Source organism: Ruminococcus sp. J1101004sp1_RTP21198st1_B9_RTP21198_201120 (assembly GCF_040924245.1).
GTDB classification, from domain to species: Bacteria; Bacillota; Clostridia; order Lachnospirales; family Lachnospiraceae; genus Blautia_A; species Blautia_A faecis.
In genome coordinates, this window is record NZ_JBCOMI010000022.1 from 1 (window position 1) to 57,671 (window position 57,671).

55 protein-coding genes and 3 pseudogenes (1 of these 58 running past the window's edge) are annotated in these 57,671 nt (G+C 43.4%); 11 read left to right on the forward strand and 47 right to left on the reverse strand.

What is annotated here, in order from left to right; translation table 11 throughout:
- Window positions 1–174 precede the first annotated feature (174 nt).
- Window positions 175–630 (forward strand): IS200/IS605 family transposase, encoded by a 456-nt coding sequence (gene tnpA, locus AB5618_RS14685; protein ID WP_117853754.1) that lies wholly within the window; start codon window positions 175–177, stop codon window positions 628–630.
- A 415-nt stretch (window positions 631–1,045) separates the two neighbouring features.
- Here tnpA and AB5618_RS14690 read toward each other — a convergent pair whose 3' ends face one another.
- The 24 genes and pseudogenes from AB5618_RS14690 to AB5618_RS14805 all read right to left on the reverse strand — a co-directional run bounded on the left by AB5618_RS14690 (window position 1,046) and on the right by AB5618_RS14805 (window position 29,433).
- Window positions 1,046–3,178, reverse strand: a complete 2,133-nt coding sequence (locus AB5618_RS14690; protein WP_148463171.1) for a glycoside hydrolase family 13 protein — start codon at window positions 3,176–3,178, stop codon at window positions 1,046–1,048.
- A 342-nt stretch (window positions 3,179–3,520) separates the two neighbouring features.
- On the reverse strand, window positions 3,521–5,371 hold the full coding sequence (gene ftsH, locus AB5618_RS14695) for an ATP-dependent zinc metalloprotease FtsH (protein ID WP_148463170.1): 1,851 nt from the start codon (window positions 5,369–5,371) through the stop codon (window positions 3,521–3,523).
- A gap of 16 nt (window positions 5,372–5,387) precedes the next feature.
- Window positions 5,388–5,915 (reverse strand): hypoxanthine phosphoribosyltransferase, encoded by a 528-nt coding sequence (gene hpt / locus AB5618_RS14700; protein ID WP_148463169.1) that lies wholly within the window; start codon window positions 5,913–5,915, stop codon window positions 5,388–5,390.
- A complete protein-coding gene (gene tilS / locus AB5618_RS14705) occupies window positions 5,908–7,443 on the reverse strand; it encodes a tRNA lysidine(34) synthetase TilS (RefSeq protein WP_148463168.1) in 1,536 nt (511 codons plus the stop codon). The genes hpt and tilS overlap by 8 nt, the downstream gene beginning before the upstream one ends.
- A gap of 120 nt (window positions 7,444–7,563) precedes the next feature.
- A complete protein-coding gene (locus tag AB5618_RS14710) occupies window positions 7,564–9,051 on the reverse strand; it encodes a SpoIIE family protein phosphatase (protein WP_118581564.1) in 1,488 nt (495 codons plus the stop codon).
- A gap of 15 nt (window positions 9,052–9,066) precedes the next feature.
- Window positions 9,067–9,129: pseudogene (locus AB5618_RS14715) on the reverse strand (DUF6783 domain-containing protein); the annotation flags it as partial.
- 177 nt (window positions 9,130–9,306) lie between these two features.
- Window positions 9,307–9,621 carry a septum formation initiator family protein gene (locus tag AB5618_RS14720; RefSeq protein WP_226815895.1) on the reverse strand — a complete coding sequence of 105 codons (315 nt, stop codon included), beginning with the start codon at window positions 9,619–9,621 and terminating at the stop codon, window positions 9,307–9,309.
- Window positions 9,575–10,078 carry a spore cortex biosynthesis protein YabQ gene (gene yabQ / locus AB5618_RS14725; protein ID WP_148463167.1) on the reverse strand — a complete coding sequence of 168 codons (504 nt, stop codon included), beginning with the start codon at window positions 10,076–10,078 and terminating at the stop codon, window positions 9,575–9,577. Before yabQ ends, AB5618_RS14720 begins: the two co-directional genes overlap by 47 nt.
- A gap of 3 nt (window positions 10,079–10,081) precedes the next feature.
- The gene (gene yabP, locus AB5618_RS14730) at window positions 10,082–10,363 is read right to left on the reverse strand and encodes a sporulation protein YabP (RefSeq protein WP_118581555.1); all 282 of its coding nucleotides are present in this window, start codon (window positions 10,361–10,363) and stop codon (window positions 10,082–10,084) included.
- A 101-nt stretch (window positions 10,364–10,464) separates the two neighbouring features.
- Entirely contained in the window at window positions 10,465–10,704 is a 240-nt protein-coding gene (locus AB5618_RS14735) for an RNA-binding S4 domain-containing protein (protein WP_368366862.1), read from the reverse strand.
- 72 nt (window positions 10,705–10,776) lie between these two features.
- Window positions 10,777–11,052 carry an HU family DNA-binding protein gene (locus tag AB5618_RS14740; protein ID WP_117851504.1) on the reverse strand — a complete coding sequence of 92 codons (276 nt, stop codon included), beginning with the start codon at window positions 11,050–11,052 and terminating at the stop codon, window positions 10,777–10,779.
- A gap of 71 nt (window positions 11,053–11,123) precedes the next feature.
- Window positions 11,124–12,107 carry a CotS family spore coat protein gene (locus AB5618_RS14745; protein ID WP_148463166.1) on the reverse strand — a complete coding sequence of 328 codons (984 nt, stop codon included), beginning with the start codon at window positions 12,105–12,107 and terminating at the stop codon, window positions 11,124–11,126.
- Between the two features lie 78 nt (window positions 12,108–12,185).
- Complete coding sequence (locus AB5618_RS14750; protein WP_148463165.1) at window positions 12,186–13,526, reverse strand: CCA tRNA nucleotidyltransferase; 1,341 nt, start codon at window positions 13,524–13,526, stop codon at window positions 12,186–12,188.
- Window positions 13,527–13,660: 134 nt separating this feature from the next.
- Window positions 13,661–15,100: a proline--tRNA ligase gene (gene proS / locus AB5618_RS14755; protein ID WP_148463164.1), complete on the reverse strand. Its 1,440-nt coding sequence runs from the start codon at window positions 15,098–15,100 to the stop codon at window positions 13,661–13,663.
- 506 nt (window positions 15,101–15,606) lie between these two features.
- Complete coding sequence (locus tag AB5618_RS14760) at window positions 15,607–17,649, reverse strand: LTA synthase family protein (RefSeq protein WP_148463163.1); 2,043 nt, start codon at window positions 17,647–17,649, stop codon at window positions 15,607–15,609.
- Window positions 17,650–17,660: 11 nt separating this feature from the next.
- Complete coding sequence (locus tag AB5618_RS14765) at window positions 17,661–19,817, reverse strand: LTA synthase family protein (RefSeq protein ID WP_148463162.1); 2,157 nt, start codon at window positions 19,815–19,817, stop codon at window positions 17,661–17,663.
- Between the two features lie 16 nt (window positions 19,818–19,833).
- Window positions 19,834–20,319, reverse strand: coding sequence for a dCMP deaminase family protein (locus AB5618_RS14770; protein ID WP_118581740.1), 486 nt, complete (start codon window positions 20,317–20,319; stop codon window positions 19,834–19,836).
- A gap of 82 nt (window positions 20,320–20,401) precedes the next feature.
- Window positions 20,402–20,836, reverse strand: coding sequence for a ribose 5-phosphate isomerase B (gene rpiB / locus AB5618_RS14775; RefSeq protein ID WP_118581537.1), 435 nt, complete (start codon window positions 20,834–20,836; stop codon window positions 20,402–20,404).
- Window positions 20,833–21,876 (reverse strand): L-threonylcarbamoyladenylate synthase, encoded by a 1,044-nt coding sequence (locus AB5618_RS14780; protein WP_347088245.1) that lies wholly within the window; start codon window positions 21,874–21,876, stop codon window positions 20,833–20,835. Before AB5618_RS14780 ends, rpiB begins: the two co-directional genes overlap by 4 nt.
- A gap of 84 nt (window positions 21,877–21,960) precedes the next feature.
- Window positions 21,961–24,234, reverse strand: a complete 2,274-nt coding sequence (locus tag AB5618_RS14785; RefSeq protein ID WP_148463159.1) for a DUF2298 domain-containing protein — start codon at window positions 24,232–24,234, stop codon at window positions 21,961–21,963.
- Entirely contained in the window at window positions 24,218–26,200 is a 1,983-nt protein-coding gene (locus AB5618_RS14790; protein ID WP_148463158.1) for a hypothetical protein, read from the reverse strand. The genes AB5618_RS14785 and AB5618_RS14790 overlap by 17 nt, the downstream gene beginning before the upstream one ends.
- Window positions 26,201–26,309: 109 nt before the next feature.
- Complete coding sequence (locus AB5618_RS14795) at window positions 26,310–26,996, reverse strand: N-acetylmuramoyl-L-alanine amidase (protein ID WP_368366863.1); 687 nt, start codon at window positions 26,994–26,996, stop codon at window positions 26,310–26,312.
- A 192-nt stretch (window positions 26,997–27,188) separates the two neighbouring features.
- A complete protein-coding gene (locus AB5618_RS14800; protein WP_368366864.1) occupies window positions 27,189–28,847 on the reverse strand; it encodes a glycosyl hydrolase family 18 protein in 1,659 nt (552 codons plus the stop codon).
- 418 nt (window positions 28,848–29,265) lie between these two features.
- Window positions 29,266–29,433: a hypothetical protein gene (locus AB5618_RS14805; RefSeq protein ID WP_227200025.1), complete on the reverse strand. Its 168-nt coding sequence runs from the start codon at window positions 29,431–29,433 to the stop codon at window positions 29,266–29,268.
- Between the two features lie 705 nt (window positions 29,434–30,138).
- On the opposite strand from AB5618_RS14805, the gene AB5618_RS14810 reads away from it, so the two are divergent.
- Window positions 30,139–30,918 carry an adaptor protein MecA gene (locus AB5618_RS14810; protein WP_118581522.1) on the forward strand — a complete coding sequence of 260 codons (780 nt, stop codon included), beginning with the start codon at window positions 30,139–30,141 and terminating at the stop codon, window positions 30,916–30,918.
- On the opposite strand, the pseudogene AB5618_RS14815 reads toward AB5618_RS14810, so the two are convergent.
- Window positions 30,878–31,042, reverse strand: a pseudogene (locus tag AB5618_RS14815) (hypothetical protein); the annotation flags it as partial. The gene AB5618_RS14810 and the pseudogene AB5618_RS14815 sit on opposite strands and share 41 nt — an antisense overlap.
- Between AB5618_RS14815 and AB5618_RS14820 the strand changes: the two are divergent.
- Window positions 31,020–31,223, forward strand: a complete 204-nt coding sequence (locus tag AB5618_RS14820; RefSeq protein WP_368366866.1) for a DUF6783 domain-containing protein — start codon at window positions 31,020–31,022, stop codon at window positions 31,221–31,223. The pseudogene AB5618_RS14815 and the gene AB5618_RS14820 overlap by 23 nt on opposite strands.
- Here the strand turns inward: AB5618_RS14820 and AB5618_RS14825 are convergent.
- Entirely contained in the window at window positions 31,185–31,388 is a 204-nt protein-coding gene (locus AB5618_RS14825) for a DUF1858 domain-containing protein (RefSeq protein ID WP_117851487.1), read from the reverse strand. The two genes, AB5618_RS14820 and AB5618_RS14825, sit on opposite strands and share 39 nt — an antisense overlap.
- A gap of 297 nt (window positions 31,389–31,685) precedes the next feature.
- Between AB5618_RS14825 and AB5618_RS14830 the strand changes: the two genes are divergently transcribed.
- On the forward strand, window positions 31,686–31,856 hold the full coding sequence (locus tag AB5618_RS14830; protein WP_118583690.1) for a DUF362 domain-containing protein: 171 nt from the start codon (window positions 31,686–31,688) through the stop codon (window positions 31,854–31,856).
- Window positions 31,857–31,924: 68 nt separating this feature from the next.
- Here the strand turns inward: AB5618_RS14830 and AB5618_RS14835 are convergent, their stop codons facing one another.
- From AB5618_RS14835 to AB5618_RS14895, 13 genes are all read right to left on the reverse strand, one after another.
- Window positions 31,925–32,479: a helix-turn-helix domain-containing protein gene (locus tag AB5618_RS14835; RefSeq protein ID WP_173715668.1), complete on the reverse strand. Its 555-nt coding sequence runs from the start codon at window positions 32,477–32,479 to the stop codon at window positions 31,925–31,927.
- Window positions 32,480–32,667: 188 nt separating this feature from the next.
- Window positions 32,668–33,996: a replicative DNA helicase gene (gene dnaB / locus AB5618_RS14840; protein ID WP_118583698.1), complete on the reverse strand. Its 1,329-nt coding sequence runs from the start codon at window positions 33,994–33,996 to the stop codon at window positions 32,668–32,670.
- A gap of 64 nt (window positions 33,997–34,060) precedes the next feature.
- Window positions 34,061–34,510, reverse strand: a complete 450-nt coding sequence (gene rplI / locus AB5618_RS14845; RefSeq protein WP_118583688.1) for a 50S ribosomal protein L9 — start codon at window positions 34,508–34,510, stop codon at window positions 34,061–34,063.
- On the reverse strand, window positions 34,507–36,561 hold the full coding sequence (locus AB5618_RS14850) for a DHH family phosphoesterase (protein ID WP_118583686.1): 2,055 nt from the start codon (window positions 36,559–36,561) through the stop codon (window positions 34,507–34,509). The genes rplI and AB5618_RS14850 overlap by 4 nt, the downstream gene beginning before the upstream one ends.
- Before the next feature lie 156 nt (window positions 36,562–36,717).
- On the reverse strand, window positions 36,718–36,984 hold the full coding sequence (gene rpsR / locus AB5618_RS14855; protein ID WP_118583682.1) for a 30S ribosomal protein S18: 267 nt from the start codon (window positions 36,982–36,984) through the stop codon (window positions 36,718–36,720).
- 42 nt (window positions 36,985–37,026) lie between these two features.
- Complete coding sequence (locus AB5618_RS14860; protein WP_118583680.1) at window positions 37,027–37,479, reverse strand: single-stranded DNA-binding protein; 453 nt, start codon at window positions 37,477–37,479, stop codon at window positions 37,027–37,029.
- A gap of 74 nt (window positions 37,480–37,553) precedes the next feature.
- A complete protein-coding gene (gene rpsF / locus AB5618_RS14865) occupies window positions 37,554–37,841 on the reverse strand; it encodes a 30S ribosomal protein S6 (protein ID WP_117851485.1) in 288 nt (95 codons plus the stop codon).
- 109 nt (window positions 37,842–37,950) lie between these two features.
- Complete coding sequence (locus AB5618_RS14870) at window positions 37,951–38,145, reverse strand: DUF951 domain-containing protein (protein ID WP_173715669.1); 195 nt, start codon at window positions 38,143–38,145, stop codon at window positions 37,951–37,953.
- 55 nt (window positions 38,146–38,200) lie between these two features.
- On the reverse strand, window positions 38,201–38,929 hold the full coding sequence (locus AB5618_RS14875) for an NAD-dependent protein deacylase (protein WP_118583678.1): 729 nt from the start codon (window positions 38,927–38,929) through the stop codon (window positions 38,201–38,203).
- A gap of 139 nt (window positions 38,930–39,068) precedes the next feature.
- Window positions 39,069–39,935, reverse strand: a complete 867-nt coding sequence (gene srtB / locus AB5618_RS14880) for a class B sortase (protein ID WP_118583676.1) — start codon at window positions 39,933–39,935, stop codon at window positions 39,069–39,071.
- A 297-nt stretch (window positions 39,936–40,232) separates the two neighbouring features.
- Window positions 40,233–41,753 carry an ATP-binding protein gene (locus AB5618_RS14885; protein WP_294433107.1) on the reverse strand — a complete coding sequence of 507 codons (1,521 nt, stop codon included), beginning with the start codon at window positions 41,751–41,753 and terminating at the stop codon, window positions 40,233–40,235.
- A complete protein-coding gene (locus tag AB5618_RS14890) occupies window positions 41,750–43,045 on the reverse strand; it encodes a VWA-like domain-containing protein (protein ID WP_368366865.1) in 1,296 nt (431 codons plus the stop codon). Before AB5618_RS14890 ends, AB5618_RS14885 begins: the two co-directional genes overlap by 4 nt.
- A gap of 100 nt (window positions 43,046–43,145) precedes the next feature.
- Window positions 43,146–43,589 carry a hypothetical protein gene (locus AB5618_RS14895; protein WP_227198945.1) on the reverse strand — a complete coding sequence of 148 codons (444 nt, stop codon included), beginning with the start codon at window positions 43,587–43,589 and terminating at the stop codon, window positions 43,146–43,148.
- A gap of 34 nt (window positions 43,590–43,623) precedes the next feature.
- Between AB5618_RS14895 and AB5618_RS14900 the strand changes: the two genes are divergently transcribed.
- Both AB5618_RS14900 and AB5618_RS14905 read left to right on the forward strand, forming a co-directional pair.
- Window positions 43,624–43,707, forward strand: coding sequence for a DUF6783 domain-containing protein (locus AB5618_RS14900; RefSeq protein WP_368366867.1), 84 nt, complete (start codon window positions 43,624–43,626; stop codon window positions 43,705–43,707).
- Between the two features lie 23 nt (window positions 43,708–43,730).
- Entirely contained in the window at window positions 43,731–44,960 is a 1,230-nt protein-coding gene (locus AB5618_RS14905; protein ID WP_148463150.1) for a 6-phosphofructokinase, read from the forward strand.
- 280 nt (window positions 44,961–45,240) lie between these two features.
- On the opposite strand, the gene AB5618_RS14910 is transcribed toward AB5618_RS14905, so the two are convergent.
- The 7 genes from AB5618_RS14910 to AB5618_RS14940 form a co-directional block, all read right to left on the reverse strand.
- Window positions 45,241–46,629, reverse strand: a complete 1,389-nt coding sequence (locus tag AB5618_RS14910; protein ID WP_148463149.1) for a uracil-xanthine permease family protein — start codon at window positions 46,627–46,629, stop codon at window positions 45,241–45,243.
- A 145-nt stretch (window positions 46,630–46,774) separates the two neighbouring features.
- A complete protein-coding gene (locus AB5618_RS14915; protein WP_148463148.1) occupies window positions 46,775–47,185 on the reverse strand; it encodes an ATP-binding protein in 411 nt (136 codons plus the stop codon).
- Between the two features lie 198 nt (window positions 47,186–47,383).
- Window positions 47,384–47,686 (reverse strand): STAS domain-containing protein, encoded by a 303-nt coding sequence (locus AB5618_RS14920; RefSeq protein WP_178090706.1) that lies wholly within the window; start codon window positions 47,684–47,686, stop codon window positions 47,384–47,386.
- Between the two features lie 155 nt (window positions 47,687–47,841).
- Window positions 47,842–49,554, reverse strand: a complete 1,713-nt coding sequence (locus tag AB5618_RS14925) for a S8 family peptidase (protein WP_148463147.1) — start codon at window positions 49,552–49,554, stop codon at window positions 47,842–47,844.
- 49 nt (window positions 49,555–49,603) lie between these two features.
- Entirely contained in the window at window positions 49,604–50,362 is a 759-nt protein-coding gene (locus AB5618_RS14930) for a prolipoprotein diacylglyceryl transferase (protein WP_148463146.1), read from the reverse strand.
- Between the two features lie 16 nt (window positions 50,363–50,378).
- Window positions 50,379–51,173: an arginase family protein gene (locus AB5618_RS14935; RefSeq protein WP_148463145.1), complete on the reverse strand. Its 795-nt coding sequence runs from the start codon at window positions 51,171–51,173 to the stop codon at window positions 50,379–50,381.
- Window positions 51,161–51,976, reverse strand: a complete 816-nt coding sequence (locus AB5618_RS14940) for an HdeD family acid-resistance protein (RefSeq protein WP_148463144.1) — start codon at window positions 51,974–51,976, stop codon at window positions 51,161–51,163. The genes AB5618_RS14935 and AB5618_RS14940 overlap by 13 nt, the downstream gene beginning before the upstream one ends.
- Window positions 51,977–52,207: 231 nt before the next feature.
- On the opposite strand from AB5618_RS14940, the gene AB5618_RS14945 reads away from it, so the two are divergent.
- Genes AB5618_RS14945 through AB5618_RS14960 form a run of 4 tightly spaced genes read left to right on the forward strand, consistent with a single transcriptional unit; the run spans window position 52,208 to window position 56,273 of the window.
- Window positions 52,208–52,990 (forward strand): GDSL-type esterase/lipase family protein, encoded by a 783-nt coding sequence (locus AB5618_RS14945; RefSeq protein WP_118583657.1) that lies wholly within the window; start codon window positions 52,208–52,210, stop codon window positions 52,988–52,990.
- Window positions 52,987–53,565, forward strand: a complete 579-nt coding sequence (locus AB5618_RS14950; RefSeq protein WP_226840943.1) for a DUF4358 domain-containing protein — start codon at window positions 52,987–52,989, stop codon at window positions 53,563–53,565. Before AB5618_RS14945 ends, AB5618_RS14950 begins: the two co-directional genes overlap by 4 nt.
- A gap of 13 nt (window positions 53,566–53,578) precedes the next feature.
- Window positions 53,579–54,967, forward strand: a complete 1,389-nt coding sequence (locus AB5618_RS14955; RefSeq protein ID WP_118583655.1) for an MBOAT family protein — start codon at window positions 53,579–53,581, stop codon at window positions 54,965–54,967.
- Window positions 54,968–55,016: 49 nt separating this feature from the next.
- Window positions 55,017–56,273: a DHHW family protein gene (locus AB5618_RS14960; protein ID WP_148463142.1), complete on the forward strand. Its 1,257-nt coding sequence runs from the start codon at window positions 55,017–55,019 to the stop codon at window positions 56,271–56,273.
- Between the two features lie 7 nt (window positions 56,274–56,280).
- Here the strand turns inward: AB5618_RS14960 and AB5618_RS14965 are convergent.
- Window positions 56,281–56,328: pseudogene (locus tag AB5618_RS14965) on the reverse strand (hypothetical protein); the annotation flags it as partial.
- Between the two features lie 316 nt (window positions 56,329–56,644).
- Here AB5618_RS14965 and AB5618_RS14970 point away from each other — a divergent pair.
- Window positions 56,645–57,671, forward strand: the 5' portion of a protein-coding gene (locus tag AB5618_RS14970) for an ABC transporter ATP-binding protein (protein ID WP_148463141.1). The gene runs 68 nt beyond the window's last position; only the first 1,027 of its 1,095 coding nucleotides appear in the window; the start codon lies at window positions 56,645–56,647; its stop codon lies off the right edge, out of view.

The window sequence follows — 57,671 nt, forward strand, 5'->3', positions numbered from 1 at the left end:
TTAATCTGCCCTTTTGAAATGAGTTTTTAGCAGGATAATATAAATGTGTAATATCTAATCTTAAGTTTATGATGTTGTGCTTCGCGGGTGGTGACCATTGTTATACGCAAAAATCACCTTTCCGTACTATAATAGAGGTGTCCAGCCACTATTTACGAAAGGAAAGGTGATTTTATGGCAAAGAAAACGAATGATTTATCACACACAAAATGGATGTGTAAATATCACATTGTCTTCACTCCAAAGTATAGACGAAAAATAATTTACAATCAATACAAAGCTGATATTCGTGACATTATAAAACAGTTATGCTCTTATAAAGGAGTAGAAATAATCGAAGGGCATCTTATGCCCGACCATATTCATATGTTGGTCAGCATACCACCAAAATATAGCGTATCTAGTTTTATGGGATATTTAAAAGGAAAGTCAGCACTTATGATATTTGATAGACACGCAAATTTAAAGTACAAATTTGGAAACAGACATTTTTGGAGTGAAGGATTCTATGTTAGTACAGTAGGAGTAAATGACGCCACAGTACGCAAGTATATCCAAGAGCAGGAAAAATATGATATCATGCAGGATAAACTCAGCGTAAAAGAATATGAGGACCCTTTTAAGGGTTAAGGCGAAGTAGTACAAATGCCCTTTTAAGGGCGGCGACGAGTCAAGAGCAATGTGGCTGGAGCAAAGCGAAAGCCAGCGCCTTGAGACGCTGGCCTAGCATTAAAGGCTTATAGCCGTCCTACGAGCCACCCGTTTCACGGGTGGGGGCGACTCCCTCTTCTCTGTATCAGCAGCGAAGCGCCCTGATACCAAACTTTCTTTTTCCGCCTGGAATACTCAGCCGCGAGGAGGGGCCTATGGGCTGGCGGTCATTGCGAGGATTCCAGGGATTTTTCATATATGCGCAGGAGGTGGAGCACTGTCTGAGGCCACCCCGTGGCCGAGTTTGCTCCACCTCCTGCAAATAAGCGTATATGGAAAATCCCGGAACCGCAGCTCTGGCCGTCAGCCCATAGGTCCCTCCTCGCGGCGTCCCTTAATCTTCCACAAATATAGTCGGATTCTCACACTTATGATACAACACCATCGCCCCAAACGCTGGCATCGGCACCCTGATCACACCTACCTTAGCTGTATATTCATATTCCTCCGTGGTATATCCATCACGGTAAGACAGCATGATCCGCTTCAATACAGAATCCTTCAATCTGCTGATTCCCGTCTTCCAGACCTCAATCTCAACCTCCCGATCCTCATTCCGGTTATTCAGAATCACGATCATTCTTTCATCATGGGAAAATCTTCCGAAGCAAAGTCCCTGATAATCATTCCAGAGGAACACAAGGGAACCATTACTTAAGAAATCATATTCCTTATGGATCTTAATCATATCTCTGTGGAACGCAATCATCATCTGATCCTCATGTCCCCATGGATAAGTTCTTCTGTTATCCGGATCTGTAAAGCCACAGACACCTGCCTCATCACCATAATAAACAGTTGGTGCTCCCGGCCAGGTCATCTGCACCACAACACCTTCACGCATCACTGCAGGATTGATGTTCTGGGAAGCAGCTTCCGCACCGGCATAGGAAATCCTTCCCACACGGCGGTTTGTTCTGGTGAGAAATCTGGAATGATCATGATTGGACAGCTCATTCATGGACGTATAAAGTGCAGACATATGAAGTGCCCTCATATGAGTCTTCATAGCCCCAATAAAGGCATCACTGTTTCCATAAAGATCATCCCTGCACTCATCACTGTGCTTCTCCATGCCCGTCAGGAACCAGGTCAGAGGTTCCATAAAGGCATCGTAGTTCATAACCGTATCCCACTCATCCCCTTGCAGCCAGCTCTCCGGATTTCCGTAATGCTCTGCCAGAATGATCGCATTGGGATTTGCCTCCTTTACAGCTTTCCGGAAATCCTTCCAGAACTGATGGTTAAATTCGTTGCTGTGCCCAAGATCTGCCGCCACATCCAATCTCCATCCATCTACATTATAAGGCGCAGAAACCCACTTCTTACCAATCTCCAGAATCTTATCATACAGATCCCTGGAGGCTTCATAATTCAGCTTCGGCAAAGTATCATGAGTCCACCATCCATCATAGGTAGGATTGTACGGCCAGCGGTTCTCGTCATAGAAATTAAAGTAATACCTATATGGACTGTCTGCAGAAATATACGCTCCCTTTGGATATCCCTCCTGGTTCTCATAGATCCGCTCTCTGTCCATCCATTTGTTAAAAGATCCACAATGGTTAAACACTCCATCCAGGATTACTTTCATGCCTCTCTTATGGATTTCCTCCACAAGCTTTGCAAACAGTTCATTACTTGCCTCCAGATTCCGCTTATCGGTCACACGCTTAATAAATTTCCGGGCATGGGCATTCTCGCGGTCCCCCTCATTCAGAAGGCCATCATCCATATCCTCCACGATCTTGCCGTAATGGGGATCCACATACTCATAATCCTGAATATCGTACTTGTGATTACTTGGAGAAACAAAAATCGGGTTCAGATAAATAACATCCACTCCCAGATCCTGCAGATAATCCAGTTTATCCATAATTCCCTGCAGGTCACCGCCATAAAACTCCCGCACCCCCATTACTGCCGGAACTTTTCCCCAGTCTCTTACCCTGGAAGTCATATCGCCAATATAAAAATATTCACGATCCTCCACATCATTCGTCGGATCCCCATTGCAGAAGCGATCCACAAAAATCTGGTACATAACAGCACCCTTCGCCCACTGGGGTGTATCATAATCCGGATAAATCTCAAACTCCAGACGCTCCTCCGGGTTCATGGAAACACCCTGATAATTATAATAACAGGTCACCCATCCGTATGTGATCTCAAAATGGTAACGGACAATCTCCTCTCCCATAATAATAGAAGTCTCATAATAATCAAATCCATTGGATTTGGCCACACGCTCCATCTGTTGACGCTTGCCATCGTATACTAAATAAACCATATCTACGTTGTTCCGCTTGGTGCGGAAGCGGATACGGACCTTGTCTCCTGCTTTGGGATTTGACGGACAACGGTAATAATCAGAACCATCGCTGAACAATGCCTCTGTATTCAAAACCGGCCTCATATTCAATATATATTGCATTTTTTTCATTACATCTGCATTATTATGATCCATAACATCCCTCTTTCTAAAAAATTACACTCTATATTTTAACTGAAAACGTTTCTTCCCACAACTGTTAAAATTCGGCTTATTCTCCAAACTTCCGCCCATCTTACCGACGATTTCACCAAAGAACTCCCACCACATTTCAAACACACTCTAAAATACCTTATTCATTTAACGTAAAAAAGACAGCCGGTAAAAGCTGTCTTTTTTGGAGAAGGTATTTCTTCTTATGGGGTGTAGCAAAAACTATATAATGTATTGGGGGGTTTTTACGATGTATATAGTACCATGTGTCCACCAAAAAGTGTGCACAAACTTCACAAAAATCGCTATTGTTTTTTGTGCATGTTATATGCTTTCATTTGATTCACCCGATTTTTCCATTGTAAAAAGTGCTTCAAATTCATCCCGATGAACTTTTTCCTTCTCGAGAAGAAGCTTGGCACAGCCATGAAGAACCTCCATATGCTCAGAAATAATCTTCTTCGCATTGTCATGACACTCCTCAATGATACTGTGAATCTCACTGTCAATTGCCTTGGCAACATCCTCGCTGTAACCGCGGGTGTGCGCCAGATCCCGTCCAATAAATACCTCATCGTCATCATCTCCATAGGAGATCAGTCCAATCTTATCGGACATACCATACTTGGTCACCATAGCTCTTGCTTCGCTGGTAGCCCGCTTGATATCGTTGGATGCACCAGTTGTAATATCGCCAAAAATCAGCTCCTCTGCCACACGTCCTCCAAGAAGTGTGGTAATATCCTGAAGCATTTTACCCTTAGTATTAAATATTTCGTCATTCTCTGGAAGAGGCATGGTATAGCCAGCTGCTCCCATTCCGGTAGGGATAATGGAAATGGTGTAAACAGGCTCCATATCCGGCAGCACATGGAACAAGATTGCATGGCCTGCCTCATGATAAGCGGTGATCCTTTTCTCCTTCTCGGAGATCACCTTGCTCTTTTTCTCTGCACCGATGCCAACCTTGATAAAGGCATTCTTAATATCTTTCTGGCGAATAAATACATGACCTTTTCTGGCTGCAGCAATAGCCGCCTCATTCATCAGGTTCTCAAGATCTGCACCTGTAAAGCCAGCTGTAGTCTGAGCGATCTGTTTCAGGTCTACATCCTCGCCAAGAGGTTTATCCTTGGCATGAACATGGAGGATTTCTTCTCTTCCTTTAATATCCGGACGTCCTACGCCAACCTTGCGGTCAAAACGTCCCGGACGAAGAATTGCAGGATCCAGAATATCCACACGGTTGGTAGCTGCCATTACGATAATGCCTTCATTTACCCCGAAGCCATCCATCTCTACAAGAAGCTGGTTCAGAGTCTGTTCCCTTTCATCATGGCCGCCTCCCATGCCGGTTCCACGCTGTCTTGCAACAGCATCGATCTCATCAATGAAGATGATACAAGGTGCGTGACGCTTGCCCTCTTCGAAAAGATCTCTTACACGTGAAGCACCTACACCAACAAACATTTCCACAAAATCAGAACCGGAAATGGAGAAAAACGGAACTCCCGCTTCCCCGGCAACAGCCTTGGCCAGAAGCGTCTTACCAGTTCCTGGAGGTCCTACAAGGATAACTCCTTTCGGGATTCTGGCTCCCACCTTGGTATACTTCTGGGGATCCTTCAGAAAATCTACAACCTCCTTCAGCTCCTCCTTCTCTTCCTCCAGGCCCGCTACGTTCTGGAAAGTCACTTTCTTATCATCCGGCATGGACATTCTTGCCCTGCTTTTGCCGAAATTCATCATCTTGGCATTGGTACCACCGCCCCCACCTGACATCTGACGGTTCATCATCAGCATGAGGAAGATGATAAGACCACAGGTAAGGAGTACCGGAAAAACAGAATTCAGAAATACACTCTGCTTCGGCACATCCTCAACAGCAGGATCAAGCCCGCTCTCTCGAAGAAGCTGCTCTGCCTCATTTACATCTGCCACATAAATACGCTTCTGTCCCTCGCCGCTTATATTCACGATCACAGAACCTGTTGGAACCTCACTGTTCTGATGAATCGTGGCACTGGTCACCTTACCGTCTGTCACTGCCTGCTCAAGCTGTCCATAAGTATAATCACTCTGGACAGCTACCTGATTGTTCAGATACAGGTAACCTGCGATCAAAGCTACGATCAGGACAAGATACAAGCCAATTCTGCCTGACTGCTTATTCACTTGTATAATTCTCCTTTCATTCGAACTCTACCACTCCGATGTATGGCAGATTTCTGTATTTCTGGGCATAGTCAAGACCATAGCCCACAACAAACTCATCTGGAATATTGAAACAGCAATAATCCACATCAACCCCTTTTACCACTCTGCGGTCCGGTTTGTCCAGCAAGGTGCAAAGTTTCACGCTGTTTGGATTACGTCTCTTCAGAACATCCAGCAGATAGCTTAAGGTTCTTCCGGAATCAATAATATCCTCCACAACAAGAACTTCTTTATCTTCAAGAGGCTGATCCAGATCCTTGACGATCTTTACAACTCCGCTTGATTTGGTGTCATCTCCATAACTGGAAACAGACATGAAATCAAGAGTTACCGGCACTGTGATTCTCTTGGCAAGCTCACACATGAAAAATACTCCGCCCTTAAGAACGCAGATCATGTGGATTTCTTTTCCCTTGTACTCTTCGCTGATCTGGGCTGCTACTTCGCAGATACGCTTCTCCACAGTCTCCTCATCCAGTAAAACTCTGATTTTTTCACTCATGATTATCTTTTCCTCCTTGGTATTGTATTTCCAATATTCTCCTGGTTCTGGGAGCTATTTTATAATTCTCATTTATTCTGCCTCCCACCACCCACAAAACCTCAGAGCCGGTACATAGAAGCAAGATGCTGTCTCTTTCCTCTGATGGGATCTTCTCATCTATAAAATAACGGTTCAGCTTCTTGCTGCTCCCTTTGTCATCTACAATGAGAAAATCTCCCGGCTGTCTGGTCCGGATGGACAGTTCCTGTTTTATTTTATCATAATCCAGCCATTTCGTATACTTTTTTTCTTCAATCTTCTGGCCTTCATTAGAAAATATTTTCAGATAAAAAACATTATCTGTAAAAAGTACCTGTTCACAAGCAGTTTCCAGCTCCTTTTTACTCAACTGGACACTTTTTTGCAGTGCATTCCTCTCCTGATTTTTTTCAGCTTTTACTGGATCGTACTCTTTTGAACTCAGATTTCTATCTGACATTCCCAGTAATTGTCTTTCTCCCAGTAAAATTCCTCCATAAGTTCGAAGCGCCGCCAGATCATAAGGCAGATTGATCCGTCGTCCCACCTGAAGCTTCAGAAGGCTCTCTACACTTTTTACATGAGCAGCTGTAAAATCCTTACGTTTCCCAGCCAGCTCTTCAAAAACCTGAAGCACTCCGTAAGAAGCTATGGCAGGCTCATCCCGCCAGAATGCTTCTGACAGGAAAATTCCCCGCTCCCTGTTTTCCCCATACTTTTTCACAAGGCGTTCTCCCTGACGGGACAAATACTCCTCTGCCTGACTAACAAGACTGGCCGTCTCCGCCATATGGCGGACAGCAGAAGCATTCACCTGTTCTTCCAGAATAGGCAATATCTGATGTCTGATCTTATTTCTTGTATAATCATCTGTAAGATTGGTACTGTCTGTTACATAGGGAATCTGTTCTTTTATTAAATAATTGACAATTTCCTGTTTATTTAAACACAAAATGGGCCGAATAATTTCATCCCGCACCGGCAAAATAGAAGCCAGACCTTTCAGCCCCGTTCCTCTGCAAAGATTGTGGAGCAAAGTTTCCGCCACATCATTTTCATTGTGGGCCAGAGCAATACGGATCCGTAATTTTCCTTCTCTGGCGGCAGAGACTCTTCCCCCACCCTGGAGGTCAGCCGTTTCTGATTTTCCAAAATAATCAGCTTCTGCCCTGGAAAACGCATCCTGTCTGACTTTTCTTCCTGTCTCTTCCAGTCCCATTTTCCATTTCTTTGCAAGCTCCGGTACCGGGTAATGATAGGATAAAAAAGGAATCGTCCATTTTTCGCAGGTCTCTCTTACTACTCTTTCATCCCGGTCAGCTTCCTCGCCGCGGATTCCATGATGCACATGTACCGCACACAGCGAAAAAGCTGCTTCAGCCTGATATCTTTTTAACATTTCCAGCATAGCCATGGAGTCTCCTCCTCCGGAAACTCCGGCAAGGACCACATCCCCATCCACTACCATGCCATGTTCTTTCATATATGCTTTCACTTTCTGATACATACTAGCTCTGCCTCTGATACGTTACTGATTCTTTCGTGAACCGTAACAATATTACTTCTTTCAAACATATTCATATGCTCATATGATTCCATATCTGTTTTTTACTCAAAAATAATCATTCTATTTCTTCCACATTCCAGCTACAAGAACCGTCATATCATCCCTGGCGCAGTAATCGCTGTATCCCAGCACCCGCTCCAGAATCCCCCGGCTCATCTCCTTGGGAGTCTCTTCATGGATATCCATAATGATTTCTTTCATGGTCTCCTCCTCCCGCATGGCAGGCAGCGCATCCAAGACGCCATCTGTCATCATGATCAGATAATCCCCGTGATACAGCTTCCTTGAAGATGTTTCAAAATCCACCTGCTGTATCAGCCCTGCCGCCAGACTCTCTGAAGAAATGGCCTCCACCCAGTGATCCCTTTTGATAAAAGTGGCGGAAGCCCCCGCTTTCAGGAAGTTACAGATTCCCGTATATAAATCCACTGCGCAGATGTCCACTGTTGAAAAAATCCCTTCCTGTCCCTTCATCACAAGAGCAGAGTTCACCATTTTCGCCGCCGTCTCCTGGGTAAAACCGGATTCCAGAAATTGTTCCAGAAGTTCTACCACTTCCTCGCTTTCCCGGCATGCCTCCACCCCGGAGCCCATTCCATCGGAAAGACACATTACAAAACGGCCTGCCTCTTCCTGTCTGCAAATATAATTGTCTCCGGAAACCTTCTCCATTTCCTTGGTCAGCTTTGCCACTCCGTAAAGTACCTGATAACTTACATCCTCCACAAAATGAACCGTATGGTATTCTCCATTTACAATTCTTCTTCCTCCTGCTGCCGCCATGGGAGTTCCGAATTCCTGAGACAAAAGCTGTGCCACCTCATTAACAGAAATGCACTGCCCGCTTCTGGCACGCATGGTAAGAAAAATCTCACGTCTTCCTTCCACCTTATCCATCACCCAGACCTGCTTCACCACAATATGACGCTTCCTGAGAATCTTCTGCAATTCCGTCATAAGCTGAGGATCCGCAATGGAAATGTCGTACAGGTCTTCTGCCACCATATCCATGATTCTGGACATCTCCTGGAGTTGCTGTGCCACGGCAAGGCGGCTTTCGATCATCCGGTTGTCCCATATCAGCTTCTGCCGCTCCCTCATATAAGAGTTACCAAGTGTCTCATAATACTGGGAAAAACGACTGCATACACTCATCCAGTCGCTTTTTGTCTCCTGTATTTTCTCCTGATTTCCCTCCTCCATGGAACGAATCATCCGCTCGCTTCCTCTGTACATTTCCTGCGACTGGGTGCCCCAGCAGATTTCCCGCTGATAACAGTGGCTGCATATCTCATCACAGGTCTCCCTTATGATTCCATCCACCTGGCCGTTGCTTAAATAGTCTTTTCGGTAGGGTAATCCATAAAAGCTGTCTGCAAGCTTCCGAAAAGAAGCCGCATACCGCTCTACCTTCTCCTTCTGGGGATTTTTCTCTTCGGCCGGCTGCTCTGCCTTAAGGAAACTTCTTCCCCTGAAAAAAACTTTTGCCATGTCCCGCAGCACCAGCAGCACACTGATCACGAGCATGGCAATTATCCATTCCTGCATATTCTCCCCTCCCCTTTACAGCCTTACAGTGCCAGAGCCTGTTTGAAAAAGCATTCCCGCAAGCTGCACGCCCCACTGTTCCTGTAGTCTTTAACTGCTGCCCTTGTTTTTGCAAAGGAATGCTGCATTCACATCATCTTCGGCAGCACCTTATGCCTATTATAGGGGACAGGTATGAAAATATATGTCAAACAAAGACGACCATATTGAAAAATATATCGTCAGAAACTTCCAAACTTCGTTTTTCCCAGAACCTTACTTCTCCTCCTGAAAAATAATCTCATTCTCCTTCACAAGCCCCAGTTTCTCTCTGGCGGCCTGCTCTGCGTACTCATCCGTGAGCATATACTGCTTCAGATCTTCAATCTCCTGAGTGCGCGCCTGCTCTTCCTCAATCTGCTGGCTTAATGCCTCTGCCCTGGTCTCATAGCCGGCAAGAGATTCCTTAAGGTCCCGGCTCTGTGCCATAAGCGTCAGAATCAGAATCAGAACGATCAGAGAAATACCGAACATCCCGAGATGATTATACCCTATTGTCTTTTTTCTTCGTTTTTTCCCTGATTTTCCCAAGCTTCCTGCCTCTTCTCATCTGCAAATGATTTCTGGTACTATTTTTGTACTGATTTGCAGATTGCTTAACTAAAATTTTACAACGTTTACAAAAAAATAGCAACCAATTTATATATTTTTTTGAAATTTTTTTTACGAATCTGACAGGAACCTCCAGGATTATATAACAAATTTTTTCAAATAAAGGTTTTATTGTCAGATATGTAAGAAATGCCCCTGATATAATTCCCAAAAACAGAAAACTACGCAGGATTCCCTGGTTGATCCGGTAAATTCCTGCAAATACCAGAAGTCCTGCGCACACCCAATAAAGAAGGTCCAAAATCCCTCCTGCTGCCGGACTGCAGAAAATGAGCCTTCTTATTTCCTGAAGCAGGCTGTAGCAAAGGATCAGCACCGCACCCCCTGCAAAAGCCCGGACGAAAAGCCAGATCTCATTGTAGATATATATGCTCATAGCTTAACGGAACAGCCTTGTAAATAATGGTTCTTCTTTTCGTGGGGAATCTTTAGACAAATAGACAAGAGAATCCACATGTCCGGCAAGAGCAGCTTCTCCTTTTTCCAGGTTTAGTCCTTTTACATGAAGCCCGCTGCCGCGAATCTGCAGCTTCCCGTCAGCAGTCTGAAGAAGGATTTCCTTTTCATCAAAAGAAATCACATCCTTCACACCTGTGACAGATGCTTCTTTCCTGTTATCCAGTATCAGCTTATGGGAAATGTTCACAACCTTTTCTTCCAAATCCCTCTCTCCCAAATATGTGGGTTCACAGATAATCTATGAAATTTTCTTTAAAATTAGAACCAGCTTAAGTAATACTGTTTCCTTCGTTCACAGAACTCTTAAACATACCTGTACAGATTCTCAACTTCTTCCTTCTTCACAGTCTCTTTCACATCCAGCACTTCCACCTTCACATTGCGGCTTCCAAACTGAATCTCAATAGTATCTCCTGTCTTCACCTGGGCAGAAGCCTTGACCGGCTTATCATTTACAAGCACTCTTCCTGCATCACATGCCTCATTTGCCACAGTTCTTCTCTTAATAAGGCGGGATACTTTCAAAAATTTATCTAATCTCATAATACTCTCCTATATCAGAGCGTGTTTAAAAAAGGAGGAACTATAAAGTTCCTCCTGTAAAAGCTTACGCGATTATGCGTTTACCATATCTTTTAAAGCTTTACCAGCTTTAAATTTCGGAGCCTTGGAAGCTTCGATCTTCATGGTCTCACCAGTCTGAGGATTTCTTCCCTCTCTGGCAGCTCTCTCGCTGACTTCAAATGTACCAAAGCCAACTAACTGAACTTTCTCACCTTTTTTCAGTTCTTCTGATACAACGTCGATGAATGATTTTAAAACAGCTTCAACGTCCTTCTTGGACAGATTGGTTTCTTTCGCCATAGCTGCTACTAATTCAGTCTTATTCATGGTGTTTCCTCCTCTAAAGATTCTTCTATCTATATATATACCTTTTACCCTGTATTGTCAAGGTTTTTGCGCTAGAAAGGGGATTTTCCAAAGCAGTTTTCAGGGAAATCCCCCCATATTTTCTTCTGGGCAATTACCTTTTCCAGCTTTTCTGTATTCTTGCCGGAAATCCATGCTTTATTATGAGAAAAGTAGTAATTTGCCAGTTTCCAGTATTTTTCCGGATATGTGAAACGGATTTGCAGGTTTTCCCATTCCTCAGAAGAAATAGGACGTATTTTGTCATATTGCTCCAGCATCCGCCTGGCCAGAAAAACATCCCAGTTATATTTTTCCAGAATTTTTCGCATAAAACAATACAAGTCGCTGATCTGCACATCAAAGCTGAAGTGACCAAAATTTGTTACAGCAGCCTGATTTTTACAAAGAAGAACATTGTGCTGGTTATATTCGCCATGACATAGAAGTCCCTCTTCGCCCGCCTTGTCCCTTAGTTTTTCATAGTCCGACTTTACAAGCATTTCCAGTGCTTTTTCCCCTTTTTCCAGAAACCACTGTACACTGCCCAGAAATTCCTTTTCAAATCTGGCACTGGCACCTTTCTGGCGGATAAATTTACGGATCTTGCGGATTTCCTGATTATGCCTTGCATACTCATCTGCAAGGGAACGCGCCATGTAGGCTTTTTCCACAGGCATATTCATAAATTTATGTACCCTTGCCAGAATCTGCACACTTCTTATAATATCTTCCCTGGACTTGGTGTCACACTCTCTGCCTTCATACCAGTTCTGAAGGGTATAGGGAATATTATCCTTATCTCTGGTAACCAAAGAGCCTTCCTGATTTTCAATAAAAGTATCAACCAGACAGCCTTCCTGGGAAAGTTTTTTTAACACTTCCTGCTGAAAAAGCAGTTTTTTTTCGGAGCCGTGAAACTCTCTGAGGAGCAGAATTCCCTGTTCTGTACGACATACCAATGCTCCCCGGGTCCTGGACGAAGATTTCACTTCAATTCCATACTGGGTCAGGGTGCTAAGACCATAATCATACAATAAAAATCCCCCCGTCACTCACATATGCCAAATGTCTTCAGATACCTTCTATCTTATGAGTGGGAGGGATATGTTATTCTAAAGAAGTTTTTTATCGGCTGCAAAAGCAAGGGAAAGAAGTGCTTCTTTCTTGTTCAGTTCCGGATTCTCCAGAACAGCATCCAAAAGCTCATGGAGCACACTTCCCATTTCTTTTCCAGGCTTCATTCCGGCTGCGATCAGGTCACTGCCAGTAATTGCAAGACCTTTCATGGAAACACATTCGCCTTTTTCCATAATTTCTTCCCAGGTCATTCGAACTCCGGCCTGACGGGCAGCTTTTTCTTCCCCACGGTAATCACTTTTCGCTTTGTTATCCGCATACTGGACTTCCATCCACATGGGAAAAAGGTCTTCCCCAACTACATTGATGGCTTTCCGCACCTCAGCCGGTGCCGGAGTCGGGCGCAGATCATGCCAGCGGATCAGACGGCTCACTCTGGAAATGGTGTCATTGTCAAACTTCAGACGGCGCAAAATTTCCTTGGACATTTTTTCTCCCACAGAAGCATGTGTTTTGAAATGATCCCTGCCGTTTTCATCTGTTTTTCGTACAACAGGTTTGGCAATGTCGTGAAGGAGCATGGTCAGCCTTAGCACCTTATCCTCCCTCACATACAAAAGGCTGTGGAGAATGTGTTCTCCCACATTATAGCAGTGGTGTGGAGTGTTCTGAGGTGTCTCCATACAGCGGTCAAATTCCGGCAGAAATTCCCTGGTAACTCCCGCTTCATAGGCAATCCGCAGATAATCTGGATGAGGGGACACCAGAAGTTTTACAAGTTCCACCTGGATCCGCTCTGCGCTTACATGTTTTAAATTTGGTGCAAGCACAGAAAGAGCTTTTCGGGTCTCTTCTTCCAGGGAAAAGCCAAGCTGCGCAGAAAAACGTACAGCACGCATAATGCGAAGAGCGTCTTCTGTAAAACGCTCCAGAGGATCACCAACACAGCGGATTACCTTGTTTTCCAGGTCTTTCTGCCCTTCAAAAAGGTCCACCAGCCCTTTCCTGGGATTGTAGGCCATGGCGTTGATGGTAAAGTCCCGACGCTTCAAATCTTCCTCCAGGCAGGCCGTAAAGGTTACTTCTTTCGGGTGACGGCCATCTTCATACTCGCCATCCACCCGGTAGGTGGTAACCTCGAATCCCTCTTTTTCAAGCAGCACTGTTACGGTTCCGTGAGCGATTCCTGTATCTACGGTTCTGTGAAACAGGGCTTTGACCTGCTCCGGCTTGGCTGAGGTTGTGATATCCCAGTCATTTGGAGTTCTTCCAAGAAGGGCATCGCGGACACAGCCGCCTACTGCATAGGCCTCATAACCAGCTTTTTCCAGAATATTTATAATTATTTCAACTTTTTGTGGAATTTCAAATACCATCTTTATCACCTGCCTCTGATTTAAAACAAAACTTCTCCTCATACACTTCTCTGCCTTGAAAAACAAAGCGGGGCAAAATAATTTTGCCCCTTTTTGACTACTGATTGCAAAATAAACAGCAATCCCTTTTGTTATTAATAAGCACGTCCCCAGTATACCATTTTCTTGGCAGGTTTTCCACAGCATACACAGACATCGCTTAAATGTTCCTGCTCAAACGGCATACATCTGGATGTTGCCTGAACGTCTTCTTTGATCTTATCTTCGCACTCACGGTTGCCGCACCACATAGCTTTTACAAAACCAGGTTTTGTGTTGATGGTCTCCTTGAATTCTTCGTAATTTGTTGCTACATAGGTGTGAGCATCTCTGTGGGCTCTTGCACGCTCCAGCATTTCCTTCTGCATGGTGTCCAGAACTTCCTGAACCTTAGCAGCAAGTTCTTCGAACTTCACAATATATTTCTCTCTGGTATCTCTTCGGCAGATAACAGCCTGTCCGCTCTCGATATCCTTCGGACCGCACTCAATTCTTACCGGAATACCACGCATTTCCTGCTCTGCGAATTTGAATCCCGGGCTCTTGTCTGTAACGTCTGCTTTTACACGGATTCCAGCTGCTTTCAGAATCTGTGTCAGCTCCTCTGTTTTCTCCAGAACGCCCTCTTTTCTCTGCTGGATCGGGATTACAACAGCCTGGACCGGAGCAATTCTTGGTGGAAGAACAAGTCCGCTGTTGTCTCCATGAACCATGATCAGAGCACCGATCATACGAGTTGTCATTCCCCAGGATGTCTGGTGTACATACTGAAGCTGGTTGTTTTTATCTGTGTACTGGATGCCGAATGCTCTTGCAAATCCATCACCAAAGTTATGGCTGGTTCCAGACTGAAGTGCTTTTCCATCATGCATCAGAGACTCGATTGTGTAAGTAGCCTCTGCACCCGCAAATTTCTCTTTCTCTGTCTTCTGACCTTTAATAACCGGGATTGCAAGTACTTCCTCGCAGAAGTCTGCATACAGGTTCAGCATCTGGATGGTACGTTCTTTTGCTTCCTCAGCTGTAGCGTGGGCAGTATGTCCTTCCTGCCATAAGAACTCACGGGAACGAAGGAACGGACGGGTTGTTTTCTCCCAGCGAACTACTGAGCACCACTGATTATATACTTTCGGAAGATCTCTGTGGGACTGAATCTCTTTCTGATAGAAATCACAGAACAGAGTCTCGGATGTAGGACGTACGCAAAGGCGCTCCTGAAGAGGATCAAGTCCGCCGTGTGTTACCCATGCAACTTCCGGTGCAAATCCCTCTACGTGATCCTTCTCTTTGTCCAGAAGGGATTCCGGAATGAACATTGGCATGTATACATTCTCTACGCCTGTCTCTTTGAATCTGCGGTCAAGCTCTTTCTGGATATTCTCCCAGATTGCATATCCTGCTGGTTTGATTGCCATACATCCCTTTACACTTGTATAGCCGCAAAGTTCCGCTTTTTTTACAACATCGGTATACCACTGTGCAAAATCCACATCCATGGATGTGATAGCTTCTACCATTTTCTTTTCTTTTGCCATGATTTTTCTCCTTTTTGATTTTCTAATATTTAAACGCCAGGGAAATCTGGTAAATTCCATGTATTATTTGAAAAACACATAAAAAAAGACCTTCCATCCCTGCAAAAGGGACCGAAAGGCTTCGGCGGTACCACCCTGATTAACACTGGAAATGACTGCTCCACTGCTCACTCAATTATCCTGATAACGTAGGACAGACGCCGCACTTCAATTGTGCGGAGCTCTGAGGCCGGTTCCATGACTTGCGCACAAAATCCTCACACCATTGCCTGTCGGCCTGGATTTCTCTCTGAGATTGCTCCTCATGTACTATTCTCTTCATTGCCACTTCATTTATTTAATTTGCTCGTTAAGTCTTGTTTATTTTATGCGAAATTTTCCCATATGTCAAGTAGCGAAACAGAAAATACCCAGACAAAAAACAGCCAGAGGTTACTGTTCACTCCGTTCACAGTAACAGCCAGAGTTACCATCCACCGCATCTGTTTTGTCCGGGTACTTTTTTATTACTTCAATGTAAACAAGCTCTCTATTACATCTTTTTTCTCAAACTGGTTGTTATATTCCAGGATATTGTAATCGCTCAAAAACTGTCTGTAATTGTCCGGAAGATCCTCAGAAGCATACCAGTTACCCTCCTGATCACACACTGCACCAACACCAATGACCGGCAGCTGTTTCTTCAGTTTCATAAGGAACTGATTATAAAACGGAAGGGAAATTCCTGCCTTAAACAGCACATAACTTCCCAGATAATTGGCACTGATATCCTCTTCTGCAGTCTCGGAAGAATAATTTGTCCAGATTACATATGGAGTTGTATACGTCACCTGGCTTTCAAAAAGGTCCAGCTTCTCCCTGTCTTTTCCGAGAACTTCTGCTAAAAAGCCTTCTTCCAGCTTAGGCCAGTGATCTCCAAACATGACGATCATGGTCGGCTCGTCTACCTTTTCAAAATATTCTACAAGATTCTGAAACGCTTTATCCGACTCTCTGGCAAGTGACAGATACGTCTGTGCCTCCGGATATTCTGTTTCATAATTCAGTTTTACATCTGGTTCGTATCCCTTCAGAGTGCTCTGGGAATATCCGCCATGGTTCTGCATGGTTACGCAGAAAGTAAACAACTTTTGATTTGTTTCTTTTTCTTTATACAGGCTGATGATCTTGTCAAAAACAGACTGGTCACTTACAAAGCCTCTCAGTTTATCCTGATATTCTCCGCCCCAGTTATCCTGATTCAAAAACTCATCAAAGCCCATCTGCGGATATACCTGGTCGCGGTTCCAGTTATGTCCGTTATTGGGATGCATGGCAATTGTATAATATCCCTGAGATTTCAGAATATCTGCCATTCCATACTCCGGAGTCCGGACATACAGTTCATAAGGAACACAGCCAGAAGGAAGAAACGTAATACTGTTTCCGGTAAGTACCTCATACTCAGATCTTGCTGTTCCGCCACCGTAAGTGGGCATATGCAGACTTCCATGTGTTACATTTTTATCAATACTGTGAATATACGGCAATATTTCCACATCTGATCTGACACTCCCAATGCTCTCGAAATCCGCAAGACTTTCATTCATGATCATAATAATATTCTCAGGGATTACATCTGGCTCCTGCTGCCTTTCAGCCGGATCACCTTCAGTTTTTTCTGCAATTTTCTTTACCGCATCCACGGAATATCCCTCCGGTTCTTCTACAAAAACAAACCGGAATTCTCTTGCAAAAGTATATACCAGTCCTTTATTCTGATATTCCTTGTTTACATTCCACAATGAAACATTTTCCTGCTTCATGATCAAAGGCCGAAATCCCACTGCCATTGCCACAACAAACACAGCTAAAAAGGCTAACCGCACAATCAAATTTTTTCTGCTTTTTTTTCCTAACTCCAGTCTCTGAAATTTCAGGATAAACTGGGCAAATACCATAGAATACGTTAACGGAATGCCAAGCATAAGAGGTATTTTAAACTCATATTCTCCTGCAACATCTGCAGCAGTTCCAATTCCTGTGATATCCAACAGAAAAAAAGCTTCTCCTCTGAATTCCATTACAAAGAAATTGATCAATGCCAGCAAAATCAGAAGCCAGCAAAATACAGCTGAAGCTGTCTTTATTTTTCGAAAAAGCAGGATCAATATACCAAGAATAACATAACAGACGATCAGATTCCCTATAAGATTCATAAAAGATAGGGAAGTAACCTTTTTCAGAAGACTTCCCAGATAATTCACTGATTTATTTCTTTTTCCGGAAAGCCAGGTAATCATCTGCACTGCCCCTATCATAACAGGAGCGGACAGAATCAGTAAAATTCCATCCGCTGCTTTTGATATTCTGCAGGTATGCCAGGCATCACTTAGTCTGTCTCCCCACAAAACCAATAAAATCCATATCAGATCACCAATGGCAATCAGCAATATTTTCTTGGTATCTCCTTGAAAAGGATGGGCTGTTCCAAGCTCTGTATAGATCAGCAGCCCATCAATTACTGCCATTAACAAAAGGTTGCAAAACATTTGTGACAGTTTTTTCATAAACGCACCTCTTAATTGCCAATAGTAAACAAGCTCTCTATTACATCCTTTTTCTCAAACTGATTGTTATATTCCAGAATATTGTAATCCGTCATCAGTTTTTTGTAATCGTCCGGAAGCGCATCATTGGCATACCAGTTTCCATCTTTGTCGCAAACAGCACCAACTCCGATGATTGGAAGCTGCTCTTTCAGATTCATAAGGAACTGGTTGTAGCCTGGCATTTCAAGACCAGCCAGCTGAAGCATATAGCTTCCCAGATAATTAGCACTGAAATCTTCCTCTACTGTCTCAGATGGATAATTTGTCCAGATCACATAGGGAGTTGTATAGGACTGCTGGCTTTCAACAAGTCCCAGGCTCTGCCTGTTGCCGCCTAAAAGTTTCGCCATAAATTCTTCTTCAATCTTAGGCCAGTGATCCCCAAACATAACAATCATGGTAGGCTCATCTACTTTTTCAAAGTACTCCAGCAATTCCTTAAATGCTGAATCAGACTCTCTTGCCAACGATAAATACGTTTCAGCCAGAGGATACTCTGTATCATATCCAAGCTTTACAGTAGGTTCAAATCCAGCTCTGTCTTCTACTGTATAACCGCCATGATTCTGCATGGTTACACAGAATGTAAATAATTTTTCATCCGCATCCTTCTCTTCATAAAGGCTGATGATCTTTTCAAATGTTGCTTTGTCACTTACATAATTTCGAAGAAGCTCTCTGTGTTCCTCTCCCCAGTTCTCCAGGCTGATAAATTCATCAAATCCCATGCATGGATAAACAGAGGCCCGGTTCCAGTTATGAGCCTTGTTGGGATGCATGGCAATTGTGTAATATCCCTGGGATTTCAGGATATCTGCCAGACCATACTCCGGATCCCGCACATAAAGCTGATAAGGAACACTTCCGGATGGCAAAAAGCTCATACTGTTTCCTGTAAGAGCCTCATATTCAGAGCGTGCAGTTCCGGCTCCGAATGTAGGTACATGAAGCTGTCCATGTTTTACATTTTTGTTAAGGCTTCTTATGTATGGCAAAATTTCTACATTTGACTTTATTTCACCTACATTTTCAAAATCTGTAAGACTTTCATTCATGATCAGGATAATATTTTTCGGTGTTACTGTTTCAGAAGTATCTGCAGCTGTATTATCAACACTTTCTTCAGACTCACTCTTGTCTGTCTCTGAAACAATATTTTCCCCATCTTCAATTTCCTGTGCCAGTTCTACGGTTTTTCCAACAGAATAGCCTTCTGGCTGCTCGATATAAAAATACCTGATTTCCTTAACAAGAGAGGAAATGTAGCCCTGTTCTTTATAAATACGGTTAATCTGCCATAAAGTAACAGCGTCAAGCTTCTGGAGGATAGGTCTTATGGTAAAACATAATGTAATCACGATCACAGCCAGTACACCAAACCGGGCAGCTGTATTCTTTCTGCTCTTTTTTCCAAGCTCCAGTTTCTGGAATTTCAGTACAAACTCACCAAATACCAGGGCATAGATCAGTGGAATTCCAAGCATCAGTTTGATTTTGAAGCTATATTCTCCAACAACTTCTGCTGCCGTTCCCATTCCTACAATGTCAAGAAGCTGGAATGGTTCTCCACGAAATTCCATTACATAATAGTTTACCATTGCAAGGATTATAAAAAGGTAACACAACGCAGAAGAAGCAATATTGATTTTCCTGAATAAAATAATAAGTATTATAAAAAATATTGCATAAATAATAAGATTCAGTCTCAAATAAGGCTGCTCCATCAGTAGCGACATCTTGACCAGGCCTTTAAATGTTGACACTGCTTTATTCTTATATCCTGACACCCAGGTGACCATCTGGACAAGCATAAATACAATTCCAGGAGTTACCAGCAGCAATATGACATCTGCTATTCTCAAAAAAGTGGTATTTTTTATTGCACTGCAGATTTTCTCTCCCCAGAACAGAAGAACAAGAAACAAGATATTTCCTGTAACAATTAGTAATATTTTAATGATTGTTCCTTTATATATACGATTTTCTTCGTTAATAAAAGTATATACCAACAATCCATCTATAAGCAGAAGCAAAGCAATGTTCAGAATGATTCCCAGTATCTTTTTCCATCTGTCATTCTTCGCTCTGCCCATATTCAAATCTGTATTTTCTTTCGTATTTTTCACAACAAACCTCTTTAACTTACACCGTCAGCGAAATCTCGCGTCCGGTTCTCTTGTATTGATAATAGCGTACACCGGCGGAGTCCAGCATTCTCTTGGAAGCAAGGACTGACGGAGTGCTTGCATATTTGTCACAATCATAGACCAGAGTCTTGATTCCTGCCTGGATGATTGCCTTGGCACACTCATTGCATGGAAAAAGAGTTACATACATTTTCGCTCCCTCAAGGCTTCCTCCACGGTAATTCAAAATCGCATTGAGCTCGCTATGGGTCACATACAGATATTTGGTATCCAGAGGCTCTCCCTCTCTTGCCCAAGGAAATTCATCATCTGAACAGCCTTTTGGGAAACCATTATATCCCATGGAAAGAATTTTATTATCATCGCTGACAATACACGCTCCTACCTGTGAATTGGGATCCTTGGAGCGCATGCCGGAAAGCATGGCAACTCCCATGAAATATTCGTCCCAGGTAAGGTAACCTTCTCTTTTGTGGTTCAGATCTGATGCAGCACTTACAGGCGCGATCTGTATATTCCCGGTGTTTTTCTGATTTGTGTTCTCCATAGAAGAGCTCTCCTTCCTATTCCGTCTCGATCTGAGCAATTCGGCGGATATGTCTCTCATCTCCTGAAAATGGTGTATTCAGGAAAGTATCCACAATCTTAACTGCAAGTCCAGGTCCAACTACACGGCCTCCAAGCGCAAGGATGTTTGCGTCATTGTGAAGTCTGGTTGCTTCAGCAGTAAAGCAGTCTGTACATACTGCTGCACGAATTCCCTTAATTTTGTTTGCAGTGATAGAAATACCAATACCTGTTCCGCATACAAGGATTCCAAGCTCACACTCTCCGTCCAGAATCCCATGTGCAACTTTCTTTGCATAGATCGGATAGTCTGTGGACTCTGTGCTGTAGCAGCCGTAATCCTTATACTCAATATTCTTTTCTTCCAGATATTTGATAATCTCCTGTTTCAGTTCAAATCCGCCATGATCACTACCTAATGCTACTCTCATTGTTCTTCTCTCCTTATATTGATTATTTTGTGACCGGCTGCTTTTAGAAGCCGGTTCATAATTGCCTGTCCCATTTTTGGGGTATAAAAAGCTTCGGAATAAATTTTGCTTACCTGGCACTGATCGAATTCACGCAGCACCTCATAAAGGTTATGAGCAATGGTTTCCTCTGCCTCTCTGCTTCCAATACACTTCACAGTTCCACAGGGATATCTGGAAATAGTCTCTTCTGTGGCAATAATCCCCGCCTGAAGTCCATTTGCCTGATCTTCCTTTACAAACTGATTAATGGCATTTATTACTTCTTCTGTGGGGCCCTCCACAATTGCAAGATCTGCTTTCGGTGCATAATGCCGATATTTCATTCCCGGCGCCTTGGGATGAACTTTACTATCAGGCTTTATAAGACCTTTGTCCATTCTCACATCACCAAGAACCTCCTGGAGCATTTCCAGTGAAATATAACCGGGTCTTAAAACCACCGGCACGTCCTCGGTAAAATCTACAATCGTTGACTCCAGGCCAATTCCCACAGGACCTCCATCAATGATCATCTCAATGGCATCCCCTAAGTCCTCCTCAACATGCTGTGCTGTAGTCGGGCTTGGCCGTCCGGAAGTATTTGCACTTGGCGCTGCCACGTATCCCCCTGCCTGCAAAATAAGCTCCGCTGCAATGGGATCACTTGGAAAACGCACAGCTACACTGTTGAGACCACCAGTTGTCTCCAATGGAACCAAGTCTGATTTCTCAAAAATCATAGTCAGGGGACCAGGCCAGAATTTCTCTGCCAGTATCTTCGCCTTCTCCGGTACTTCCTTTACAATTGGAACCAGCGCATTTAAATCTGCAATATGAACGATCAACGGGTTATCCGAAGGACGTCCCTTGGCTGCATATATCTTCTTCGAAGCCATAGGATCCAGTGCATTTCCTCCAAGACCGTAAACAGTTTCTGTAGGGAATGCCACCAGTCCTCCCTGTTTCAATATCTCTCCGCCTCTGGCAAGTGCCGCATGGTCGATAGCATCTGCCGTCATAGCTACAATTTCTGCTTTCATTTTAGTCCAGCTTTCTATTAATTTTTCAGTATTCTTTAATATAACACCAGTTTAAAAACCTTGTCAATCCACCTTAACAATATAAGTGCCGGAATCTTCATCCATAAATACAATTTCTCCAAGTGACTGAAGAAGTGCATTATTCAGGCTGTCCTCATATTTCTCTCTTTCTTTAGAGCCCACAAAGATATAGGAAACACCATATTCCGTAAGAAGAGCTCTTACCTGGGTCTCATCCTGTGAAGTATAAATACTCATAATATCTGCCTGTTTCCGGTTCAGATCATCTGTATCATTCCTCCAGAGCCATTCGTGTACATACCAGCCAAGAATTGTTGGAAGACCTGTAGCTGCAGAAACACGCTCATAACCGCTGTAGCTGTCACCGTTTGCCTCCAGCACTACCGGAGCCCCTTTAATATTCTCCTTTAGCCATTGGATTGCAGACACATCCTCTGAAAAATCCGTATCCAGATAGCCCAGAGCATAAAGCCCCTGATAGCCTGACGGATTCAAAACCTTTCCAAACCAGGAATCCACACTTTTTCCAAAATATCCTACCGTCCAGATCAGGAAAAACAGACAGATTCCGGAAATGATCTTAAATACTTTCTGTCTGCTAACAGCCAGAAGTCTGTAAATTCCATATCCCATAGTCAGTGCAAACATAATATATGCCTGATAAGTAAGCTTGAACATAGTGTTTGCCCTGGCATTTCCATTTTCATAAATATCACGCACGTAAACAAATTCCGGGATTACCACCAGACCAATAGCGCAAAGTCCCATAATAATGGCAAAAAGATCTGCCGTGCGGATAGCTTTCATAAGACGGTACAGGCTCTTGTGCTCCATCCCCCGCAGCTTTTCCCAGAGAATAGAAATTACAAATGTAATGGTAAGAACTGCCGGAAGTCCCCAGAGAACCAGCAGCTGGTAGAAATAGGAATGGTACTTGGCAATTCCTATTCCATCCACCATAGTGTCAAACTGTAAGGTAAATGGCAGGATCACAAGATAGGCAAGCAGATAGATTTCTGCCATTTGTGCAAAAGTTACAACCATGATTTTCTTTATTTTTCCCTGGAAACGGATAATATTGGCAAAAAGCACCGTTCCAAGAGTTACTACATAATAAATTACAAAATCCCAGAAATTTGTCCACTGAAACATTCCGAGAAGCGCACTGATTACCAGAAGATGAGTCATAAGAAGCTGCTCTTTCCAGAATTTTCCATCTTTCATGGAAGTCTCAACCGGTACTGTTTTCTTGCGCACACCCCTTAGCCATACATAAAGAAATGCTATTACAAGAAGTACAAACATAATATTTACCACATGAGCATGAAGATCTCCCAGTACAAAAGAATAGCAGGGAAATTCATGTATCGTCCGGTCTTCCTCACGATATGGATTATATCCTATATAGCGGGTAGCATCCGGAAACCAGTAACTGCTCACTTCCTTACCTGTCAGCTTCTCAATCAGGGGAATGATCTGCGCATAAATTACGTAATGCATATTTCCTGCAATGGAAACAGCTGTACCAGCTGTAAATCCAGCTGCAAAAGGAAGTCCTTTTATTACTTTTTCGCTTTTTTGCTGTCCCTTCATACGGTCTGACATCATCTGGTAAACAAGGGAAAATGGCATTGCAAAAGCCAGTCCGGCTACAAAAGTACGCATAAGATTGTAAGTCAGTTCCACCTTTGTATGGGAAAGCTTGGTAAGAAAAACAGCAAAATACTGACCGCCATAATAATAATTAATATGTCCTTCTGAATACCACAGATCTCTTGCCGGAAGTGTGGTGCTTCTCATCATAGCTTCCATAAAACCATAATCCATGAACTTCTCGGTTCCATATGCAGCAGGGCGGAATCCTGCCAGATATGTCCACATAAGAAATGCAAGGAAAAACAATAATTCTTCCCAGTAAATCAGAGAAATCCTGTCAACTGGAAAACATTCTGTCTTTTCTTTTGATTCCTTTCGAAGAAGGAAAAAACAGATAACTGCGCATAGGATTGTTACAGCAGCACAAGTCAGGGCATTAAAAGGGATTAGTCTGATAGCTGTCAGAAACCAGGTAAGAAAACCTGTTGCAGCAATCGCCAGTACCTTAGAAAAAATCCATCCTTTGTCCTCAAAACGCCAGAACAGTCTTCCTGTAACAGGCATTGCAGCAAATCCCATCACTCCCGCCAGAAGCCACCAAGTCCAGAAAGTCCACACATCACCTTTCAGTAAAAATGCAGATAGGCCAAGCAGCACCACCGCCAGCAGAAGTTTAATTATTGTTTGTGTACTGATTTTTTTCTTATTCTTTTGTTCCATAAATTCTTATTCTCCCGTCATCTGACTGATACACCAGAGGATATGTATCCGCAATCACATCTTCGCGGCATTCTTTCTCCTCAAATTTCATACCTTCCTCAAAAAGGATATATGTAATTTGTTCTTCCTCAACTGTTTTCTTTAGTACCTGTGCGCTGGCTGTTGTATAGATTTCTACTGCCCTGGCAGCCCTGTAATAAGTGTCATAGCCTGCGGACCATGCATAATAAGGCCATCCCAGATACATCATAACCCCTGACATAGTGACTTCATTTATACTGTATTCCGGTGTCAAAATCAGATCGTCTTTTTTCAGATTTTCTGCAAGCCAGCTGGTCAGTCCACTGTTCAGGTTCACAGAAACCCGATGTCCCGAATCATTATCTTTTAGGATTACTGCAAAATCATAAATTCCTGTTATGGTCAGACTAAGTGCCAGAATCAAACTCAAAATTTTCCCAACAGCACCTTTCCAATGGAACAATCTGCTTACAGCTCCACCCCAGAAAACAGCAAGGAATGCATAAGATATTATAATATATTTATGATTCACGTTTATATCTGGTGTAAGAGACGCCACAAATGCAAAGATTGTTGGGAAAAGTATACTCACTGCAACTGCTCTTTCCATTTTTTTCAGAAAAAACAGCAGTACTAAAACGCCAAGGAAAACAATGCCGCTTATTTCAAATAAATATACAGCTATGCCTGGAAGTGATTTCTTTTCTGCCAGAAATCCAAAATATACAGAAGGTGATACAACACTTCCCCATACAAACATTTTAGATTGAATTTCCGAGAACACAACTGTCACGATTGCCAGAATCAGATAGTCAAGTTTTCCATCAGAAAAAAAGGCAAATCCCATAAGAATCAGAAGACATGCAATTACAGCAGCTCCATTCCAAAATGAACACAGACCCAATAGCATTCCGGCAAAAAGAGCTGTATCAGGTTTCTTAAACATCCATGCTTTTTTTGTAAGAAATCTGTTCTTCAGCCACAATATTCCCTTATCTTTCTCTGCACAGCTTTCTTCCACCCAGTCCAGGAAAATCCATAATACCAGCGCAGCCATCAAAAGACCAAATCCCAAGTGCCGCTGATTCAAATATACATTAAAATTCCAAAGTCCCCAGTTCTCATTGGGGGTATATCCAATAAAAGCAGTATTCCCGGCCAGAGTCTCCCACAAATCACCAGCCTGTAAATGTTCATATGCAAATCTGAAAAAAGCAGTTCCACTTCGAAATACAACAAACAAAACAGAAAGCACTCCGGCACTCATACTGCCAAAGAACCTTTTCGCCATAGAATACAGCATGATAAAGAAGCACCAGAGTGACAGACTGCTTACGGCATTGTACGCTATATCAATTCTCATTCCAAGATATTCCAGGTTTCCTGTCAGAAACTGAAACATAAAATGGTATTTTACATCTTCACCACCAAAATGAGGATACTGCGTGGGGAAATTATTTCCCAGCGAAAATGATCTCATCATCGCTGTATGAGGGGCATAATCTCCAAATACAGTAAATCCGGAATACAAATATCCGTCACTAACATGAAATACAAATACCATGATCCAGGTAATTCCCGCCAGTAAAATCAATAAGAACACGATTTCTTTCGCTGGAGGAACCTCGCCGGAAAGTCTTTTAATAAATTTCCCAAAAGAACCTTTTCTTCTATAACAGCACAAGAGCAAAAATATCCCCACAGCTGCCATCACCATCAGATTTGCTCCAAAGAGGGGGTTCTCCGCTTCAGAGTACACGCTTAGCAGCCATGCTGCTATATAGACAGCCCAGGTCATAAGCAGCACACCACTTCCAAATGACGCTGCAAAAGTCACCCACAAGGGCGTGATTCCTTTTTCTCTCATTCTTTGTTCCGGCAAAAAATTATGGGTAATTTCCCTACCCAATAATGCTGCCAGAATCAGATAAACACATCCTAACATGGTATTTTCCCTCGCTTATTTTTTCCAGTCCAGTATAGCAGAATCCACAGCTTCTGAAAAGTGTATAGTTTTTGATAAACTGAAATGTTTTTTCATTAACAGAGGATTCTCATTGTTCATTATTTTTTATGTATTCTTCCACACCGTCAGCCACTGCTGCCGCTACTTTTTCCTGATAATCATCCTGTAACAGTTTTCCGGCTTCTTCCGGGTTCGTAAGGAATCCACACTCCACAATATTCAATATCCCCGGGCTTCGTTTCAAAAGATAATAAGTAGTATTTCCTTTCGCCTGCCTTGGCCGCTCCACCTCAAGATAATCATTCAGTTTCTCCTGAATTATTTCCGCCAGTTCTTCTCCCTTAACAGAGTCCCGATAATAGAAAACCTGAGGACCCTTCACCCCAGAATCTTCGTAACTGTTCTGATGGATACTTACTGCAAGTACAGGCTTTACTTCCTGAATAAGAAAAATCCTTTTTTGCATATCCTGTACTTTCTTATTATTAGAGTCTTCATCGTATAATCCCACGTCTGTTTCCCTGGTCATAACCACCTGAAAATCTTTCTTTTCCAATGCACTTTTCACTTTCAGGCCAATGGCAAGATTTACATCCTTCTCCTTCAGACCGTCTATCCCGATCATACCTGGATCCATTCCTCCATGACCACAATCCACCACAATTACCTGCTTCTGATTCATCTCTACCGATACTGCTGCTGCCTCGCGGGAAAGATAATAAAAGCATATCAGCAAAAGACACCCCATAATCAGCTCCAGTATATGCTTTTTCAATACAAAACACCCCCTGGCATATAATAATATAATGTTATCGTTAAACTTTCGTCTTTTGTCGCTGTTCACGACCTTCACATTATTTATATGTCTCAGAGAGTGTTTTTATCATTCGTGTATTAGAGCATGTTTGAAAAAGGCGTAACCGTTCAGTACCCTCACAGCAATATGCTTTGCAAAATAGTACCTGTTTTAATTAGACGCAGACAGATTATCTGTGATCACCTGCCAGATACTGCTGTTCTCAAATCCCAGTTTCCATGCTGCCACACCGGCAAGATTATATTTCTGTACCAGCTGTACCTTCGCTGCAATAGACTGAGAATCTTCAATCCAGATCTGGTAAGTGCATCCATCCTTCTCAAAGCTGCCATAATTCTGACTTACATCGCTGTCCCAGTATACCTGGGCATTATTTGTATTTACTACTTCCTGGGCAGTATCCATGCCAATTGCCTCACTGGATAAGCTGCCAGCTTCTGTTTTCCATAATCTTGTGTAAAATGGAACTGCATTGATCACACGCTGCGCCGGAACTTCAGCGATAGTATCCTGAATTCCCTTCTCTACCCATGGAAGAGACGCTACTGAGCCCGCTTCCTCGGATCCAACGTAGTGCTCGTCATATCCCATAATAATGACATAATCTACTACCTTGCCCTGTTCAGCCCTGTCATAATGACTGGTGAAATCCTCTGGAACCGGATTGTCTACGGAAAGAACAAGATTGTTCTTATGGCATTCTATAGAAAGCTCCCGGAGGAACTCCAGGAAATGAACGCCCACGTCCTCACTAAGCTGCTCGAAATCCACATTAATTCCATCAATTCCAGCTCCAACAGCTGCATTCACCAACTGTGAAACCAGATTCTGTCTGGAACTTGTTCTGGACAATACCTCATAAGTACTGATGTCCTGCGTAAAATTGTCCACAAGTCCCCATACCTTCAGCCCTTTTTCATGGGCAAGAGATACATAATCAGCTGTAGCATTGTTGATAATATTACCATTGTTGTCAGTTACATAGAACCAGGTTGGTGAAATTACATTCACTCCGGTCATATTCTGAATAGCCTCCGAAAGTCCTGCATTGGCATCTGTGGACATTACCTGATGCCATACCAGATTCACTGGCTGGTCCATGGTAAGATAAGTATAAGATTCCCCAACTGCTTCTCTGTCCATATTCAGATTCTGAATATCACTTACACTGCTCTTCTCTATATATCCGATATAACCATCCCATGTGGCTACCTGATCCCAGTTCTCCAGTTCTTCCATAAGGATCAGATTATCTCCTTTGTTTACCCTGGACAGTACTTCTGATTTGATTCCTCCACGGTAGCGCACATATGTATCCTTAGTTGCTGTGACAACTGATACGCCTGAAAAATCCTTCTGAATCGCTATACGGTTTGGCTGCTGGTACACATAAGTATCCAGATCTGTATATCTCTTTATAAAATCAAGGCTCAGATAAGCGGTTCCGTCCTTCAGCCATACATCACCGCCCTCCTCAGCGGAAGCAGGTGTATAAATCAGCTCCGACGGAGTAGCGTACAGAATCTGCTGACCTTCTTCATCCCAGTAATATCTCTGGTTCAGATAACTATCCACCACGTCTACAGGAAGATATGGCTGTTCGCCAGACATAACTGCCTTCTGCTCCAGAATCTGGGTACCTACTATAATTACGGCTTCTGAATCGTCTGTCTGTCCATAATATTCAGTCAAATCCATCTGTTTCCTGGTAGGAATGCGGCGCATGATCAGGGTTGTAACAATTCCGATCAGGGTAACTGCTGCGATCAGCATGCATACCACTACTACAGGATTAATTCTTCTCTTCATAAAATATTTATCCTCTCAGTGAACGTCTAATTGATATCTGCTGCGGACTTTTCCACAGTCGATTATCATTATAACATATTTTTTTTCAGGATTGTATTACATAATTCGACTTTTTACAATTTGTTTACATTATTGAATGTTGGTATCTAGTACATCGAAAATTAAGTATCTGCTATATTGACGTAGGATGATTTTCTCATATGCAAGGCGGAGGAAGGAGGCGTAGCGGTGGCTACGGCGACTGACGACAACGCAGCAGATGAAAAATCAGACAAGTCAATATGGCAATTACTTAATATTCGATGTACTAGAATCATTCCTGCAATCAGCAACACCGGAAATTTCTTCCTGCCAAAGCATGAGTAGGGGGAAACTGCTGGTCTTGAAGAAATTCCGGTATGTACTGAATATTCATGGTTTACAACTGCTGATCATCGATTACAAAATCGAAATCCACACGGGCTATATGCCCATTCTCGTCCTCTGTATAATCCCGCATATATCCTCCGCCATCTGCAATCTGACAGGCTTTTGCAATGGCTCTGGCATCACTGGGCAGCCCTTCCAGATAAAGAGCAATTCCCAATTCTTCATACTGATTCAGCTCACCCTCCAGCGATCTGCAGGATTCTTCCTTTCCTGATCGTGATATACGCTTCGTGTCCTAACCTCCTTTCCTCCTTTATGGATTCAGAAAACACCTGAATCATTTTGCAGAAAAAAGAGACGGAATGTGAGCTCATTTCATCTTCAGGGAATGCAAACACCGCCCCAGCTGATACGCTGCATGATAAATCGACGCTGTTTTTAGAAAAAATAGATGTTAATGTTAATATTTAATACGAATCTGTGTTATCTCTGTTCTCAATTGCTTGTGAGTCACAGATCCATTTCTTTTTTCTTGTTCCCCATTATACGGATTCATTTTCCATTATGCAATAGATTTTGACCAGTTTATTCTTTTTTTCCATTCTGTTTCGAAAAATTTAATAAGTTGCAACTGAAATTTACAAACTGAAATTACCTGTTTTTTTTCCTATTGCACTTTTGAAACATATATTATACAATGAGGAATCAAGATAGCTGATTGTTACTGTTCACTGGTAGTGTTCCGCGAGGTGTTTTTGTGAATATAGTTCACAGAAAACCTGGGAAACCCGGCGCGAAATCATGCGAATGCATGATTTCTGTGCATCGCGAAGTGTGTTGTTATTCGCGAAGTGAGCATTAACAACTGATTATGGTAATCTTTTAATAATAAACACTATTTCCAAGAACAGGATGTGATCATATGAAAATAGAAAAAATCAGTGACAATCAAATCCGCTGTACTCTTACAAAGGAAGATCTGGACAGCCACCAGATCCGTATCAGCGAGCTTGCCTACGGCACAGATAAAGCCAAGAAGCTTTTCCGTGAAATGATGCAGCAGGCTCAGATTGAATTTGGCTTTGAAGCTGATAATATCCCGCTGATGATCGAGGCAATTCCCGTAAACGGTGAAAGTGTCATTCTGATTGTCACCAAGGTAGAGGATCCCGAAGAACTTGACACTCGTTTCTCCAAATTTTCACCATATAAGAAAACCAAGCAGGATACCCTTCATTTCGATGGTGCTGATAATATCATCGATATCTTCCAGAAATTATATGAGGAGACACAGAAAGCAGCCTCTCAGGGAGCTTCTTCCAGTAACAAGGAGGTCAAAGAATCTGGAGCTTCCAGGACTTCCAGAAGTACGGAAGCTTCTGAATCTGTTTCCAATACCCGGAAAGTTTCGGTAAACCTGATACGGCTCTATACTTTCCATACTCTGGATGATGTCATTGCTGCCGCACATGGACTGGATGGATTCTATAAAGGCGTCAATACTCTTTACAAGGATGAAAATTCCCTTTACCAGCTGATTGTACATCAATCCTCCTGCACAGCAGAAGAATTCAATAAAGTATGCAATATTCTTTCTGAATACGGCAGCGGACGCGCTTTTAATGCTGCCGGAGAAGCTCATTTAAAGGAACATGGTGAGCTTATTTCTCGCAAAGCCTTGCAGCAGCTTGCAAAAATCTGAAATAAAAAGAATCCTGCCTGCAGGATTCTCCGCCTGACAATTCCAAAATGCCTGCACGCTGCGCAGACATTTTGAACAGGCTAGAGCGTGTTTGAAAAATCATTCCCGCAAATTGTGACGCACATCTTGCAGAAAGCCTTTTTCAAACACGCTCTAAAACCTTATTAAAAAGGACTGGCAAATCGCCAGTCCTTTTTATTATAAGTTCGTATATACTCTGTCGGGGTTACCTTCTCAACCGGAACAGCCCGTCAAGAAACTATATACTAACGGCCTGCAAGATAATCGTTCAGCTGCTGGATTAAAACATCAGCATCAATTCCGTGTACCATAGCAGCCTCCTCCAGAGATTCCATCTGTGCGGATGGGCATCCTACACATCCCATACCGGATGCCATAAGAATACCAGCCATATTAGGATCTAACTGAAGAAGCTGACCAATCAGCATATCTTTTGTCACCTGTGCCATGATCTGTTTCCTCCTTTTTTATATCGAGTTACTGTTCATACCTGACCAGCAACTGCTTCTCTCGTAAAAAATTCCCTGCCATTACATCAAAACCGGCAGTAACTCTCCACGTTCCACTATTATAATACCAAATACACATTTGCGCAACCGTCACAATTCTAAAATTTTGTTTATAATTTTGTACTTGATATCCTTTGACATATATATTAGAATAGACTCATATCCCAGAAAGGGTTTCTGTTCACTCTGTGAACAGTAATCATAAGGGAACTAAAGAGATTAAAGGAGGATATAACAATGGCATATGTAATTTCTGACGAGTGCGTAAGCTGTGGAACATGCGAGAGCGAGTGCCCAGCAGGTGCTATTTCTCAGGGAGATGATCATTACGTAATCGATGCAGATTCCTGCATGGACTGCGGAACTTGTGCTGATGCCTGTCCTACAGGCGCTATCAGCGAGGGTTGATTTTCCCACATAAGTGATGATAGCATGAAGGGGAGCTTCCTATGGAGCTCCCCTTTTTCAAACACATTCTACACTCCGTTTTTCTTTTTTCCCTTCTTCTCCGAAGATGCAGCTGCTTCTCTTCTTGCCATCTGCTGTCTCCTGATGGCTGCATCCAGAGTGCGCCACCTGTCTTCTCCTTCTTTTTTGGCATGAAGCTCCTGAGTAATCAGACGTTCTAATATCTCCTGAAACTCCAGAATCTTTTTATCTGGCTCCGCTTTAAAATTCTGAACATTCTCCAGCAGTTCTTCCCGAAGTGTATCTCTTGTTTCATTCTCTTCTTTTTCTATACTCTCAGATTCCAGTAAATGTATTTTATCCTTTTCTTCCGGCACGATTACTTCCATTCCTTCTTTTTTTGTAAGTTTTGGAAGAAGATCATGTATCGCCCGAAGCTGCAAGCCTCTGTTCTTTAGTTCTTTAATGTTCAAAAACAGTTGAATATCATCCTGGGTGTAGCAGCGATGCCCCAGCTCATTTCTGCGAATAGGAAGGGAAAGTTCATCCTCCCAGTAACGAAGGACATAAGATTTCACCCCTGTCAGCTTCACAGTCTCAGCCACGGTATAGCATTTTTCCATACTACCCCTCCTCATGAAATTGTTGCTGTCCACAAAACAAATCGGTCTGGCTGCCAGACAGCATCCGTATGGACAATAGCATAATTCACTGTTTTTATTATAACAAAAGGTCTTTCAAATGCAAGAAAAAAAGGTCGACATAACATGCCGGCCTTTTCGAAGAAATACCATAATCAATCAGCATTTCCTTATTTTTTCATATTTACAAACTGTGTATACTGAGGCAGCCATACCAGCTCAACGGTACCAATAGGACCGTTTCTCTGTTTCGCTATAATGATCTCAGCAATTCCCTTTTTCTCCGTATCCTTATGATAATAATCATCACGGTAGATAAACATTACCATATCAGCATCCTGCTCAATAGCTCCCGACTCTCGCAGGTCAGAAAGCATAGGTCTGTGATCCGGGCGCTGCTCTACAGCTCGACTGAGCTGTGAAAGTGCAATGACCGGAACGCTGATCTCACGGGCAAGTGCTTTCAGGGAACGTGAAATATCGGAAATTTCCTGCTGTCTGGAATCAGAATGTCCGCTTCCACTCATCAGCTGAAGATAATCAATCATAATAATTCCAAGATTGTGCTCTAATTTGTATTTTCGGCACTTGGAACGCAGCTCGGAAATGGAAATACCGGGGGTATCATCAATAATAAGATTAGAGCGTCCGATAATATCTGCACCCTCCACCAGCTTGGTCCAATCCTCGTCTTTCAGATTACCAGTTCTCATATTCTGGGAATCCACATGAGATTCCATGGCAAGGAGACGGTTTACAAGCTGCTCCTTGGACATCTCCAGACTGAATATCGCTACCGTAACGTCCTTACGAAATGCCATATACTGGGCAATATTAAGAACGAAAGCAGTTTTTCCCATAGACGGACGGGCTGCGATCAGCACCAGGTCTGAAGCATGCATTCCGGAGGTCTTGTAATCCAGATCCACGAAACCGGTAGGAATACCAGTTACCGTTCCCTTCATCTTGGAAGCTTTCTCAATATTGTTCACCGCATTCAAAACCACCTGCTGGATAGGCACAAACTCATCACTGGAGCGTCTCTGAAGAACATTAAACAATTTCTTCTCCGCTTCCTCCAGGATCATTTGTGTGCCTTCTTTCTCCATATAGCAGGCATTTTCCACTTCCTCATTCACTTTGATCAGTCTTCGAAGGACAGCCTTTTCGCTGACAATATTGGCATAATACTTTACGTTGGCAGAAGTGGGAACTGCAGAAATCAGATCTCTTACATATTCCATACTGCTGATATCTGGTGGAAGTTCCTTCTCTTTCAGACGGTTCTGAAGAGTGATCAGATCCACCGGCTTTCCTTCATTACATAACTCCACCATGGCATCAAAAATAATACCATACTGGCTCTGGTAAAAGTCATCACTTGTAAGAATCTCTGATGCTACCAGAATGGCATCACGGTCCAGGATCATGGAACCAATAACGGACTGTTCCGCTTCAATGCTGTGAGGAAGTATCCTCTTGATCAATGCTTCTTCCATTTCGTAAAAAACATCCTCTCCTGCAGCTTTATGCATTACTGTTTACACTTCTTCACAGTAGCCCTTATGCCTCTTCCTTTACCCATACTTTCAGGCTTCCGGTTACCTTAGGATGAAGCTTAACCGGTACATTTGTTACGCCAAGATTGCGGATCGGGTTTGGAAGTACCAGTTTCTTTTTCTCTATATCGAGATTCAGCTGTTTCTTGGCAGCTTCTGAAATTTCTTTTGTGGAAACAGAGCCAAATGTTCTTCCGCCCTCTCCCACTTTAAGAGTAAGAATAACCTCTTTATCTTCAAGATTCTTGGCAAAAGCTCTGGCAGCTTCTAAATTCTCCTGGGCAACTTTCTCTTCATTTGCCTTCTGAAGCTTCAGATCATTTAAGTTCTTTGGAGTTGCCTCAAGTCCAAGCTTCTTCGGCAGGATCATGTTTCTTGCATATCCGTCACTGACGTTTACAATCTCTCCCTTTTTTCCAAGGGCTTTTACATCTTCCAGTAAAATTACTTTCATTCTTTGAATTCTCCTTCCTGGTATAACTGATCTATAATATCTTTGATCATTTTCTCTGTCTCATCTTCTGTAGCCTTCACCTGGGCTCCGGCAATGTTCAGATGACCTCCGCCGCCCATTCTCTCCATCATAACCTGCACATTGACCTCATCAATGGCACGGGCACTTACATACACCTCATTATTATATGGAGTAAGAACAAAAGAAGCCTTCACACCTGCAATATTCAGAAGCTCATTTGCGGCCTGGGCTCCTACTACTGTAGGACTTTCCAACCCCTCGCTGGGGCATCTTCCTATTGCAAAACAATTTCTGTAAATCTGGGCAGTGCGGACAACTTCCGCTCTTGCCTTATATGCATCAATGTTATCCCGAAGCATTTTGCGGACTCTTGTAATATCTGCGCCATTTCTCCGAAGATAAGCAGCTGCTTCGAAAGTACGCACGCCGGAGCGTGTAGTAAAATTATTGGTATCAATTACCATACCTGCATACAGACAATCCGCCTCCAGGCTGCGAAGACGCAGATCCTCGTCAAAATACTGAAGGATCTCGGCAACCATCTCACATGTGGAGGATGCATATGGCTCCACATAGGAAAGTACTGCGTTCTGTATCACTTCACTGCCTCTTCTGTGATGATCCAGCACCACGATCGTCCTGGTCAGATAAAGAAGATCCTGACACTCTGTATAACTTGGTTTGTTTGTGTCCACCACAACCACAACTGTATTATTATCCACAAGATCCTTTGCCTGGGCACAATCTACAAACATGGAAGGCTCATAATCCGGATTATTGATATACCCCGCCATCAACGGACGGATGGATGTGGTCGGATCATTTACTACAATATGGACCGGCTTGCCAAGGGTCTTTCCTGCGCGATAAATACCGATTGCAGCCCCAAGGGCATCTACGTCTGTGATCTTATGTCCCATAACCACAACACGATCCTTGGTGCTCATAAACTCTTTCAGCGCCTGTGCCTTCACTCGGGCCTTTACGCGGGTATTTTTCTCCACCTGCTGGGATTTTCCGCCAAAATAGGCGATGGAATCTCCATTCTTAATTACTACCTGGTCACCGCCGCGTCCAAGAGCCATCTCAATGGCAATACGGCAATATTCATAATTCTGCAGATAGTTTGCGCCGTTCAGACCAATACCGATACTTAGGGTGACTGCCATTTCATTACCAATATTGACCGTCTTAACTTCATCCAGAATATGAAAACGCTGTTCTTTCAATGCTTCCAGGGAACTCTGACGCATGATCAGGAAGTATTTATCCCGCTCCAGCTTGCGTACAAGTCCGTCAAAATTGGAAAAATACTTGGTGATTTTCCTGTCGATCAGTGCGATCAGAAGGGATCTTCTGACTTCTTCCACACCTTCCAGAGCTTCTTCATAATTGTCCAGATATGCCAGAGCAACTACCAGCTTATCATCCTCATTCTTCTGAATATATTCCTGAAGCTCTGTCTCATCATAGAAAAACATTGCCACAAGATTAATGTCTGCATCCACATTTTCCAGAATACGGGCTTCATTTACCACATCTTTCATAGTAACCAGCTGCATGGAAACACGATAGATCCTGTCACCAAAGTTGGTGCTCATCTCTGTGATCTCCTGTTTCTCAGGTACAGGAAGTTTATCCGGTGTGATCTCCGGAAAAATAGTGGTAATGTGCTTGTTATACAGCTGTTCTTTCCCGGTAAGCTCTGCAAATACCTTGTTGGACCAGATCATTCTTCCATTGGTGTCCATAATGGCATAAGGAAGAGCCAGATCATCCAGAAGACGCTTCTCAAGAGATTCATACTGATTGGCAAACGCGATCAGATCATTGAGAATCAGCGGCCTGTGAAAGCGGGTAAGCAGAAGTGCTGCCACAATATATACCACAATTCCAAGTGTAGCAAGAATTCCTGCTTTCACACTTACCATAAAAATAAGAATATCCAGCCATATAAGAAGAATGGTCAGATACAGTGGCCACCTCATGAACTGCTTCATGGATCCCTTGAATTTCAGTTTTTTATTCATAAGTTTATCCTCACTTACAAATCCTCAGGTACCTTTTACATAGTGACAGGCAAAATACGCCTTTGCCAGATAGTATAACAGATTTCTAAGGATTTTTCCATAGAAGATTAGACAGAAAAACCGCCATCCTTCCGGATGGCGGTAAACACTTCCAAATTAGTCCTGGATGTATGGCATCATAGCAAGATGACGTGCTCTCTTAACAGCAACAGTCAGAGCTCTCTGATGTTTCGCGCAGTTTCCTGTGATTCTTCTAGGAAGGATTTTTCCTCTCTCGGAAACATATTTTCTTAATTTTGCTACATCCTTGTAATCGATCTCGTTATTCTCTTTACCACAGAATACGCAAACTTTTTTTCTTCTGCGGCCGCCTCTTCTCTTCATTGGAGAATCTGGTCTTTCGCTTCTATTATTGTAAGCCATGTTGGTTTTCCTCCTGTTTTATTCAGTTCTAAGAGCTAAGCTCTAGTTAAATGGCAATTCCTCGTCAATGCCATCCGGAATGTTCATAAAGCCCTCTGCAGCGGTTCCCGGGTTCGGCATAGATGCCTCCGGTGCACTTGTGCGCGGATGGGAAGCAGCATAACTGTCGCTGGAAGCCTTGCTCTCAGCAAACTCCTGATCTTCCACAACAACCTCTGTAGTGTAAACCTTCTGTCCATCACGGTTGGTATAGCTTCCGGTCTGAATACGACCTGTAACGGCAATCTTCAGTCCCTGACGGAAATACTTCTCAGCAAACTCTGCCGTACGTCCAAAAGAAACACACTGAATGAAATCAGCACTTGCTTCTCCATCGCGACGGAATCTTCTGTCTACCGCTAATGTGTATCTGGCAATTGCCAGTGCATTCTCTCCTGCGGAATATCTCACCTCAGGATCTCTTGTTAAGCGTCCCATTAAAATTACTTTGTTCATTCTTCTTACCTCTCTTAATATACTAAGTGAACGGGCTCTTAATGGTGCTTTCTAAATCCGATTATGCAAAAAGATTATGCGTCTTTTCTGACAACTAAGTATCTTAATACGTTGTCCATGATACGTACATGTCTTTCTACTTCTGCCGGACACTGTGCGTCTGCCTCAAACTGAATAAAGTAGTAGAAGCCTTCATGCATTTTCTGAATCTCGTAAGCTAATTTCTTCTTACCCCATTCTTCAACGTCTGTGATAACGCCATTGTAACGAGTGATGTATCCTTTAGCTTTCTCAACTACTGCATCACGTACTTCGTCTTCAACTTTTGCGCTAACAACTAATGCTAACTCGTACTTGTTCATGCTTGTCTTACCTCCTTATGGTCTGTTGGCCCTTTGCCTGTCAAAGAGCAAGGATATTTTATATATCACGATTTTTGATTTTAACATACTTTTTTCAGGCTGTAAAGCATTATTTTTCCTTTTTTTGAAGATTTTTTGTGTTTTTCTCCACCATCTTCCGCGGTACCATGATCTGGTGTCCACAGCCCATACATTTCAGGCGAAAATCTGCACCTACTCTTAAGATTTCCCATTCTTTGCTGCCGCATGGATGACCCTTCTTCAATGTAACAATATCTCCAACTTCATAAACAACTGCTGCCATATATAAACTCCTTATTTACCTGCTTCATTTCTGCTTTAGAACCTTTTTCAGCACACTATTTTTTTACTTTTATCTGGGAAAACACCTGTCCGATAGGCTCCTTGATCAAAAGATCTGCATACCGATCTCTTGGTGTCGGGGACTTGTTGATCACTACCAGATGTTCTCCGGAAAAGTAATCGATCAATCCTGCCGCAGGATAAACTGCCAGGGACGTCCCTCCTATAATAAGAACCTGCGCCTGGGAAATGGCACGCACAGACTCATTGATGGTGCGGTCATTCAGTCCTTCTTCATAAAGAACCACATCCGGCTTGATAATTCCACCGCAGGAACACCTTGGAACCCCTTCCGCTGCTTTCATATATTTGAAGTCATAGGATTTCCCACATCTCATACAGTAATTCCGGTATACACTTCCGTGAAGCTCCAGTACATGTTTACTACCTGCCATCTGATGCAGATTATCAATATTCTGGGTGATAACTGCTTTCAGCTTTCCGGCTTCTTCCAGCTCTGCCAGCTTCAGATGAGCTGCATTCGGCTTCGCTGTATCGCATAGCATCTTGTCCTGATAAAAACGATAAAATTCCTCAGGATGACCCATGAAAAAGGTATGACTTAAAATAGTTTCCGGCGGATAATCATACTTCTGATTATAAAGTCCGTCCTGGCTTCGAAAATCCGGGATCCCGCTCTCCGTAGAAACTCCTGCTCCTCCGAAAAATACAATATTATCGTACTGGTCGATCAGCTCCTGAAGCCTTTCCACTTCCTTACTCATGTCCATTCCTCCAATCATTATACGGTACACATTTTTCAGTAATATGCTTTCCGATATCTCTCTCAAAATCCCTCTGCAGCCCTGCAGAAATTTCCCGGCCGTTTACAGGTCTGCATGCTTTTTTCAAGAAGATCCGATTCTAATTATCACCTGTCTGCTTCGTGCTGTCTGATTTCTTCACAACATCCAAAGTATCCACTCTTTTTCCCTGAACCACATAACGGGTAGACTCATTACCGGTACATGTGGAAAGGGTAACGATCTTGTCGTCTACGCCCAACTCACCTGGTGTAGTCTTAACATCAGAATAGGAGACTATTTTATTCATATAATCCACAAACTCCTGTCCAGGTCCCTTAAACAGTGTATATGTATCACTGTTTACCGCTGTGGTATACGCAGAAATAATCTCATACCGGTAAGTCTTCTCCGGGGTAAAGATCCAGAAATATTTGCTCTTATTGTAAGCAGAATCATCCTTGCTGAAATTCTTCAGCTGTCCAAACATAGTTCCATTCTTCATATTGTGACCATATACCAGCGTATTGCAGTCACTGAAATCTGCCTTATTCTCATAATCAATGAAAATAGTTCCGGCAAAATTATAATTTTTCTCATATGTCAGATGAAGATACTGGTCATTGTCAGTTCCCTTTACCACCGGATAGCTGACACCATCAAGCGCCTCCACATAGATCCAGCCGATCACATCTGTATTAATGCTTCGAAGAGAATCAAAATCAATATCCAGCGGGGCCTTCAGAGCCGGTCCGTCTGGTCCTGCTGCTTCCTCACTTTCACTGGTACTGTCCTGATCCGGATCACGCTCTGTCACCGCCATCTGGGCAATCGCATTATACTCATCTGAGCCTTTCTTATACTCTGTATAAATGTGATAAAGATTATATGCCGCATAACAGAATACACAGATTGCAGCAATCAGTACAATTGTGAGAAATACATCACCTGCTTTTTTCTTCTTTTTTGGTTTCTTATCTTCGCTCATAGCAACCTCCTTCTACCAATATTATTTACATAATCTGAAGTATCGCATATATAAAACTTTTAAAATCTCTCTATATTATATAGGCTATAAAATTTTCCTGCAACCTCTGTCTCAGGATATATTACCAGTGAACAGCAACAGTTCCTGTTCACTGGTCGCATTCCGCGAGGTGTTATTTGTGAACAAAGTCCACAGAAAACCCGAGAATTGCGGCGCGAGATCATGCAAAGCATGATTTCGTGCTCAGAGTATTATACACGTCATACCTTCAGCATCAGTAATTCCTACATTCTTCACTTATTCTTCCAGCAAATCCCTGCACTCTTTCCTCAGCTCATTTTCTTTTTTGCTGTAAAGCAAAAGTTCACAATGTTTAAAATAAGAAGGACAGCCATACTGAGAGATGAAAATACTGCATCTGTCATCTCCTGTCAGTCCGGTTTCAAACAACAGCAATTCCTGCCCTTCCCCAAAGCACTCTTCCAGAAAAGAAAAGGCTTGTTCCAGCATCTTCTTCGTTTCCTCAAGTTTCTCGTTTCGTAATCTGCAAACATTGCCAAACCTTTCGCCGATTTGTTCTATTCCTTCTGCCACGTCAGAAATATGCAGCTCTTTCAACTGGAAAAAATACTCTTCCAGAATTCTGATCTGTTCCTCTTCCCTGGCAGCTTCTTCTGCTGTCAGAAGCTCTGAACAGATTTTCGCATCTAGTGCTTTTCTTCTGGAAGCAACAAACTGTTCCATAGCTTCTACACTGTTCTTTTCCTGCAAAAAAATCTTCAGCAATTTAAGATTTTCGTATAGTTTTTCTGTCTTTTCATCTATTTTCTGAAAAACTGAAATTCTTTCTGTCACAGCTTCAAGAAGCATTTCAGTTACAGTAAAGCGTTCTTCAAAAGATGCTTTTTTTCCCATATCGCAACAAGTCTTCAATTGCCCGGAAATTACATTTCCATCAAGAATTTCCTGTATCTGATAATCAGATTTATACTTCTCATACAGTCTGTAATAACCGGCAAAATCTCTTGCAATTTCCTCTTTTTGAAGGAATTCTCCAATCAGTTCCTCTCCGATTTCCACCTGCAGTTCCTCATAACTTTTCAGGATTTCGGAAAGGTCCTCCCAACCTCTGGCAGTCACAAAAAACTTGCCATCTACTGTATTTTCTACCATATAAAAATTCTCTTTTTTAAGGGAAAGATAGGACAAAATTGCGCCATGTATGCCCTTTTCCCCCGCATATTCCAGCCATACATCTGTATCTGCCTGTATGGAAATCTTTCTTACACGATCCAGCGTAACAATGTCAAATTCCCGGACCGATTTGTTGTATGCAGGCGGATTGCCAGCAGCTACAATAATCCATCCCTGCGGTACCTTATGGGTTCCAAAGGTCTTGTTCTGCAAAAACTGCAGCATAGCCGGGGCCAACGTCTCTGACACGCAATTGATCTCATCTATAAAAAGGATTCCCTCCTTTTTTCCCGTTTGTTCCATGTACTCATACACAGAAGCAATAATTTCACTCATGGTGTATTCTGTTATATCAATTTCCGTACCACCGTAATTCCTGGTGACAATTTTGGGAAGTCCCACTGCACTCTGACGAGTATGATGCGTGATGGTGTAAGCCACCAAGCCCACCTTACATTCGGCTGCAACCTGCTCCATAACAGCAGTTTTTCCGATTCCCGGCGGACCGATCAGAAGGATTGGGCGCTGCCGTACCAAAGGATAGGTATAAACTCCATTCCCGTCCTTTTTCAGATAAGCAGCAAGGGTATGGATAATCTCATTTTTTGCGTCTTTGATATTCATATTTTTGTCCTTTCGCCGATAACCAGTTTATAAGCCCAGTCCGGCACAAGTCTCATATTTTCCGTCTTTTTCACAAATACAAAGGCCGTTTCATAATCCGGTTTCTGTCTCGGATAAATCCCATCTCCGTCAGTAAAGTAGATCAAAGCCTTCAGATTCTGCAATTCCCGCTTCTCCTGTTCCTTTCTGATCAGTTCAAAAACAGGTCTGAAATCGGTTCCGCCCCGTCCCTGTATGGTTATCTTCTGCATATATTCTTTCCATTCTTCCTCTGAATGGATCACCTGGTACCACTGAATACAACAGTCACATTGGACAATATATACTTTCATTTTCTTAAAAAAATTCTCCCGGGTGCTGAGGATCTGGTAGGTCTCTCCAAGGAATCTCCGGACCATCTCTCTGGAACAGGAACCAGAGGTATCAATGGCGATCACCAATTCCTCCAGACGATTCACTTCTTTGTATTCTAACGGCTCAATCAGCGGCAGATTTCCATACTGCTCCATTCCAAAATTATAAAAAATATAATCAAAACTATCCTCATCCAATTGGATTTCTTCCCTGGGAAAAGCAAATTTTCGGAGAAATTTCCGATAATCATATCGGCTTTTGTACAGTTCCTCCAGTTCCTCTTCTTTATTTCCAGAACTTGCTCCGATCCGATGCTTCTGCCGCTCCCTTCCGATGGTGGTATATGTAAGAATCTTTTCCCACCTGCTCCGTTTTTGTTCCCTTTTCCATGGATTTACACTCCACAGGGAATGGTCATCAAAGGAAAAAAGAGACTCCAGCTCTTCAATATTAAAAGGGAGTTTTTCCTGTTTCAGAAGCTGATAAAGTACCTGGGCAGAGCAATTTCTGCCCTCAATAAATTCAAAAATCTGTCTTCTTTTTTGCAGTTCTTCTGACGGATACTGCCATAAATTTTCCGGAATATTCTGCCAGATCAGAAGCTCCACAGCCAGATCACAAGCCACATTCCACAATCTTTCTTCCATCTTTTTGTCAGAAAAAGGATGCTGGTAAAGGCAGTGAAACAACATGTGCAGGCAGCCTCTTTTCAGCCTTTCTGGCTTCTCTGCCCACGTATAGATCAGGAATACAGGGTCTGCTATTATCCTCTCGCCATCAGTTCCAATTCCATGGATCCAGGACTGCGAAGAGTTCTCATTTTCCATGCTGTTCGGAAACATTTTTGTCTCCACGACCGCCGAAAGGGCTGCTGATGCATAAGAAAAAAATGGAAATCTTGCACAGATTTCACTCCTGCAGGTATGCAGGATTTTCATTCCCATTTCCTGGTATTGCCTTTTTTTCTTTATGAAACTGCCTGTATTTTCAGACATTTTTCTTTCTTTATTATCCTGCATAGTTTCGCTTTCTTTCCTGCTAAAGGTCAAATTTTTTCTCTTTATATCCGTATTTCTGATCCTTTAACCTCATCAGCCACACCAGGCTCTCCAGCTTTCGCTCTCTTCTGGCAGTACAGATAAAATTCTCCAGTTCTTCTGCTCCAAACCAGCCAAAACTCTCCAAGAGCTCCATTTTCCCCACGTTCTCTTCCCAGATCAAAGCTTCCATAGCAGGACGGATTCTTCGCTTCAGATACTGGCCATAGGCAGTTTTTTTCTCTTCTTCGCACTCATTTGTTAAAAAAAATCCTTCCAATGCGCAGGCAAGCCGAATCCGCTCCTGTCCTGTTGTCTGGAATTTTTCATACCGCATATCACGCTCTTTTTCCATATATAATCCCAGCTTTCTTGCAGTTTCCCTGCTTCTTATTATAATCCATCCTACCTTTTCCCACAATCGTATTTTTCGCATTTGCCACATACGCTCTCTCCTGTTATAATAAAAATACCAAAGCGTGTTTTTGAAAAATCATTCCAGCAAGATGTGCGTCACAATTTGTGGTATATTTTGCAACAAACCTTTTTCAAACAGGCGCTAAGAACAACAGGAGGTTTCATTAAAATGGAAAAAAAGAATTTGATTGTCGGACAATCCGGCGGACCTACTGCAGTTATCAACAGCAGCCTTTATGGTGTAGTTTCTGAGGGCATAAAACAGGAAGAAATCGAACATGTTTATGGCATGATAAACGGTATTGAAGGATTTCTGAAGGGCACCATCCTTGACTTTGAAGAAGCACTTCCCGGGGAAAAGCTGAAATATCTTACCTACACCCCAGGCGCTTACCTGGGCTCCTGCCGCTATAAGCTTCCGGAATCTCTGGAAGATCCGGTATACCCAGAGCTTTTCCGCAAATTTGAGGAGATGAATATCGGCTGGTTTTTCTACATCGGAGGCAACGATTCCATGGATACTGTGAGCAAGCTTTCCCGCTACGCAGCCATGATTGGCAGTGACATCCGCATTATCGGAGAGCCGAAGACCATTGACAATGATCTTGTGCATACTGACCACACTCCTGGCTTCGGCAGTGCTGCCAGATATGTGGCTTCCACAGTTCGTGAAATCACCCTGGATGCCAATGTTTATGAGAAAAAATCCGTGACCATCGTAGAGATCATGGGACGTCATGCCGGATGGCTTACAGCAGCCAGCGCCCTCGCCCGCAAATATACCGGCGATAACCCGCTTCTTATTTATCTTCCGGAAACAGCCTTCGATACAGAAGAATTTTTGAAAAAAACTGAAACCTGCTTCGAAAAAAACTGCAATGTTGTTGTATGCGTTTCCGAAGGCATTCATGATAATAAGGGAACTTTTATCTGCGAATATGACAATTCCGTAGGCACTGATACTTTTGGTCATAAAATGCTGGCAGGCTGCGGCAAATATCTGGAAAACCTGGTACGAAGCCGACTCGGCGTGAAAGCCCGCTCCATTGAACTGAATGTAAGCCAGCGCTGCAGTGCCTCCATGCTCTCTGACACGGACCGCCAGGAGGCCATTACAGCCGGTATTTTCGGCGTTCAGGCTGCGCTGAAAGGCGAAACTGGAAAAATGGTATCTTTCATCCGTCAGGAGACCTCTGAGGGCGTTTATCAGATGAGATGTGGACTTGAGGATGTCAATGAAATCTGTAATGAGGAGAAAACCGTTCCCCTTTCCTGGATCAGCCAGGACGGTTCTGACGTGACAGAGGATTTCATCCATTATGCACGTCCACTGATTCAGGGAAATGTAGAACTGCCTATGGGCGAAGACGGACTTCCTGTCTGCGTATACAGAAAATAACGTTATTGTTCACTCCGTCCACAGTAACAAAATACCCCCGCCGTTCTGAGTTCAGATCCTGCTGAGAATCTCCCTATACGGTATCATGATTTAAACAGGGCGAAACATATTCTACATGTTTTTCTTGTGGCTCACGAAAAAGAGAAGAACTCCTTTCTCTATAAGATCAGTTAGAGCGTGTTTGAAAAAGGCTCTAGAGCCTGATCTTACAGAACAAAGGAGTTCTTACTTTTTTCTTTATTTTTCACACAATCAGCAAAAATCCATGATTCCTTCTGCCTTATTTCTGATCATTTTCAAACATCTTATGATCTTCTTCCAGTTTCTCCTGAACCTGGCTGTCATAAATTTTCTCTTCTTTCTCCTCATCCCTTGACTTAGGCAGGATCAGGTTCAGACAGACTGCTATGATCGTTGCCAGCACAACCGGAGATTTTCCGAAAATGGTAGTCACCCATGCAGGAAGTGTGGCAAGTGCTGCATTGGCCTGGGAAACACCCACACCAAGCGCTGCAGCCAGACCTACGATGGAGGAATTACGGTAATCCATCTCTGCAGAAGCTACCAGTTTCATACCGGTCATAGCAATAGATGCAAATACGGAAACTGTGGCACCACCCAATACGCACTGGGGAATCGTGGTCAGAAGTGCTGAAAATTTCGGCACAAATCCGGCAATTCCAAGGAAAGCAGCTGCCAGTCCCAGAACCCAGCGGTTGATAACCTTGGTCGTGGTAACAATACCAACGTTCTGGCTGTATGTTGCAGTTGGAAGTCCTCCAAACAGGGCTCCAAGAATATTGGTAATACCATAAGCTACAATACCACCCTGAAGCTCTGAATCCTTTGGCGTCCGGTTCATAGCACCGATAGTAGTTGCAGAGTAGTCACCAATTGCCTGAATTGAGTTAATTGCAAAAAGCAGTCCGATGGCTACACATGCAGAAATCTCAAAATGCACTCCGAAGTGCAACGGCTGTGGTACCTGGAACACACTTGCCTTACCCACGCTTGAAAGATCCACCATTCCGAATGGAATGGATACCACATATCCGGCCAGCATACCAATCAGAATAGAAGAAAGCTTCCAGATTCCTTTTCCAAAGTGGTTCAGGACTGTTACCACTGCAAGGGTAAAGAAAGCCACCAGCCAGTTCTGCCAGGAGCCATAATCCGGATTAGAGGTTCCACCAGCCATGTAGTTAATTGCAGTGGGATACAGGGAAAGTCCGATGGTAAATACCACTGTTCCTGTGATCAGAGGCGGAAAAAATACCCTGATCTTTTTTACCATAATTCCCATGATAACGGCAACAACACCGCCTACAATCTGGGCTCCCAAAATGGTGTCGATTCCGTACCCGTCCGCAATGGCCTGCATACTTGGTACATATGCGAAGCTGACACCCATAATGATGGGAAGTCCTGAACCAATCCTGTACTTCTTCCCAATGGGAAAAAGCTGGAGTAAAGTAGACAGCGCAGCAACTACCAGAGCTGCCTGAATAAGAATGACCTGATCCTTATTCTCAAGCCCTGCTGCGCCTGCCACAATAATGGCAGGGGTGACACATCCCACAATCATTGCAACAACATGCTGCAACGCAAGAGGAAGGGCTTCCTGTATCCGCGGGATACCATCCGTTTCAAAAATACTGCCTCTCTTCATAATATTTTCCTGCTTTCTTTTGTTTTATACAGTATACCAAATAAGGCGTGCAAAAACAATTAGGTTAGCTCAAAATATTTGGATATAATATTCACAAAAAAGCCAGCCTTTTTTTGTAAACATTTATCTGTTTCGTTTTTTAATCTTATGCCAGTTCTTTTTTCATGGTTAAAATATTCTGTCCGTCAACGTATTCATAAGAAAGCTCATCCATGGTTTTCTTCACCAGGAAAATTCCAAGTCCGCCAATCTCTCTGTCTTCAATGTCCAGTGTAATGTCCGGATCTTTGCTTTCCAGTGGATTATAAGGGATTCCCTGGTCTATGAAGGTCAATGTGATTTTCGGCGGATTATCTTCCATTTCAATTTGTATCGTGGCATTTCCGCTGCCCTTCCCATAAGCATAATAAGCAATATTTCCAAATATCTCATCTATGGCAACATCCAGCTGCATCTGAACCTTCAACGGACATTCCTTTTCTTCCAGCACTTCATTTACAAATTCCGTAACTTTATCCACATTCTCTATCTTTGCTTCCACTGTAATACTTTTCAAATTTCACAGCTCCTTTCCCATACGCTACCAAGGCTTCTGTTTCCATCCCGCCTGGTAACCATACCTTTTTTCCTGCACTATGTAAAAAAAGAATCCTGCACAAAATACAGAATTCCTTTATTAAATGCGCGCTGAACCGGTTCCTCACATGGTAAGTTCTCTGACCACGCCTAAAACCTGCCAGACCTGCTGCGCGTGTTACTCTATTGTTAAAATATCCGTAAACCCTGTAATCTCAAAGACTTCCTTTACAATATCTCCCACATGGATCAGTTTCATACTTCCTTTTTTATTCATAACCTTCTGCAATTTCAAAAGCACACGCAGACCAGCAGATGAAATGTACTCAAGATCTGCAAAGTCAAGCACCAGTTCCTGTGTATCTGCCAGTTCCTTCTCTGCAAAAACATCCAATTCAGGAGCTGTGGTTGTGTCCAGTCTTCCTGACAGCATTACAGTATCTTTTGTTCCTTCATTTTTCTTTTCAATCTTCAGGCTCATATTCTTCTCCTTTTAAATCAGATTATTTTCGCGACTTTTCTCTTATGTCTATCAATTACTCTGATAAAACATTCTTCGTAAGGCTTTCTCCATATTTTATGGGTTTATTATACAAAGAATCAATATTTTGTGTCAAGTTTTATCAAGGCTTTTTATCACGCCAATAACTCAAATGTATGATAAAGATCCATTCTCCCAAATCCCCAGTCCCGATTGGGATACTGCATCCGTTCTTCACGCTCCGCCCCTCGTGTAATATAATTTTTCACGCTCGAGCCGGTAAAATAGGGTTGATTCCCACGTATCACCGCCCATTCGAACAAAAGTGCAGCCGCACCGGCAGTCTGAGCGGCAGAAAGGCTGGTGCCGGAGGCATTTCCGTAAAGACCGTTTAACTGGGGTACCCGGATCTGGACACCTGGGGCTGCTACCTGTGGAACTACATTTCCATCTGGCATAAAGCCTCTGCTTGCCTGGACATACAGGCTGTTGTCACGATACTGGTAAGCAGTCACGGTAATACTCTCCAGCGAATCTCCAGGTGCCGTCACTGTATTATAAGGCGATGGTTCCAGAAAATAGGTTTCCTCCGAAATCAGCCCCTGAACCGGCAGCCACATATGAAATCCTACATTCTGCCCATCTCTTCCTCTAACAAAAATACGCCAGATTCCAGGTACCGGCTGGATAAATTGAAAATATACCAGCGTGTATCCGGTCTGCCTCTCAATAGAAACATAATTTACCTTCACCCTTGTTTCCACAAAGACAAAAGATAATTCCTGCGTCACCGCCCCCAGTGAAGCGCTGATATCCAGAGTTTCCCCTGTAGGAGACTGCAAAGAAAGATTATAAATTTCTGGCGGCTCGCCCCAGAATTCCATGGTAAATCCTGGCTCCTTGTTTCCAACGCGAAGCTCCGCCAATGCCTGGTTTTCTCTCTCTGTAAGGCGGCCTGCGTAATGATGTCTTGCCGCTCCCTCATTTCCAGCTGCAACAGAAACTGAGATCAGCGAATACTGGGAAATATAATCCACATAAAGACTCAGTGGATTTTTCCCGATATGTGCTCCCTGGCTGCTGCCAATTCCAAGGCACAGAGAAAGAGGCATTCTTCTGTCATTCGCAATTCGCACTGCAAAATCCATTCCCATCATAATGTCATTTTCCTGGAAAAGCTCCGCTTCTGCAGGGAAAAGATAGAACTCCCGGAGATATTTTTTCGCAGGCTTCACTTTCACAATGATCAGTATGGCTTCTGGTGCGGCTCCAGAAAAATTCTCCTCAGGAAAATAATTTCCAGCCGCAATAGCAGCCATTCTGGTTCCATGGCCATCCGTATCCACAGAGGGCACAATTTCCAGAGGATTTCCGGAAGCCAGTGCCTGATCAATATCCTTTTTCCAGAAGACACGACCATAAGGCACTTCTTTCCCATCTCCCTCTAAGGTCTGGTCCCAGATGCAAAGGATTCTGCTGCCCATTTCGTTCTGAAAAACCGGATTCCGATAGTCAATTCCGGAATCCACAACCGCAACAGCTGTTCCGCTTCCTTTCAGCTGAAGGTAGGGCTGTTCCTGAAGCCGGGTAATTCCGGAAGCACTAAGGCCTCCAAGATCCATATGCGTATAACATTTTGGAATAGAACTGTAGGAATACGTATTGATATTCCACCTTCCAATTTCTGTCAAGGGTGCATAAACTACCCCGTAAATTCCGTTTATTTTCTGAAAACTAAAACCTGGGACATCGCCCAGGTCTTCCTGAAAATCGTCCATATATTTTACAATAAAATCCGCATACATCTCGTTCTGTGCCGGTGAAACTGACTCCTGCATACTCAAATTGCCCGCGTCTTTATTTCCCATAACTGCCCCTTAAAGCTTTTTCATTTAAGAGTATGCTTTATTTTTCATTTCAATGACTTGAAGCGTGTTTTCTCTGTACCAACATCACAATTCCTGCCAAAAATGTAAAGACTGAAATAAACTGCGACGTAGAAAGCACTCCCACACTTCCTCTTGCCAGATCTCCGCGAAAAAACTCTAGCACAAATCTTCCTGCACTATAAAAAATCAGATATGCCGCCGCTGTCTCTCCATCTTTTTTCTGGCTTCTCAAAATCAAGAGCAGCAAACCATAATGAAGAAAGTCAAGAATACTGGAATAAATCTGCGTAGGAACCAGCGCCACCCCATTTGGTGCAAAAGCAGACGTATGAAACGTAATGGAAAAAGCACCGGACGTTTCTTTTCCGTAACAGCATCCTGCCAGCAGACACCCAATTCTTCCAAATCCTTGTGCAAGTGCTACAGAAGGCATTAACGTATCAAAAAGCTTCAGAAAATTCAGTTTTTTTACCCTGCAATATACATACGCCGTGAAAATTCCACCAACAATTCCACCAAATACCACAAAGCCATCGGTCAGAGTAGCACTCAGAAACCCAGGATTTTCCAGGATACTTTTCCATTCTGTAATCCAATACAGGATCTTGGCGCCCAGGAATCCTCCCACTACGCACCATACCACCAGATAAAAAACGTGTTCATAGGGCAGTTTCCGCTTTTTTGCCCTGTATTCTCCGGTAAAATAAGCTGCCAGAATTCCAATGGCGATCATCAGTCCGTACCCATAGACCGTAAATGGACCAATCCGCAGAAGTTCATTTTTCATAAATTATTCTCTCCACTCAAAACCATTTTTTCCAGAACCTTAAAAGTTCCTTGTTTGCATGATCATTTTTAGGACTTTCCATACTCTTATCCGGATCACATTCCCCGCAGATATCCACCTGCAGGATTTTTCCATTCTCTTTTTCAAAATGAGAGCACAATGCCAGAAGTACTTTCAACATCTCTTCTAAAGTCATATCTCCTTGGCTCCAGGTAGTGGCTGCCTCCTCCGGACAGAGCACATCCTTATCAATGGAAATATACAGCGGTATATTGGCAGGAATTTCCAAGCTTCTGATCAATTCTTCCTCAGAACCTTTTTTCTCAGCCATATACGGCCTTGCCTCAGCCAGCCTCTCTCTGGACAAAAAATGCACTCTGTCCTTAAAGGGTTCTTCCACCTGCCCGTACGCTTCCTCATCCGGCCCGATCAGCCAGACCTCATGAAGCTTTTCTACCTCTTCCAGTGCACTTGCAATCCACCCCCCGCAGGACAAAAGCCCTCCGAAAGCAGGAAGCTGCATGTCTGTATGATTGTCAAATACCAGCAGGTTGAAGGGCTCTTTCACCCGCCCGATCCCGATTCTGCTCATATAATGATAATTTCCGGAATCAATAAAATAAATTCCGGAAACCGGATATTTTTCCATTCGTTCCAGAATCTGCGCCTGGGCATCTCCATCGCAATAGCAGTTGGTTCCTGAAATATCACTCAGGTCTATCCAGGAAATCTGCTCTCCCTCATAGAACTGCTCTTCCTGGTAAATTCCAGAAAAATCCATGATCACAATGTTCCGCTTCAATCCTTCCATTCCTCCAGAATTTCCTCTTCTTCCGGCTTCTGACTTGCCTGTTCTTCCTGATCCGCCTGCTCTTCCTGATCTGTCTGCTCTTCCTGATCTGTCTGTTCTTCCAGAGCACCTGTATTTTCAGCACCAGATTCGACTGTCTCAGTGTCAACCTTCTTCGCAGGTTCAAAACCTGAGTCCGGTGTTTCAGCATCTTTCACAGCCACATCAGCATCTGTCACTTTATCCTCTTTCTTTCCATCACCAGCTGATCCATCCTGAATCTCTTTTTTCAGCCCATGTTTCAGAATCAGATAAAAAATAATATCCAGCACTCCGTTCGCCACAAAAATACATCCTGAAATCTGCACGGTCATCCTGATTTCAGAAAATGGATTTACAAGGATCAGCACTCCAAGTCCTATAAAAATCAGACTTTCAACCAGAAATGCCTTCCAAACGCCCTGCCCGCGCTTCTTTAGTTTCATACTGCCGCGCATCATCCAGATGCTGTCCACCAGAATAAAAGCTCCTAGCATAAGAGTCAGCAGTTTCACAACCACAGTTGGATTCATAAACAAAAAGATACCGATCACCAACACGATCACACCGGAAAAAAGATCCAGTATGGTAGAATTATCCTTTTCCAGAACAAAGATCAGAATGTGATAAACACCGGCCCCGATCAGAACCAGCCCAAATACCACCTTGCACAGAACATTCACCGTTTCTACAGGCATCAATGCCAGACACAGTCCAAAAAGAATATAAAATACAGATGTTGGAATCTGTCCTCTTAAAATTTTGCTTTTCTTCTCTTCCATCATTTAACCTCCTGTTATCCTCCGGTTCTTTTTGGACAGTATAAACCTTTTCGTGAAATTCGTCCACAAAAAGCCGGAAAAAGAGTATAATTTCCTATATAAAAAATCCATTTTTATACTTGAAGTTTTTCCCTGTGGTATTATAATGAATGTCGAAGGAAAATGAATTATGTCGTAACTGTTCATACAGGGAACAGTTCCATTATATCTAATTTTTTATCGGAGAATTAAATTTTGAAAAATATAAAAAACAACAAAACCATTCTTGCCGTTATCCCAGCTGTCGTAGTGCTGGCTGCAGGGGTAGCTTTTTTTTGCTCTCGTTCAGGCAATACTGACAAACAATGTCAGGAAACAGTTGAACGTCTTCAGAAGCTTGAAACAGCCGATATCTCCAGTATAGAGGATGCGATCCGTGCACTTTCCGAGAAAGAAAAGCCCACCGGATCGGACTCAGAGGAGGGTGTTCTTGGCGATATTCTCACAGATGTACAAATTAAACAGGCATTTCAGGGAACTGTTATTGTAGGAGACTCTATTACAGAATCAATTGCAGAATATGGTTTTCTTGACACCAGTATTGTAGTTGCCAAGCTGGGACTTCGTATTGACGATGCAGATGACCAGATCAATACCGCCATCAGTCTGAATCCAAGCGTATTTTTCCTGTCCTTTGGAGCAAATGACCTGGAAATTTACAATGGTGATTCCTCTGCTTTTATTGACGCCTACCGTGTGAAAGTGAAACAGATCCAGAACGCACTTCCTGATACTGCCATTTACATCAACAGCATTCTTCCCATCCAGCAAAGCGCCATTGACCAAAATCCTGCTCTTGCTTATTATGACAGCTTTAATCAGGCACTCAGGGACTTTTGTGACGAAATGGGATGCACTTTTATAGACGATACATTCCTTGTAGACGAAAGCATGTATGAGCCGGATGGTGAGCATATGGTTTACAATTACTACCCCAAATGGCTTACTTATATGGCAGAAAGGGCAGGTCTCGTATGAAGCTGAATACCAAACGAAATATCCTCTCAGATTTTTCTGGCAAACTGAGCGGCAATCTGAAGAAAAATAAACATCAGGGAACCAGCATCCTTTCTGATTTCAAGCTTACCGGTTCCCTTATCTTAAAATCCGTCATGGTAATTTTCCTGGTTGTCTATCTGGGACGCCTCTATGTATCCGACTACGCAGCAGACGTATCCATGGACAAAATATCTGCTGCCCTTGAACAGGTTTCCGGTGTAACGGACCTTAGTGAGCCAGGGGTTTCCGGTCTTCGCCGTTTTTATCAGATAGATGAGAATGACATAGACAGCTACTTTTTCCGTAAAGCAGCCTCCCCGATGTCTGTAGACGAAGTTCTGGTAGTTAAGGCTAATTCTTCTTCTGAGGCAAGCGCCTATTTAGAAGCAGCTCAGGCTCATCTTGAAAGTCAGAAGAACATTTTCGAAGGCTATGGAACTGATCAGATGGCACTTCTCGGAGAAGCTTCTGTAGAAAAGCGCGGTGCCTATGTCTGGTATTTCTGCGGTGAAAACGCCCAGGAACTTCGCCAGGCTTTATTATCCATGATATAGGAGAATTGACGTTATGGTATTTAACAGTGTAATTTTTATATTTTGTTTTCTTCCCATATTTCTGCTGATCTACTATTTCGTGCCGGCCAGGGCCCGTAATCCGGTACTTTTCGCAGGGAGCCTTTTCTTTTATGCATGGGGAGATCCTACTTATCTGGTTCTTATGCTGTTTTCCAGCTTTTTCAATTATTACATGGGCAAAGAGCTTGGGAAAATTACCGATGAAGATCCATCCCGCAAGCGAAACCTTATTTTCGCAGTAGTGATCAACCTTCTGATCCTGGGATTTTTCAAATACTGGGGATTTTTTCTTGATACCATCAGCGGTATCACAGGACTGAAGCTTACTTATCCGCAGCTTGCATTGCCCATCGGACTTTCTTTCTATACCTTTAAGAACCTGTCCTACATCCTGGACATCTATATGGGAAAAACAGAACCCTGTAAAGGATTTTTTCCATATGCCGTATACAGCACCATGTTTCCGCACATGACTGCCGGACCCATTGTCCGGTATACTGACATTTCGGAATCCATCAGCCGCCGCAGTATAAACACAACGCGCCTCGGTGCAGGTGCAGAGCTATTTATCAAGGGTCTTTCCAAGAAGGTTCTCCTTGCAGACAATCTTTCTGCTCTGTACACCACCCTTCAGGCTTCCGGTACTACCTCCTTTGTGGGAACCTGGCTTGCCATTGGCGCATATACACTGGAGCTGTATTTCGATTTCAGCGGATATTCCGATATGGCCATCGGTCTTGGACAAATGCTGGGGTTCAATTTCAACAAGAACTTTGATTATCCTTACATCTCCACCAGCGTCTCTGAATTCTGGCGCCGCTGGCATATTTCTCTCGGAAGCTGGTTCCGTGATTACATCTACATCCCACTGGGAGGCAACCGTGTTTCCACAGGCCGACACATCCGCAACATCCTTGTGGTATGGGCACTCACCGGTCTCTGGCATGGCGCCAGCTGGAACTTTGTGTTCTGGGGTGTTTACTACGGTCTCCTTCTTCTGGCAGAGAAATTCCTTCTTGGACGTTTTCTTGAGAAAGCACCCGTCTGGCTTCGCAATTTATATACCATGTTTGCCGTGATCATCGGCTGGGTATTTTTCAGCCAGACCACACCTGCAGCCATAGGAAAAATGCTGGGAGCCATGTTTGGATTGGGAGCTTCCTGCTTCGCAGACCGCGCCTCCCTGTATGCACTGAAATCCGGACTGATCCTGATGATCATTTCCGTGATCAGCTGCCGTCCGGGGCTTTACCAGTATTTCAAGCGCCTTGCAAGACGCAATACTTACCTTGCCGCAGTGATAAACGCAATCCTGTTTTTCCTCTGTATTGCGTATATGATCTACAGTTCCTACACACCATTTATGTATCAGCAGTTCTAGAGTAAATTTGAAAAAGCCCTGAACTGGTACCATATTAATTGGAGGACCCATGAAAAAGAAACCAAACGGATACCGCTATTTTTGTCACCTGACCGGATGCCTTTTCGGAATCTTCATCCTGGCAGTACTGATAATCAATTTTTTAGTTCCGGACCGGGGCTTTTCCCAGAAGGAAAACCGTGTGCTGGCCTCCCGTCCGGCCATCAGCGTTTCACAGCTCACATCCGGCAAATTTGCGGATGGTTATGAAACCTATGTAAATGACCAGTTTTTCCTTCGTGACTGGTGGATCACACTGCGCGCCACAGCCCAGCGTATCCTTGGAAATACGGAAGAAAACGGTGTTTTTCTTGGCAAAAACGGTTACCTGATGGAGGATTTTACAGCGCCCTCCCAGGAGCGTCTGAACCGTACTGTAAACGCTATGACAGATTTTGCAGCAAGGCATTCTGATCTTCCCCAGTATGCGCTGATCGCGCCAAATGCCGTGAATATCCTTTCAGATAAGCTCCCTGCCCTGGCTGCTGCCACTGACCAGAATCCTTATCTGGACGCAACTGCCGCTGCTCTTGAAAAGGCAGGTGTCACTTTCGTGGATGTGCGTGACACCCTTTCCCAGCACAAGGATGACGGAATTTATTACCACACAGACCATCACTGGACTACTCAGGGAGCTTACTTTGCTTATATGCAGCTTGCAAAGGTACTTGGAATCGATTCTTCTTCCATCTCCTACGACAAGCTCCCGGTTTCCATGAGCTTCCAGGGAACCCTTTCTGCCAAAAGCGGTTTCCGTGCTTCTGAGAAAGAAGAAATGGATGTCTTTCTTCCAAGAGATGACTCGGTTCCTTCCTCTGTTGTAAATTATGTAGACGAACAGAAAAAAACAGCCAGCTTTTACGATACCAGCAAGCTGGAAACCAGAGACAAATACGCCATGTTCTTTAACGGAAACCATGGCAAGGTTGTGATCACCACTCCTACAGAGGAAAACCGTACCTTACTTGTGATCAAAGACTCCTACGCAAACAGCCTGATCCCTTTCCTGGCGCCTTACTACCGCAAGATTGTTATGGTAGACCCTCGTTATTTCTATGACGATCTGGAAGAACTGATGCAGGTAGAGGAAATTCAGGAAGTACTTTATCTGTATAATGCAAATACATTCTATTCAGATACTTCCCTGGAGCTTGCACTTATGCCTCAGAGCAGTACAGATTCCACACCTGACAGCATTGAAACGGATAACACAGATACTGCTTCTGCTTCTTCTGACAACGCTTCTGCTGACAATCCAGAAGCTTAAAGCGTATCTGAAAAAGGCTTTCTGCAAGATATGCGTCACAATTTGTGGGAATGATTTTTCAGACATACTTTAGTCTTATTTCCTTCTGCCAGACAGGCAGGAGGATTTTTTTTCCAAATTTCATTGTACAACTCATGCAAATTCGCTATAATTACTTTATTAAGCAGCTATTTTCTGCAAAGTGTTTTTTGGAACGCAGTTCGCAGAAATCCCAATAAAACAGAATCCTGCAAGCAGGATTCTCCGCCTGCGGCTGGTCGCCTCCAGCGACATCCAGCGCATGTTTGAAAAAGGCTTTCCGCTGCAGTGCGAAGCGGGTAACTGTGAAGGTACTGGACAGTTACCTTTATTAAACATTTAGGAGCGAAATTATGAAAATAGTATTAGAGCATCTCACAAAGCAGTTTCCGCCCCGTGGAAGAAAGGCTCAGGAGCCGGTCACAGCTGTAAGCGATTTCAATTTCGAAGTTCCTGACGGTCAGCTGATCGGACTTCTCGGCCCCTCCGGCTGCGGGAAAAGTACTACCCTGAATATGATCTGCGGCCTGGAGAAACCAACCAGCGGCAGAATTCTTTTCGGCGATGATGATGTGACTTCATTTCCCCCAGAGCGGCGCGGCGTTGGTATGGTATTTCAGAATTATGCACTTTACCCCCACCTCACAGTGAAGCAGAACATCCTCTTTCCTCTTCAGAATCTGAAAGGAAAGGACAAGCTTTCCAGATCCCAGATGGATGAGCGGGCTCAGAATGCAGCCCGTCTGGTGCAGATTACAGAGCTTATGGACCGACGTCCTTCCGAGCTCTCCGGCGGTCAGCAGCAGCGCGTAGCCATTGCCCGTGCACTTGTAAAAATGCCACGCGTACTGCTTCTCGACGAACCGCTCTCCAACCTGGATGCCAGACTCCGCCTCCAGACCCGGGAAGAGATCCGCAAGATCCAGCGGGCTACAAAGATCACAACTGTCTTTGTCACCCATGACCAGGAGGAGGCCATGAGCATTTCCGACATGATCGTAGTCATGAAGGATGGTGTGGTACAACAGATCGGGAAGCCCCAGAACGTTTACGACAGCCCTGTAAATCTGTTTGTTGCCAAATTCCTTGGTACCCCTCCCATCAATGTATTTGAGGGGCAGATCCGTGGCGGAAGCCTTTACATCGGTGAAAATGCGGTTCTTCTCACACCTGGGATCTCCGACCAGCCGGTTTCTGTGGGAATCCGTCCGGAGGGATTTATCCCCGATGAGAAGGGAGCGCTCTGCTGCCAGCTTGGAGGCATGGAAGTAATGGGACGTGACATCTCTGTTGTCTCCACCCATGCATCCTCCGTAAATCCTGTGATCCGCTCCATCATCAGCTCTGACACCCAGATCCGGCTTGATGCAAAAACCGTCC

Coding starts and splice junctions, on each gene's coding strand:
- AB5618_RS14950 (WP_226840943.1), top strand. CDS start 52,987: ATGAAGCTGAATACCAAACGAAATATCCTCTCAGATTTTTCTGGCAAA.
- AB5618_RS14925 (WP_148463147.1), bottom strand. CDS start 49,554: ATGGGAAATAAAGACGCGGGCAATTTGAGTATGCAGGAGTCAGTTTCA.
- AB5618_RS14875 (WP_118583678.1), bottom strand. CDS start 38,929: ATGAGTAAGGAAGTGGAAAGGCTTCAGGAGCTGATCGACCAGTACGAT.
- AB5618_RS14895 (WP_227198945.1), bottom strand. CDS start 43,589: ATGTGGCAAATGCGAAAAATACGATTGTGGGAAAAGGTAGGATGGATT.
- rplI (WP_118583688.1), bottom strand. CDS start 34,510: ATGAAAGTAATTTTACTGGAAGATGTAAAAGCCCTTGGAAAAAAGGGA.
- AB5618_RS14785 (WP_148463159.1), bottom strand. CDS start 24,234: ATGGAACAAAAGAATAAGAAAAAAATCAGTACACAAACAATAATTAAA.
- AB5618_RS14885 (WP_294433107.1), bottom strand. CDS start 41,753: ATGAATATCAAAGACGCAAAAAATGAGATTATCCATACCCTTGCTGCT.
- rpiB (WP_118581537.1), bottom strand. CDS start 20,836: ATGAGAGTAGCATTAGGTAGTGATCATGGCGGATTTGAACTGAAACAG.
- rpsR (WP_118583682.1), bottom strand. CDS start 36,984: ATGGCTTACAATAATAGAAGCGAAAGACCAGATTCTCCAATGAAGAGA.
- AB5618_RS14870 (WP_173715669.1), bottom strand. CDS start 38,145: ATGGCAGCAGTTGTTTATGAAGTTGGAGATATTGTTACATTGAAGAAG.
- AB5618_RS14935 (WP_148463145.1), bottom strand. CDS start 51,173: ATGGAAGGATTGAAGCGGAACATTGTGATCATGGATTTTTCTGGAATT.
- rpsF (WP_117851485.1), bottom strand. CDS start 37,841: ATGAACAAGTACGAGTTAGCATTAGTTGTTAGCGCAAAAGTTGAAGAC.
- AB5618_RS14920 (WP_178090706.1), bottom strand. CDS start 47,686: ATGAGCCTGAAGATTGAAAAGAAAAATGAAGGAACAAAAGATACTGTA.
- tilS (WP_148463168.1), bottom strand. CDS start 7,443: ATGTATCAGAAAGTGAAAGCATATATGAAAGAACATGGCATGGTAGTG.
- AB5618_RS14835 (WP_173715668.1), bottom strand. CDS start 32,479: ATGGAAAAATGCTATACCGTGGCTGAGACTGTGAAGCTGACAGGGGTG.
- AB5618_RS14960 (WP_148463142.1), top strand. CDS start 55,017: ATGAAAAAGAAACCAAACGGATACCGCTATTTTTGTCACCTGACCGGA.
- AB5618_RS14890 (WP_368366865.1), bottom strand. CDS start 43,045: ATGAAAATCCTGCATACCTGCAGGAGTGAAATCTGTGCAAGATTTCCA.
- AB5618_RS14910 (WP_148463149.1), bottom strand. CDS start 46,629: ATGAAGAGAGGCAGTATTTTTGAAACGGATGGTATCCCGCGGATACAG.
- AB5618_RS14810 (WP_118581522.1), top strand. CDS start 30,139: ATGAAAATAGAAAAAATCAGTGACAATCAAATCCGCTGTACTCTTACA.
- AB5618_RS14850 (WP_118583686.1), bottom strand. CDS start 36,561: ATGAATAAAAAACTGAAATTCAAGGGATCCATGAAGCAGTTCATGAGG.
- dnaB (WP_118583698.1), bottom strand. CDS start 33,996: ATGGAAGAAGCATTGATCAAGAGGATACTTCCTCACAGCATTGAAGCG.
- AB5618_RS14940 (WP_148463144.1), bottom strand. CDS start 51,976: ATGATGGAAGAGAAGAAAAGCAAAATTTTAAGAGGACAGATTCCAACA.
- AB5618_RS14930 (WP_148463146.1), bottom strand. CDS start 50,362: ATGAAAAATGAACTTCTGCGGATTGGTCCATTTACGGTCTATGGGTAC.
- AB5618_RS14735 (WP_368366862.1), bottom strand. CDS start 10,704: ATGAGATTAGATAAATTTTTGAAAGTATCCCGCCTTATTAAGAGAAGA.
- AB5618_RS14740 (WP_117851504.1), bottom strand. CDS start 11,052: ATGAATAAGACTGAATTAGTAGCAGCTATGGCGAAAGAAACCAATCTG.
- AB5618_RS14750 (WP_148463165.1), bottom strand. CDS start 13,526: ATGGTATTTGAAATTCCACAAAAAGTTGAAATAATTATAAATATTCTG.
- AB5618_RS14690 (WP_148463171.1), bottom strand. CDS start 3,178: ATGGATCATAATAATGCAGATGTAATGAAAAAAATGCAATATATATTG.
- proS (WP_148463164.1), bottom strand. CDS start 15,100: ATGGCAAAAGAAAAGAAAATGGTAGAAGCTATCACATCCATGGATGTG.
- tnpA (WP_117853754.1), top strand. CDS start 175: ATGGCAAAGAAAACGAATGATTTATCACACACAAAATGGATGTGTAAA.
- AB5618_RS14955 (WP_118583655.1), top strand. CDS start 53,579: ATGGTATTTAACAGTGTAATTTTTATATTTTGTTTTCTTCCCATATTT.
- AB5618_RS14830 (WP_118583690.1), top strand. CDS start 31,686: ATGGCATATGTAATTTCTGACGAGTGCGTAAGCTGTGGAACATGCGAG.
- AB5618_RS14825 (WP_117851487.1), bottom strand. CDS start 31,388: ATGGCACAGGTGACAAAAGATATGCTGATTGGTCAGCTTCTTCAGTTA.
- AB5618_RS14800 (WP_368366864.1), bottom strand. CDS start 28,847: ATGAAGAGAAGAATTAATCCTGTAGTAGTGGTATGCATGCTGATCGCA.
- hpt (WP_148463169.1), bottom strand. CDS start 5,915: ATGAGTGAAAAAATCAGAGTTTTACTGGATGAGGAGACTGTGGAGAAG.
- AB5618_RS14760 (WP_148463163.1), bottom strand. CDS start 17,649: ATGAAAAAACTGTCACAAATGTTTTGCAACCTTTTGTTAATGGCAGTA.
- srtB (WP_118583676.1), bottom strand. CDS start 39,935: ATGAGCGAAGATAAGAAACCAAAAAAGAAGAAAAAAGCAGGTGATGTA.
- AB5618_RS14780 (WP_347088245.1), bottom strand. CDS start 21,876: ATGACGGCAGATGCTATCGACCATGCGGCACTTGCCAGAGGCGGAGAG.
- yabQ (WP_148463167.1), bottom strand. CDS start 10,078: ATGAGCATATATATCTACAATGAGATCTGGCTTTTCGTCCGGGCTTTT.
- AB5618_RS14905 (WP_148463150.1), top strand. CDS start 43,731: ATGGAAAAAAAGAATTTGATTGTCGGACAATCCGGCGGACCTACTGCA.
- AB5618_RS14860 (WP_118583680.1), bottom strand. CDS start 37,479: ATGAACAAAGTAATTTTAATGGGACGCTTAACAAGAGATCCTGAGGTG.
- AB5618_RS14710 (WP_118581564.1), bottom strand. CDS start 9,051: ATGCAGGAATGGATAATTGCCATGCTCGTGATCAGTGTGCTGCTGGTG.
- AB5618_RS14790 (WP_148463158.1), bottom strand. CDS start 26,200: ATGTTAGGATGTGTTTATCTGATTCTGGCAGCATTATTGGGTAGGGAA.